A 55087-nucleotide genomic window follows, 5' to 3' on the forward strand; every position below is an offset into this window, starting at 1 on the left:
TGGGGGGGCGAAAACAAAAAACCCCCGCCCCCCCCCAACCCCGCCCCCCATGGGGGGGGGCAACCCTTTGTTCCCTGGCCCACCTTGGACCTGCCTAGGGGGGGGGGGGGGGGGGTTCGTGGGAACGCTCATCCGCATGGATGCGGATGGCGAGCCTACAGGGACGTACTTGCGGCGATTCCCACGAACCCACCCCGCCCCGCCAACGCAGCAGCCCTGCAGCTCTTGACGTTGACGTTGGCTCTGGCTTGAAAGGCAGGTGCCGGGCGCAGCCCGGCAAACAAACAAACAAACAAACCCAACCCTACGGCTTGATCCTGGCGTCAGCACCCTGCGGCACGCTGTCGTGATACCGCCCCGTGCGCGAATCGAACACCCGGTTCGGCCCCGCCGGCTTCACCCCCGGAATGATCCGCCCGTCGCGGTCATACACCTTCGCCGGGGCCGTGCTCGCCGGCGGCGCCACCACCTTCGCCGGCCCGGTGCTGCGGATCGGCCCCGCCGCTGGCGGCGGGCTGGCAATCGGCCGCGGGGCCTGCACCGGCGACGGCGGCGAAGGCTGCACCACGCGCGGCGGCTGTGGAGCCGGCGGCGGTGGCGGCGGACGCACCGTGGTCGCACTGCGGGTCGCCGTCGGGCTGGACGGCGACGCCAGCTGCGCCGACGCCAGCGCCGGCACCAGCAACGCAGACAGCAGGATCAATGAACGCTTCATGGCAGCCCCCGGTAGTAGTTCAGCGCAGCGTGCGCCGCCTCCCGTGTGCCTGCCATGAACAAAGCCCCCGCCAACCGGCCGCGCCCCGCCAGCAGGCACTCCGTGCGCTGTCCACCCGCTTGCATGCCCGGCCCCACGCCCCCATCTCCGCAGGCATCCCCCAGGAGATACCGCATGAGCGCCTTCGACCTCACGCCCCCGACCGACGCGCAGCGCCAGGCACTGGAATCCTCGCTCAGCCCCGACGAAGCCCGCGTGCTGCTCCAACACGGCACCGAAGCGCCGTTCTGCGGCGTGTTCCTCGACAACAAACGCGATGGCGTCTACTGCTGCCGGCTGTGTGCCCTGCCCCTGTTCCGCTCCAGCACCAAGTTCGATTCCGGCACCGGCTGGCCCAGTTTCTTCGCCCCGTTCGCCCCCGAACACGTGCGCGAGATCCGCGACATCAGCCACGGCATGATCCGCACCGAGATCACCTGCGCCCGCTGTGGCAGCCACCTCGGCCATGTCTTCCCGGACGGCCCGCCGCCCACCTTCGAGCGCCACTGCCTGAACTCCGTCTCACTTTCGTTCACCGAGAACGGCGCGTCCTATGACGATCCACTGCAGCGGGGCGGCGCCGAAGCCGAACCCGCCGGCTGATCCGCGGCGGCAGGCCCGCTGACGGATTTCACATATTGCCTCTTCAGAAACCGCGTGAACGCGCCGTTAGGGAGATACCCCCTTTCCCTGCGTCGCGTCCATGCTCATCCTCATCGGCTTCCTCGTCGTCATCGCCAGCGTGCTCGGTGGTTATCTCGGCGCCCACGGACGACTGGGCGCGCTCTGGCAGCCCTACGAGCTGGTGATCATTGGTGGCGCCGCCGTGGGTGCGTTCCTGGTCGGCACCCCGGCAAAGACCGTCAAGCAGACCCTGAAGGCCAGCGTGGCCGTGTTCAAGGGCCCGCGCTACAAGCAGCAGGACTACATCGACGTCCTCAGCCTGGTGTACGAGCTGCTCAACAAGGCCCGCCGCGAAGGCTTCATGTCGTTGGAAGACCACGTGGAGAAGCCCGGCGAAAGTCCCATTTTCGCCAACTACCCCAAGGTCCAGGCCGACCACCACCTGGTCGACTTCATCACCGACTGCCTGCGCCTGATGATCGGCAGCAACATCGAACCGCACGAACTGGAACCGCTGCTGGAGCTGGAGCTGGACAAGCACCATGCCGAAGCGCTGGCGCCGTCGCAGGTCATCACCAAGGTGGCCGACGGCCTGCCCGGCTTCGGCATCGTGGCGGCGGTGCTGGGCATCGTGATCACCATGGGTTCGATCGGTGGCCCGATCGAAGAAGTCGGCGCGCACGTGGCCGGCGCGCTGGTCGGCACCTTCCTCGGCATCCTGCTGGGCTACGGGTTCGTCGGCCCGATGGCCGCGGCGATGGAAGCGCGCGCCGAGCAGGACAGCCGCATCTACGAATCGGTGAAGACCGCCCTGCTGGCCTGCCTGCGCGGCTACAACCCGAAGATCGCGCTGGAATTCGCCCGCAAGACGCTGCCGTCCGACGTGCGCCCGGCGTTCTCCGAATTCGAGCAGCACCTCAAGACGGTCAAGTAAGCCATGAGCGAGACCAAGCCCACCGTCATCGTCCGCCGGGTCAAGAAGAAGGGCCACGCCGCCCACCACGGCGGCTCGTGGAAGGTGGCCTACGCCGACTTCGTCACCGCGATGATGGCCTTCTTCCTGGTGCTGTGGCTGGTGGCGTCCACCAGCAAGCCCGAGCGCGGCGCCATTTCAGAATACTTCCGCAATCCCAGCCCGTTGTCGGGCACCAGCAGTACGCCGGCACCGGGCATGGCGGGGCCGGGTGGCGCCAGCACCTCGATGATCAAGCTGGGCGGGGCGGCCGATGTCAGCCGTGGCACCAGCAACGATCCCTTCCAGAACCAGCAGGAAAGCATTCCCAAGGCCGTCGACCCCGACTCGCGCCAGCAGGAAAAGAAGCAGCTGGAAGCGCTGATGCAGGAACTCACCGAGGCCATCAGCAAGAGCCAGGCGCTGGAACCGTTCAAGGACCAGCTGCTGCTCGACCTGACCCCAGAAGGGCTGCGCGTGCAGATCGTGGACAAGCAGAACCGGCCGATGTTCGACCTCGGCGGGGCGGCACTGAAGCCGTATACGCAGACCATCCTGCGCGAACTGGCGAACTACCTGAACCACGTGCCGAACCGGATCAGCCTGACCGGCCACACCGACACCGCCGCGTACAGCACCCAGCACGGCTACGGCAACTGGGAACTCAGTGCCGACCGCGCGAACGCGGCCCGCCGCGCGCTGGTGGACGGCGGACTGGATGAGGCCAAGGTCACCCGCGTGGTCGGGCTGGCCTCTTCGGTGCTGTTCGACAAGACCAACCCGGCCAACCCGATCAACCGCCGCATCAGCATCGTGGTGATGACCCGGGATGCCGAAGCTTCTGCGCTGGCAGGCGCCGGCTCCCCGGTCGCGTTGTCGCCCGCAGTGGCCGATCCGGACGTGCAGGCCGCGCAGGTGCCGGCCGTGGTGGGTGACGCCGCGCCATAGCGCCAAGCGCGCCCTGCGCTGGGCCATTACAATGGCGGTCTTCCCTTTTTGCAGGCTCCCACCATGTCCAAGCTCTCCAAAGCCAAGCGCGACAAGCGCAAGAAGCAGCAGCCCAAGCGCGCCTTCGCCCGCCTGAGCGACCAGCAGCAGGTGCAGAACCACGCCGTGCTGACCAACGAAGAAGGCCAGGTGGTCGCGGCCATCGGCCTGCAGGGCCGCCAGTGGCTGCTGTCGATCGGCGGCCAGACCATGGGCAACGCGGATGATCCGATGCCGATGCTGGCCATGCTCAAGCACCTGGCCAACGTGCAGGGCAAGGAAGGCCGCAAGGTCGACCTGCAGTACTCCGAAGGCCTGGGTGAGCTGATCAAGGTCATGGCTGCCGAAAAGGAACTGGACGCCGATGCGTACCTGGACCAGCTGGCCGCCGAGTTCGACAACATCGATGCCGAAGACGCCGCCGAAGGCGAGGCTGCACAGGACCTCACCGACGCCGAGGCAGCCACCGAGGCCCCGGCAGACGCAGAAGCGGAAACCGAAGCCGACGCCGACGCCGACGACAAGCCGAAGGCCTGAAGGGCCTCCGGACCCCGGTGACGGTCTACGTCGACGACGCAGTACAGGCCTGGCGCGGACAGCGCTGGGCCCACCTGATGGCCGACACCCTGGCCGAGCTGCATGCCATGGCGGCGCAGCTCGGCATCCCGCGTCGCGCGTTCCAGAACAAGTCCAGCGGCGCGCACTACGACGTCACCGTGGCCCTTCGCGAACAGGCGATCGCGCTCGGCGCGCAGCCGATTTCCCGGCATACCGATCGCGAACGGGTCAAGGCGGTGATCGCCAACGCCCGCGCGCAGTACCAGCCCGAGTAGCGAGCACAGGATCCGGCCCGGTCAGAACGGATCGCTGCCCAGCCGCACTTCAACGTTCAGCAGCGAACACAGCGCCAGCATCGCGTCGTCGTCGCGGGTCAGCGCCATCCAGCCGGTGAAACCGTCGCTGCCGGCATCCACGCTCCACAGCGTGTAATTGTTCTCGCGCAGGCGGTCGAAAGCGGTGGACATCAGCTGCACGCCATCCAGCCCGATGCTGAAGTCTTCGTCGTCCAGGTCGCCGCCCCAGTCCACCTGCAGGTTGAAGCGCGCCGACAGCTCGTTGACCGCCGACATCAGCGATTCCAGGTCATCGCGTTCCACCTCGAAGCCGCTCTGCCAGCCGATCGCGGTGAACAACGGCGGGATCCAGTCGCTGTCCGGCTCCAACGGCTCGCCCTGTTCGGCCAGCAGCTCGCGCCAGCGGTTGAACTGGGCCAGCGCCAGCTCTTCGTCGCCGGGATTGATCAGCACCAGCAGGTTCCATGCACGCGCCTCGAAATCGTCCTCGTCGTAGTCGTGGGCGTCTTCTTCGAAGTCGAAATAATCGCTGTTGTCGGGCATGGTCGTGGTCCTGCGGGTACGGTGCTGTGGCACGCATTCTGAGGCCTTGCGGCCGCCGCCGGAAGCATCGGCGTTGGGTCGCGCGCCGCGTACAGGTATCCTTCACCCCATGAAGCCGGCCTTGGTGGCCGTCACAGTGAAGCTGAAATGAGCGATACGCCTCCCGACCACCTGGCCATCAACCCGGCCAGCCCCCACCACGATGCGCAGGCGCTGGAGCGCGGCGTCGGCGTGCGCTTCAATGATGTCGAGCGCACCGATGTCGAAGAATATTCGGTCAGCGAAGGCTGGATCCGCGTGCAGGCGGGCAAGGCGCGCGACCGTCGCGGCAACCCGATGACGCTGAAGATCAAGGGCAGTGTCGAAGTGCGCTACCTCGACCTGAAGCCGCAGGCCTGAGGCCTGCTGGACGGGCCTGCGGTAGCGCCGAGCCATGCTCGGCGGGCTGTGTCAGGCACCGCGGCAAGAGCCGCCGAGCATGGCTCGGCGCTACCGCCAGCATGCCCCTCACTCCCTCTGCCGCGATTCCAGCAGGTCCAGGTTGCGGATCAGCTTGCGTGATATCTCATCGGAGATCAGTCCGCGACGGGTCAGCCGGAACAGCTCCTCGCGTTCGGCGTTCAGCCCGGCGCCGCGCAGCTGGCGGTAGCCGCGTTCCATCCGCCTGACCTTTTCCGGATCCGCATCCGGGCCATGCTCTTTTTCCAGGTTGCGCTGGTACAGCAGGCTCACCCGTGATGCCGCATCGTTGTACAGCTGCACGTTGTCGGTGGTCTGGTTCTGCACCAGCTGCTGGCGCATCCGCTCCACCCCGGCCAGCGCCGCCTTGGATGCCAGCTTGCGCGCTACGTCCTCTTCCTTGCGCTCGCCCGAATCGGCCGGCAACTGCAGGCCTTTCAACAACTGCGGCAAGGCCACGCTGGCGCCCACCAGCGAGAACAGGATCACCGCCGCGGCCAGGAAGATCACCAGGTCACGCGCAGGGAATGGATCGCCGCTGGGCAGGAACAACGGCAGGGTCAGCACGCCGGCCAGGGTAATCGCCCCGCGCACGCCGGCCACCGAGGTCGCCACCACGATGCGCCAGCTGGGCGCCTGGCGCTGCTCGTCGCCGCGACGCCGCGCGCGCAGCAGGTTCCAGCGCAGCGACAGCCATACCCACAGCAGGCGCAGCAGGATCAGCGCCAGGTTGATCACGATCACGTACACCGCCAGCCACCACGGACTCTGGTGGCCGCTCTCGCTCATCGTGGCCACGGCACGCTCCACGATGCCCGGCAGCTGTTCACCCAGCAACACGAACATGATGCCGTTGAAGCTGAACTGCAGCATGTTCCACACCGCCGAACGCTGCACGCGCATGCTGCCGGACACGCGGCCGGTCAGCTCCACGTAGCTCATCGTGATGCCCGCCGCCACTGCCGCGAGAATGCCCGATGCGTTGACCTCTTCAGCCAGCAGATAGGCCGCGAAGGGAATCAGCAGGTTGACCAGCATCGCCGCGCCCGGCTCCTCGCCGAAGCGGCGCCACAGCCAACGCTGGAAGGTGGACACCCCCAGGGTCACCGCCACGCCGACCGCCAGCCCGGCCGCAGCCACCCACAGGAAGGTCATCGAGGCGGTGGCCAGCGAGAACGAACCGGTCATCACCGCAGCCACCGCGAAGCGGAAGCAGACCAGGCCGGAGGCATCGTTGAGCAGCGATTCGCCTTCCAGGATGTGCATCAGCCGCTTGGGGATCGGCGCCTTCGACGCGATCGCGCCCACCGCCACCGGATCGGTCGGTGAAATGATCGCCGCCAGCGCGAAGCACACCGCCAGCGGCATCACCGGGATCATCCAGTGGATCAGCAGGCCGGCGCCGATCACCGTGAACACCACCAGCCCGAAGGCCAGTTCCAGGATGGCGCCCTTGTCGCGGAACAGCCCCTGCTTGGGGATGCGCCAACCGTCCAGGAACAGCAACGGCGGCAGGAACAGCAGGAAGAACATGTCCGGGTCGAGCGCGTGCCCGCGGTTGAATACACCGGCGATCACCGCGCCCAGCGCGATCTGCACCAGCGGCAACGGCAACGAAAACGGCAGTACGCGGACCAGGTAACCACTGGCCACGACGGCGACCAGCATCGCCAGGACCACTTCAATGGTGTGCATGCATCATCCAGATGACGGCGCCAACGGGGGAAGGATGGCCATGCGGCCAAGGCGCCAGTGACCGGAAAAAACTAGCACAGCACGGCGATCAGGCCCACGCCTGCATCGAGCGGACTCAGCGGGGCGACAGCAAACCGCCAGCCCCGTCGAAGCGGTAGAGATCCATCGCCAGCATGCCGGCATCGATGCCCGCATCGATGCGCCGTGCCCCCAGTCCGCCCTCCCCTGCCGCGCCGATGGCGAAGTGCAGCGGCTGCAGATGTTCATCGCTGGGATGCGCCTGCACGGCACCCGGCGCCTGGGCCCGGTAATCGAGCAGGGCATCCACGTCGTCAGCGGCCAGGCGCTGCTCCACCCAGCCGATGAACGGCCGCACGTAGGGCGCTTCCTTGCCGTCCTGGTAACGGCGGAAATCGTGCAGGTTGTGGGTGATGCTGCCCGAGCCCACCAGCAGCACGCCCTGTTCGCGCAGCGGCGCCAGCGCCCTGCCCAGCGCCAGCTGGTGGGCCGGACCCAGCTGCGGCTGCAGCGACAGCGGCACCACCGGGATGGAAGCGTCCGGGAACAGGAAACGCAACGGCACCCAGGCGCCGTGATCCAGCCCGCGGCTGGGATCCAGGCGCGCCGGCAGGCCGGCATCCAGCAGCAGCTGCTGCACCTGGGCCGCCAGCTCCGGCGCACCCGGCGCCGGGTACTGCAGGCGATACAGCGCCTCCGGGAAGCCGCCGAAATCATGGATCGTCGGCGGCAGCGGATGCGCGCCCACCAGCGGTTGCGTACTCAGCCAGTGCGCGCTGGCGATGACGATGGCGCGTGGGCGTGGCAGATCGGCCGCCAGTTCGGCCAGCCGCTGTCCGACCAGTCCGGGCTGCAGCGCGGTCATCGGCGAACCATGCGAGATGTACAGGCTGGGCAGGCGGCGCACGGCGGACTCCTGATAGGACATCGCTCAAGCTTAGTGCCAGCGGCCCGCGCGAAAAATACGTTGCACCGAGCCGGTTTGTTGCAGGAACGGAAACAATGGACACCTTTGCGGCCAGCTTCGAACGGTAGCGCCGAGCCATGCTCGGCGAGCGCTCCGCGCGGTGCAGGCATTCGGCCGAGCATCGCCCGGCGCTACAGAACCACTTCCACCGCGTCCAGTCGCTCGATCACCGTCTTCAGCGGCGCCGGCCGGCCAAGCAGGTAGCCCTGCACCTGGTCGCAGCCGTGCGCGGCCAGCCACTGCAGCTGGCCCGGCGTCTCCACGCCTTCGGCGATGATGGTCAGGCCCATGCTGTGGCCCAACGACAACAGCGCGCGGCAGATCGAGGCATTGCGCGGATTGATCTCCACATCGGCGACAAAGCTGCGGTCGATCTTCAGGATGTCCAGCGGCAGGTGCTGCAGGTAGGACATGCTGGAAAAACCGGTGCCGAAGTCATCCAGCGACACGCAGATGCCCTGTTCGTGCAGCCGCTGCATGGTCTGCATCGCCTGGGCCGGCTTGCGCATCAGGCTGCTCTCGGTGAGCTCGACCTGCAACGCACCGCGTGCCAGCCCGAACTCCTCCATCGCGCGGCCGAACTCGCCGACCAGGTCGCTGTTGAAGAACTGCACCGCCGATACGTTCACCGCGATCGGCAGGTCGGCCCAGCCGGCATCCACCAGTTGCCGCTGGGCCTGCGCGGCAGCACGGATCACCCAGCGCCCCAGCGCCAGGATCAGCCCGGTGTCTTCGCACAGCTGGATGAAATCGCCCGGCGGGATGAAGCTGCCATCGGCCTGTGGCCAGCGCAGCAGCGCCTCCAGCGCGGCCGGCGTACCGTCGCTGGCGTGGCAGATCGGCTGGAAATAGAGTTCGAATTCGGCATCGATGGCGTTGTGGATACGGCCGGCCAGCCGCAGCCGCTCGGCCAGGCGTGCATTGACGCTGGGGTCGAAGCGCGCCAGCACATCGCCTTCGGCGCGCGCGCTGTGCGCGGCCTGCGCCGCCATGCCAACCACCTGCGCCGCCAGCAGCCCATCACCCGGCGCGTGCACGGCCACGCCGATGCTCGGCTCGAACTGGTGCAGCGAGTCCTGCCCGCGCACCGGCTCGGACACGATCTGCACCAGTGCATCCAGCGCGTTCTGCGCATCGTGGGCATCGCTGAAGGCAAACACGAAGTCTTCAGCCGGCTGGAAGGCCAACCAGCCAAACCGCGCGCCCAGTCCGCCCAGCCGCGTGGCCATCGCCTGCAGCACCGCATCACCGATGTCATTGCCCAACGCATCGGAGATCAGCCGCAGCCCACGCAACTGGATGAAGGCCACCGTGTAGCCTTTGCCGCACTCGTCCAGCGCTTCGGCCAACGCCCGCGTATTGAGCAGGCCGGTCTGCGGATGGTGGCTGGCGTGGTAGGCCAGCTCGCGCTCGTAGGCCAGCCGCTCGCTCACGTCTTCAGCCAGCACCAGGCAGGCCGCGCGTCCATCGAAATCCAGCCGCGAAAGATGCGCCCGCACCTCGAACACGGTGCCGTCCTTGCGCTGGTGCAGGCGGATTTTCGCGTCCTGCACCTCGCCGATGCGGGCTTCAGCGATCGCCCCGCGGATCTCCTCCCAGCCTTCGCGCGGCCGGATGTCCAGGATGCTCATCGCCAGGAATTCTTCGCGCGTATAGCCGTATTGGCTGACCGCGGCCTGGTTGACCTCCAGGAAGCGCAGCGTATCCGGGTCGAACACCCAGAACGGCGCCGGATTGCGGTCGAACAGCAGGCGGAACTGGCGTTCGGCCTGGTCGGCGCGCTCGCGTGCCAGGTAGCGTTCGCTGATGTCGGTCATCGCACCGATCATCCGCCGCTGGCGATCGCCGATAATCACCCGCCGACCGCGTGCGGACACCCAGCGCACGTCGCCGCCCGGCAGCACGATGCGGAACACCTCGTCCAGCACCGCATCACCGGCGAATGCCCGGTCGAATGCCGCCTGCATGCGCACGCCGTCTTCGCGGTGCACGCGCTGGAAGAACTCGGACAACGGCAGCGCATCGACGTCAACGCCGAAGATCTCCCGAGCCAGCGGCGACCAGTGCAGCTGGCAGGCATCTTCATCCACGTGCCAGGTGCAGACATGGCCCACCTGATGGGCCAGCAGCAGCTCGGCGTGGCCGGTGCGCAGTTCCTCGGCCAGCACATGCTGGCGCCGCGCTGCGCGGCCGACGCCCCACACCAGGCCGGCCAGCAGCCCGCAGTACAGCAGGAACATCGCCACCGAGGCGTACACGTAAGGCCACCATGCGGCCAGCACTTCGCGATGGCCCAGCCCGGCATACACCGCAAGCGGATACTGATGCAGCGTGCTCATCGCCGATATGCGTGCCACCCCGTCGACCGGGCTGGTTTCCACGCCCAGCGAACGCACCGCGTCACTGCCCAGCGTCTCGCGGTGGGCCAGCCCGAAGCGCTGCCCCACCACGTTGCCGTCCATCGGTGAGCGCGCCAGCACATGGCCTTCCACATCGCTGATCGACACCACCCCGCGCGTGCCGATATCCAGCCCGCCGATGATCCGCTGCAGTTCACTGGTATGCAGGCGCACCAGCAGCCAGCGGTCCTGTTCCAGCTGCAGGGCCAACGGCAGCACCCAGTTCAAGCCGTCGCGTCGCTGCGGCGGCCCCAGGTACAGGTCACTGCCACTGCCACGCCGTTGCCCGTCCACCCACAGCGGCAGCTGCAGGTCGCCGACGCCGCTGGTCAGCGCGCGGCCGTGCTGGTCCACCACCACGATGCTGTCCAGCTCGGCATGCCGGTGCAGCACGCCGGCGATGTTCTGGTCCAGCAGCTCCGGTGCTTGTCCGGGCACGCTGCGGAACAGTTGCGCAGCGTCTGCGCCGACGCCCTGCATCGCCCGTTCCAGGTTACGCATTTCCAGCCACAGCAGGCGCTGGCTGCCCACGGCCAAGGTGCGGCTCTGGCGCTGGGCAACGTCCTGCCGGCGCTGGAAGTCACTGGCCAGCATCGTCGCCAGTCCGGCGGCGAACAGCAGGCCGAGCAGCATTCCACCCCACAACAGGGCACGCTGCGGCCGAACCAGCATGCGGCTCAGTGCGGCCATCGATGGCAACGTCGGCTGTGGTGGCCTGGTGCTCTCATTCGCTAACGTTTTCCTGTGATCCAGACCTAAGCGGCCGCGGATCGGCTTTCTTGACCGTGCTGTCCACTCTCCGGGGGTACCACGTCGAACGCGCTTCCTCCCGGCCCCGTCGTGCAGCATGCATCAGGCCGATGACGACAGGAAGAGTGCCCGCGCCTGTTCAGCCAGATCCGGCACACGCCGCGCCCGGTTTCGGTACGGTTGCCGTTGCAACCAGGCCCACCAGCAGGGATTAGACTGGCGGTTTCCCGTCGCCCGAGTACTTCATGCCTACGTTGCGTCGCGCTCCCCTGCTGCTGGCGATCACCGCCAGCCTGTCCCTTTCGCTGGCTGCGTGCAGCGGCGACACCCCGCCCAGCGCGCCCGCTGCGCAACAGCAGGCAGCGGCCGAGCAGGCGCCCGGGCCGCAGCTGGGCAGCTTCGGTTTCGACGCCGACGGCATGGACCGCAGCATCGCCGCTGGCGACAACTTCTTTGATTTCGCCAACGGCACCTGGGTCAAGAACACCGAAATCCCGGCCGACCGTTCGCGCTTCGGCAGCTTCAACGTGATCGCCGAGAAGACCCAGGCCGACACCCGCGCCATCCTGGAGGGCGCCGCCAACAACGCCCAGGCCAGCGGCGAAGACAAGCTGATCGGCGATTACTACGCCGCCTTCATGGACGAAGCCGGGATTGAACAGCGCGGGCTGGCGCCGGTGCAGCCGCAGCTGCAGGCGATCGACGCACTGGCCGACAAGGCCGCCCTGGCGCGGGCGCTGGGTGCCGACGTGCGCGCCGACGTGGACCTGCTCAATGCCACCAATTTCTATACCGACCGCCTGTTCGGCCTGTGGGTGTCGGTGGACCTGCTGCAGCCGGCACGCACCGCGCCCTACCTGGTGCAGGGCGGCCTGGGCCTGCCGGACCGTGACTTCTACCTCGGCGATGGCCGCATGGCCGAGCTGCGCCGGCAATACCAGGAATACATCGGCCAGGTACTGACCCTGGCCGGCGTTGCCGATGCAGGTGCCAAGGCGCAGCGCATCGTCGCCCTGGAAACCAAGATCGCCAAGGCGCACGCCACCCAGGAAGAAACCAACGACGTGGCCAAGGGTGCCAATCCGTGGACCCGCGAAGACTTCAGCGCCAAGGCACCCGGCATGGATTGGGCTGCGTTCCTGGAAGCGTCCGGACTGTCGCAGCAGCAGGACTTCATCGTGTGGCAGCCGAAGGCCGTGGCCGGCCTGTCGCGGTTGGTCGCCACCGAGCCGCTGGAGGCCTGGAAGGACTACATGACCTTCCACGCGCTTGACCGCGCAGCCCCTTACCTGCCGAAGAAGTTCGCCGATGCGCGCTTCGCCTTCCATGGCACCGCGCTGAGCGGCACCCCGCAGCAGAGCGATCGCTGGAAGCGCGCGGTGGACGATGCCAACCATGCCATCGGCGAGGCCATCGGCAAGCGTTACGTGGAAAAACACTTCGATGCGAAGACCAAGGAACGTGCCGACGAAATGGCGAGGAACATCATCGCCGCTTTCGGCAAACGTATCGATGCACTGGACTGGATGTCTCCGCAGACCAAGGCCAGCGCCAAGGCCAAGGTCGCCGGGCTCAAGGTCGGCATGGGCTACCCGGACAGCTGGCGTGACTACAGCGGCCTGGAGATCAAGCGCGATGATCCGCTCGGCAACGCGCAGCGCGCCGAGCAGTTCGAATACCAGCGCAACCTGGCCAAGCTGGGCAAGGCGCCGGACCACGGCGAGTGGGCGATGCTGCCGCAGACCATCAATGCGATGAACGTGCCACTGGAAAACCGCCTGGTGTTCCCGGCCGCCATCCTGCAGCCGCCGTTCTTCGACGGTGCGGCCGACGATGCAGTGAACTACGGCGCCATCGGTGCGGTGATCGGCCATGAAATCAGCCACGGCTTCGACAACGCCGGCGCACTGTTCGATGAAACCGGCCGCCTGCACAACTGGTGGACGCCGCAGGACCTGGAGAAGTTCAACGCGGCCGGCGACGCGCTGGCGGCACAGTTCAGCAGCTACGAGCCGTTCCCCGGCGTGCACGTCAACGGGCGCCTGTCGCTGGGCGAGAACATCGCCGACGTGGCCGGCCTCGGCACCGCCTACGATGCGTACCAGCTGTCGCTGCAGGGCAAGCCGGGCGAAACGCTGGAAGGTTTCACCCCGGACCAGCGCTTCTTCCTCGGCTTTGCCCAGGCATGGCGCAGCAAGAGCCGCGAACAGGCACTGCGCAATTCCCTGCTGACCGACGTGCACGCGCCGGGGCAGTTCCGTGCGCTGACCGTGCGCAACCTGGATGCGTGGTATCCGGCCTTCGAGGTCAAGGAAGGCCAGAAGCTGTACCTGGCACCGGAAAAGCGCGTCAAGGTCTGGTAAGCAGCAGGTCTCGGCGGGTGATCCGGCCTGGTGGGTGACGACTGTCAGTCGTCACGCCCTCCCCCAGGCCACACCTTCAACACCCCCACCCCGACCCCCATCCGCGCACACGCGCGGCTGGCCAGGCCATCCGGCAAGGCGCGGCGAAACAACGGCGCCGCGCCCTGCAGCACGCGCATCGAAGCGCGCGCCTGCAGCCGTTGCCGCGTTCCCTGTTCCAGCATCTCGCCTGCCCACGGCGGCAGCAGCGCCGCCGCCGCCCCCAGGAACACATCGCGCGAGAGGCCCGGCACCGGTACCGGCAGCCGCACCGACTGCAATACCTGCAGCACCTCGCGGGCCCGCTCATCCAACCGCAGCTGCGGTTGCTGCAGCGCAAACCAAGCGTCCACTTCGGCTTCGCTGCGCGGCACGCCGGTGGCGCCCAGCGCCTCGGCCACGCGCCGGTATTCATCGTAGTAACGGTCGGCCAGCGGCCCGGGCACCGCACGCCCGTAGCGACGGAAACCCTGCAGGAAGCCATACGCCTCGGTCACGTGCACCCACGTCAACAGCTTCGGATCATCCGCCGCGTAGGGCACGCCATCCACGCTGCCACGTACGTTGGCATGGATGCGGCGCACACGCGAAACCAGCTTTTCCACCTCGGCTGTCGGCGCGTAGGTGGTGCCGGCCACGAACGCGGTGGTGCGGCGCAGCCGGCCGACCAGGTCTTGGCGGAAATTGGAATGGTCATACACCCCGGCCAGCGCACGCGGATGCAACAGCTGCAGCATCAACGCGCACAGCCCGCCCGCCAGCATCGAAGGCAGTTCGGCATGCACCCGCCAGGTCATGCTGTCCGGCCCGAACCAGCCAGGGTCGCCCGCCGGGTGGTCGTAGTCGATGCCACTCTGGCCGCGCGGGAAGGCGTCCAGTACCCAGCGGCGGATCGGGGCGGTCAGCGGAGAGAGCGGAGAAGACATGCGGCGGCTCAAGACTCGTCGGGTCGGCGCAGATTGCGCGTTTCCGGCCCATTGTCGGTCATCGGCGGTGACTGGACGCCTCACGGTGTCCGCCGCAGCGAAGGATGTGCGGCCGCAGCACGTTTTCCACTGCGACATCTTGTCGCAGGCCATCCCGCCGATGCTGCATCGCATCACGCCCGTCGGCTGCCTACGTATTCATCCCGGCCGCCCGCGCGATCTTCGCGCCGCCCTTATTGCACCCCTCGCTGGAAGTGCTAGAACTGAATCCGCCTCACCGCTCAACGCATCGCCGCACGTTCCAACAGGGAGCCCGCCATGATTGCTTTGTTCAAAGGTCTAGGATTGTTGTTACGCGACAACGAGCTGTACCACAGTCCGTTCGAAAAACAGGTCGCCCATTGGCGCGGCATGAGCGAACAGCAGATCCGCGACGAGGTCGCCGTGCTGGCGCAGGCGAAGTGCCAATGGCTGATGGCCTCCATCGTCGGCTGGCAGGCCTCCTCCCTGCTTATCCTCGGCCTGATCGCCAACTACCTGTGGCGCGATGACTTCCATATCACCTTCACCCGCGTGGTGATCATCATCGGTTCGTGGGTCTCGATCCTGTTCGTGATCTGGTTCATGGCCAACATGTTCGACCAGCAGGCCGGCTTCGAGCGCTGGATGAAGGCCTTCAACAGCCGCGCGCGCATTACCTCCAGCGCCGACAGCGTGGAATGCGTGGCCGATGCGCTGGGCATGGCCGAGCACTATCCGGAAGTGCTGGATTACAAGCAGGCCGTCACCAGCCGGCGTGAGCTGCGCCACGAAGACATCCGCATCATGACCGAGATCGGGCGCATGCGGCAGCACAGCGAACTGGTCGGCCGCCTCAACCACGTCGGCGAAACCAGCAGCCATCGCGACCTCACCCTGCAACCGGCCTTCTGACGGTTACTGGCAGGGGACGCTGGCGCTGCTGCTGACGCAGGTCCTGAAGCCTTGTGGCAGGCCTTCCCGCTTCTGCGTGTGGCCAGCGCGGATGTCGAAGGCCTGCAGCATGCCGCGTTCGCAGCGCTGCTGGCCGTCGCAGGTTTCCTTGAAGACCTGGTAATAGCAGCGCCCACTGGCGCTGCGGACGCAGTTGAACGACGCGCTTTCCGCGCGCACCGAGGTGCGGCTGAACAGCTGGTCGATGCCCTGTTCGCTGATGCGGGTGATCGAGGTGCTGGTGACCTTGTCCTGGCAACCGAACAACGACAGCAGGCAACTCAGCAGGGTGGTGAGATAACGCATGGCACGGTCCTTCCTTGTTGGCCCGGGGCGGCTTTACATGCCGCGGAACAGGCTCATGAACGGTTGACTGACGGTGAGCGTTTCAGGCCGGTCGCGCAGGCGCAGCACGCCGCGTCCGGTGTCATCGCGGCTGACCGCCGCCACGGCCTTCATGTTGACGATGGTGGAGCGATGCACCTGCCTGAACTGCCGCGCATCCAGCGCCTCCAGCAGCTCGCGCAGCGGGGTACGCAACAAGCTTTCGCCGGCCGCGGTAACCACCGTGGTGTACTTGTTGTCCGCGCGGAAATACACCACGTCTTCGAGCATGATCAGCACGGTATCGCGTCCATTGCTTGCAGTGATCCAGGCCAGTGGCGGGGCGTCGGCGCGCGGTTGCCCGTTGCCAAGACGCTGCAGCAGTCGTTCCAGCACGGCATCGTCGTTGCGCGCTGAAGGCAGGCGCGCCAGCAGGCGCTCGCGCGTGGCCAGAAGGCGCTCGTCGCTGACCGGCTTGAGCAGGTAGTCCATGGCGCCTTGTTCGAAGGCATCGATGGCGTACTGGTCGTAGGCGGTGACGAACACCACCTGCGTGCGCGGGCTCAGCTCGCCCATCGCGCGCGCCACCTGGATGCCGCTGATGCCGGGCATGCGGATGTCCAGGAAGGCGATGTCCGGTTGCTTTTCGGCCAACTGCTCCAACGCACTGGCGCCGTCCTCGCACTCGGCCACGATGCGCAGCTCCGGCCACAGCCGGCGCAACTGCTCCACCAGCGCACTACGCAGCAGCTCTTCGTCTTCGGCGATCAACGCATCAAGCGGCATGGCGCGGCTCCTTGGCAACCTGCGGCAGGGTCATGGTGGCGGCCACGCCACTGGGGAAATTGGCGACGATCGCCACCCCGGCCTGTTCACCGCAGGTCAGGCGCAGGCGTTCGCGCAGGTTCTTCAGGCCGATGCCAGTACCGCTGGTGCCGTGGCCGAAGCCCAGGCCGTCGTCGGCCACGGTCACGGTGACGTGGTCATCGAAGGCCCGCGCGATGATCCAGATCGTGCCGCCGCCGGGCTTGGGTTCAAGGCCATGCTTCACCGCGTTTTCCACCAGCGTCTGCAGCGCCATCGAAGGCAGCTGCACGCTGTGCAGCGCATCGGGCACCTGCACGTCCACGCCCAGCCGGGCACCCATGCGGATGCGCAGGATTTCCAGATAGGCACGGGTACGCTCGAGCTCCACGCCCAGCGTGGACACCGACTCGTCCATGCTCGGCAACGAACTGCGCAGGTATTGGATCAGGTGGCCCAGCATCACGTCCGCACGTGCCGGATCGGTGCGCGTCAGCACCTGCGCATTGGCCAGCGTGTTGTACAGGAAGTGCGGTTCCACCTGCGCGTGCAGCAGGTTCAGGCGCGCGACCGAAAGTTCTTTTTCCACGTGGGTCTGTTCGGCGGCGGCCTGTTCGTCGCGACGCTGGTCGGCCACGCGGCGGCTGACGGCTCGGGTCACGGCCTCGGCGTTCTCGTAGTTGCTGCCCTCATCCAACGCCAACAGGTCGGCCCACCAGCCGGCATCGGGTTCGAACAACAGCGTCACCGTGCTGGTGCCCTGGCCCGGGGTGATCGTCGCCAGGATGCTGTTGCGCTTGATCGCCAGCCGCGCCGGCAGGTTCCAGCGCGAAGGCTGGCGGCCATTCCAGGGATCCACCCGGCGCACGTACGCACGCACCTGCAGGCTGCCCGATGCGCTCTCGATGTCTTCCACGCGCGGCAGCTCGGCAATGGCCGATTCCAGCAGGGCGAAGGCCGGGCCGGCATCCATCGGCAGCTCGATCTGCCGGCGCTGGCGGCTGGACAGCGTGCTGCCGTCCAGCTTGCCGGCCACCAGCCACACCCGACGCACATGGGTGATCGCGCTGCCCAGCGCGGACAGCATCAGGAACATCGCCAGCAGCCCGAACACCCAGCCCGGACCATCGTTCATGCCGCTGAAAAGCCCGCTCCAGACCATGCCGGCCACGATCAACGCCGCCGTCCAGGCCAACAGGTGTCGGAAGATCAAGGAGACGCTGGGGAACACGGAGGCTGCCTTAACGAAGGAATGGGCCGAGCATAGTGCGCCAGCCCACCACCGCAAGCACCCGGCGACGAAAGCCGGGAATCAGCCGACCAACCGCCACCTGGCAGTGACGGCCGCTGGCCGTCATCCCTTTGCCCCGGTGGGTGACGGCCGCTGGCCGTCAGCCCTTTGCCCAGGTGGGTGACGACCGTTGGTCGTCACGCTGTTCCCCCGGTAGTGACGGCCGCTGGCCGTCAGCCCTTTGCCTTGGTGGGTGACGACCGTTGGTCGTCACGCTCTTCCCCCGGTAGTGACGGCCGCTGGCCGTCAGCCACCCCGCCTCAGCGGCGCTGCGCAGCACTCTGGTCGCGCACCGCGCGGAACGCTTCTTCGGCGTTCCAGTTCGGCCACGCACGTGAGTTCGCCAGCTCGCTGCCCAAGGTGTACAGCACCTCCAGGTCACGCGCGGCGCCAGCGAACTTCCAGTCCGGCTGCCACTCATCGCCCTGCTGGTGGTAGCGCTTGGCGGTGTAGTCGTCCGATGCCTTCCTGCCCGCCGCGATACCGCCGTCCACCCAGTCCTGCCCGGCCGACCAGGACAGCGCCGGTACGCCACGCTTGGCGAACGGGAAATGGTCGGAGCGGAAGAACAGGCCGGCTTCCGGCTTCGGATCCGGCGTATAGCGGATGTCCCAGCGCTGCGCCACGGCCTTCAGCTGGTCCAGCAGCTCGAAGCGCGCGGTGCCGTAGATGCCGAAATCGCGCGACGGACTGAACGGCGCCATGCCATCCATGTTGATCACCGCCACGGTCTTTTCCAGCGGGTACAGCGGATGGGTCGCGTAGTACTCCGAACCCAGCAGCCCCTTCTCTTCGGCAGTCACCGCCAGGAACAACAGCGAACGCTGCGGCCTGGGCGCCTTGGCGAAGCCCCGTGCCAGTTCCACCAGCGACGCCGTGCCGCTGGCGTTGTCCAGCGCCCCATTGAAGATGCGGTCACCGCGGGCATCCGGCTCACCCACGCCGATATGGTCCCAGTGCGCGCTGTACACCACCGTTTCGTCAGCGTGCTTGCTGCCTTCCAGGCGCGCGGCCACGTTGTGCGAGGTGATCACCTCGGTCTTCACCGCGTACTTCGCATCCAGGCTGGCGCCGGTCAGCGGCACCGGCTTGAAACCGCGCTGCTGCGCCTGCTGCTTGAGCGCCTCGAAATCCAGGCCGGCCGAGCGGAACAGGTCCACCGCGAGGTCGCGCTGGATCCAGCCTTCCAGCAACGGGTGGCTTTCGGCCGGCGTCTCACGCACCACGTCGAACATGGTGTTGGTGTTGGATCCGGCCACGGTGGCCCAGCCATACGATGCCGGCGCGGTCTCGTGCACGATCAGCACACCGAGCGCGCCCTGGCGTGCGCCTTCTTCGTACTTGTAGGTCCAGCGACCGTAGTAGGTCATGCCCTTGCCGTCGAAGTCGCCCTGGCCGGTCTCGAAGTCCGGATCGTTGATCAGCACCACCGCGATCTTGCCCTTCAGGTCCACGCCCTTGAAGTCATCCCAGTTCTTTTCCGGTGCCTTCACGCCGTAGCCGAGGAATACCAGCGGGGCCTTGCTGATGTCGACCTGGTGGGCACCGTTCATTGCCGCGCGAACGGCGATCTGCTTGCCCTGTTCCAGCGGCACGGCCTTGCCGCCCTGCTGCAGGGACAGCTGCGGGGTGCCGACGATGTCGCCCTTCAGCAACGGCACGGCCTGGGTCCACAGGCGCTTTCCGTCCTGCAGGTCACCACCGGGCTGCAGGCCGGCGGCAGCGAACTGCTGGCTCAGGAAGGCGATGGTCTTCGCCTCGCCGGCGGTGGCCGGTGAGCGGCCTTCGTAGGCATCGGAGGCCAGTTCCTTGACGTCGGCGGAGATCCGCGCGCCATCGAACTTGGGCGTCGCCGCCATCACCGCGGTGGACACCGACAGGGCCAGCACGCTCATTACCACTCGCTTCATTGCTCTCTCCAGCAGGGACTGCGACAAGACCTCGAGTGTAGCCGCTGCATGCCCCGGTAGTGACGGCCGCTGGCCGTCAATCCCAAGCGTCACCCAAACGCATCCGCGCGCGCCACCAGCGCCTCGCGTTCGCGCGCGTTTCCACTCAATCCAGCCGCGTGCAGGAACGCCGCACGCGCATCCTCATCACGCCCCAGCCGGGCCAGCACTTCCCCCCGCACTACCCACAACGGCGCATGTGCCTGCAGCCGTGGTTCCAGCAGCAGCGGCTGCAGCTGCCCCCAGGCCACCAGCGGGCCCTTCGCGCGCAGCACCGCCACCACCCGGTTCAACGCCACCACCGGGCCCGGCTGCACCTGCAGCAGACGGTCGTACAGCGCCGCTATCGCCGCCCAATCGGTGTGCGCGGCAACCCGCGCACGTGCATGGCAGGCCGCGATGCCGGCCTGCAGCACATAGCGGTCGTCGTCACCGCGCAACTCCCGCGCACGCTGCAGTGCCGCCAGCCCACGCTCGATCTGCAGCCAGTCCCATCGCGCGCGGTCCTGCTGTTCCAGCAGCACTGCACGCCCGTCCGTATCGGTGCGCGCGGCGCCGCGCGAGGCCTGCAGTTCCATCAGTGCCAGCAGCCCGTGCACCGCCGCATGCGCAGGCAGCCGCGCCACCAGCACCCGCCCCAGCCGCAGCGCCTCCTCGCACAGCGCCGGGCGCATCCAGTCTTCGCCGTGGCTGGCCGCGTAGCCCTCGTTGAATACCAGGTAGACCACTTCCAGCACGGAGTGCAGACGCCCCGGAAGCTCCGCGCTGCGCGGCACCTCGAAGGCCACCTGGCTGCGTTCCAGCGTGCGTTTGGCGCGCACGATGCGCTGGGCGATGGTCGGCTCGGGCTGCAGGAACGCGCGGGCGATTTCCTGCGTGGTCAGCCCGCCCAGCAGGCGCAGGGTCAGCGCCACCCGCGCATCGGCCGACAGCACCGGATGGCAGGCCACGAACACCAGTCGCAGCAGGTCATCGCCGATGTCATCGCCCAGCGCATCGTCGTCATCCGGCGCTGACGCTGCGGCTGGATGCAGCATTTCGCCCCATTGCGCATGCTGCCCGGCAATCCGCTGGCGCTGGCGCAGCACATCGATGGCACGGTTGCGCGCAGCGGTCATCAGCCAGGCTCCTGGATTGTCCGGCATGCCCTCCAGCGGCCAACGCTCCAGCGCGGCCAGCCAGCAGTCCTGCACCAGCTCCTCGGCCCGGCCGATGTCACCGCCCAGCACGCGTGCCAGGCGCGCGATCAGTCCCGGCGACTCCATCCGCCACAATGCCCGCAGTCGCTCCTGCATGCTCAGGGCGTCTTCATGCAGTTGACCATCCACGGCTTGCCATAGCGGTCCTGCAGCATGCCCCAGCGATGCGCCCAGAACGTTTCGGACATGGGCATGTGCACCACCCCGCCTTCGGCCAGCGCGGCGAATACCCGCTCGGCTTCCTCCGGGGTATCCACGTCCACGTTGATCGTGGTGCTGCCACCGCCCTCCTCGCCCGGGCCGTCGGCGGCCATCAGCACCGCCGTGCCCACCTCCAGCTGCGAATGCGCGACATGATCCAGGGTCTCCGGCGGCATCTCGTTGCAGCCGGGCGAACCGTCGGAAGGCGGCATGTCGCGGTACTGCATTTCCGCAGTGACCTTGCCGCCCAGCGCCTGTGCATAGAACGCCATCGCTTCGTGTGCCTGGCCCTTGAAGCCAAGGAATGGAATCAGTTTCATCTTCGATACTCCCGTGCAAGCGTGGATGGATGGAATGCTCTCAGCGCGCGGCGCTCTGTTCGCGCAGGCGCTGTTCCTTCTCGCGCAGTTCGGTGGTGAAGGCCTCGCCGAAATCTTCTTCGGCCATGATCGGCCGCAGTTCCAGCACATCGCCCGGCGCAAAGGGAGCGCGCTGCGCCCACTCCAGCGCCTCGTCCAGCGAGCGCACCTGCCACAGCCAGAAGCCGGCCACCAGCGAGCCGGGATCAGCAAACGGACCGGCCTCGACCTGCGGCGGCGTCGCATCGCCAAAGCGCACGCGCTTGCCTCGGGCGCTGGCATGCAGGCCTTCCCCCGCAAGCAGGATCCCGGCGCGCACAAGCGCTTCGTTGAAGTTGCCCATGGCGATCATTTCATCGGTGCTGGGCAGGGTGCCCGCCTCGATCCTGGCATTGGATTTGACGAAAACCATCACCTTCATGTCTACGCTCCCAAAGCAGCCGGTAGTGCCCGGCCTTCATGATGTCGACGAACCACGGGCAGGGAAATCGACATCCCCCGCAAACGCTGGATCACCCGCCATCCGGTCACGTGCAGGGCCATGCAGCACGCCCCGATGCGGCGCCGCAACACAGCCTGGCGCGGGTCTGCGCGATCATGGGCACCCGCCGCCAACGGACGTCCCCCCATGCCGCAGTACGCCCTGCTGATCTACATCGACCCCGCCCTGCTGGGTGCCCTGCCCGGCGAGGAATTCGATGCGCTGATGCGCGCATGCCTGCAGCATGCCGATGCCCTGCAGGCCGAAGGCACGCTGCTGGCATCGCAGAAACTTCAGTCGATCGAAGAAGCCCGCACGTTGCGGGTACGCCGTGGCGAGGAACGCGTACTGGACGGGCCCTTCGCTGAAACCCGCGAACTGCTGGCCGGGTTCAACCTGATCCAGGCACCCGACCACGAGAGCGCCCTGCGCATCGCCCGCAGCTTCCCGTGGGCACGCTTTGGCAGCATCGAAGTGCGCCCGTTGGAGGACCTCGACGCCGAACGGCTGCGCGTCGGCGCCTGAGCCGAGGCGGCAGCCCCCGCACGCCGCGACTCAGTCGACCAGCACCACGCGCAGATCGCGCCCGCCCAGCGCATCGTTGCCACTGTGGTCGCGCGCGTGCGCCTGGATCACGTACTCACCCGGGGGCAAGGCCGCCGGCTGCCAGCGTCCCGCCGCCATCAGTCCATCGCGCACGGTGTTGGTCGCCAGGTAACGGAAGCGGGTGACCGCGCTGCCGTGCACGGTGATGCCGCTGTCCGGCGCATACGCCACGCGCACCGCCTGCTGCTGCGGAGGCATGCGGTTGAACACGATGTTCCAGCGTGGCTGCTCGTAGCCGGCCAGCGGCTGCCCGGCCGCATCCCGTATCTGGTAACCCACCTGGTACAGGCCCAGCCGTCGGCGCGGCAGGTTGCCGTCCACCTGGTCCCAGGCCTCCACCACGATCTGCACGCCGCGCCCCCTGCGTGACACCGGCACGCGTCCCTGGGCATCGGCGCGCAGCGGCTGGTCGGCGTCGTCCAGCAGCGCCACATCGGTGATGCGCGGCGCCACGCTGTCCACGAAGCCGTTGAACCCGAGCAGCGCGGCATTGCGCTGGAAGCCACTGCTGCCCACGCTCAGGTGCACGTGTGTCTGGCTGTTGATGCTGCCCAGACGGTCGCCGGCGTGGATCCGCGTACCGCGGCGCAGGCGGATGCGCTCCAGCTTGCCCTCCGCATCGAACAGCTGCTGCCAGCGTTCGTCGAAGGCCACCCCGCGCGGATCGCGGCCCACCCGCATGTGCAGGTAACGCAGCGGCCCGACCTCCAGCCCTTCGGCCTGTCCACCCACGGTCCAACTGGACAACGGGCTGTCGATCTTGCCATCGGCGATCGCCAGCACGGTCTGGCCGACATCGCCGCGCACGTCGAAGCCATCGTGCAGGTGGTGGCGACTGTCGCCCTTGAAGTTGCCGCGCACCTCGCCCAGCGTGCCCACCACCTCGTGCCAGCCCTGCTGCGGCGCCAGCGGCCAGCGGCCCTCGGTGCGCGGCAACGGCGCATCATCAGCCGGTCCCACCCGTGCCGGTGCAGGCGCCTGGCCCGGATCCAGCACGGCCACCCGGTGCAGGCGCCACGCCGCGGCATCGGCCACCCGCAGGCTGCCATCAGCGGCCACCGCCATGCCACTGGGGCGGGCAAGGCGCGGTACCTGGCCGGTGCCGACCAGTGCGATCTGGTGGCCCTGCGCCGATACCTGGACGATGCGCCCGCTGCGGTCGCCCACGTACAGCACGCCGTCATGGCTGCGCGCCAGCGACAGCGGACCATTGATCACGTTGGAGGACGGCACCGGCGTATCCACCTGCCCGTCCATGCCGATCCGGCGGATCGCGTTGTTGTGGAAATCGGCCACCAGAAGTGCACCGTCGCCGTCCCACGCCAGGGCCACCGGGGTATCGAAGCGGGCCACGCCGGGGAAGCCATCGATGTGCGCCGGCTCACCGCCGCCGGCCAGGGTCCGCACCCTGCCATCCGGGCTGATCACCCGGATGCGGTCGTTCCAGGTATCGGCCACGTAGACATTGCCGAGCCCATCCACCGCCACGCCCATCGGGCCATCGAAACGTGCCTGGGCCGCCGGCCCGTCGGCGAAGCCGCGGATGCCGCCAGCCAGCGTGGTGACCTGGCCATCAAGGCCTATGCGGCGGATCGCATGGTTGCCGGTATCCGCCACGTACACCACGCCGGCCGCATCGCGCGCCAACCCGGAAGGCGTGTGGAAACGCGCCTGCAGCGCCGGCCCATCAGCCAGCCCTTCGGTGCTGCCGGCCAGCGTGGACACACTGCCATCGGCGGCCACCCGACGGATCCGGTTGTTGTCGCCGGCGTCGGCCAGCAGCAGGCTGCCATCGTCGAGCGCAAGCAGCGCATACGGATCGGAGAAGCGCGCCTGCGCTGCCGCCCCGTCGCGCAGGCCCGGCACGCCATCGCCGGCCAACGGCTGCAGCTGCGCGGTCCAGCCCAGGGGGGTCGGTGCCGGTCCTGCGGGCACCGGCCCGGTGACGGTTCGCGGCAGGAAGGTGGCCGCAACCGCGAGTGCGGTAACCGCGGCAATCCCGATGATCCATCGCACACGCACCATCTGCATCACTTCGTTTTTTTCGCAGGCAGGACGATAGCTGCTGCCGCAACGCGTGCCAAGGCGGTGCCGCCGCGCGCGTTCCCGCAGCACGTCCGCGCGGCACGCTCAGCGCGCAGGCACTTCGCTGCGGATGCCCATCGCCTCGCGGTAGCGCGCGTACAACGCCATCACTTTTTCCACGTAGGCCAGCGTTTCGGCGTACGGCGGCACGCCGTTGTAGCGGCTCACCGCGCCGATGCCCGCGTTGTAGGCAGCCGCCGCCAGCACGTGGTCTCCCTTGTAGCGGCGTAGCAGCGCGCGCATGTGGCGGGCGCCGCCATCAATCGATTGCGCGGCCGAAAGCGGGTCCTGCACGCCGTAGTCGCTGGCGGTGTCCGGCATCAGCTGCATCACCCCCTGCGCGCCCTTCGGCGACACCGCGGCCGCATCGAAACCGCTCTCTGCATGGGCGATCGCCCGCAGCCAGGCATCTTCCACGCCAGTGGCCTTGGCCGCCGCCTTGAACTGTTTCGCATGGGGTGCCAGCTGTGCCGCGCCGACGCGCCCCAGCCCGGCATGCGCCGGCTCGCCAGGCGGGGTGGCCACGGTGAACTTCAGGTACACCCGCGATCCGGGCAGGTTGCGGGTGGAGTAGACCAGCCTGCCGTCCTGCTCGCGTTCGTACAGGGTGCCGCTGAACACCCCCATGTTCCCCCACAGGTTGGGCGCCTGCACGGCGCTGTCATCGATCTCCCTGGCCGTGCAGCGCGATCCTGGCTCCGGCGCGGTTGCCATGCTGACCGTGTTGCCCTGCACGCAGCGGTACACCGTGCGCGCCTGCGCCGGCCCGCAGGCAACGGCCAACAACAGCACACAGAAGCAGGCAGGCACGCGCATCGGCAGGAGCATCGGCAGGGAGGTCGGCGGCATGGTGTTCCGCGGGCGCGGAATCCCCAGTGAAGACGCCGGCTGACGTTTCTGGCCGCCTTGGCCGATGCCCTGCCAGGCAGGCAGCCCACACCGGCGGCGCCCGCGCCGACCGCTCCCCCACTCCACCACAGCGTTCAGCTACGCTGGTGGGCAAGGCACACCTGCAGGCAGTGCCTGGCCGAACGCCTACCCCCGGACACGGAGCCGTCGATGAACCGCATGCGCATGCAGCTGCTGATGGCCTTGGTGGGCCTGCTCGCCGCTGCGCTGCCGTTGGCGATGATGACCTGGCTGAGCTGGCACCACGCCGCCAACACCGCCCAGGCCCAGCTGCGCGAAACCGCCGAACGCGCCCTGGAGCGCGCCGACCGCTCCTACCTGCAGGCGCTCACTGCACTGCAGGCCATGCAGCACAGCCCGTTGGCGCCCTGCAGCCCGGAACACATCCAGCTGATGCAGACCCGGGTGGTCACCACCTCGTCAGTGGACCAGATCAGCTATTTCCAGCAGGGCCGCGTGCGCTGCACCTCGTGGGGCCGTCCAGTGGCCGCGCTTGCCCCCGGCCAGCCCGACCACACCACGGCCGACGGCGCGACACTGCAGCTGGACCAGCAACCGCGCGCACCCTACGGACGGTGCATGTTGTCGTTGCGGCTGGGCGACTACGAGGCGTTGATGGACCCGTACCATTTCGTCGACCTGATCGATACGCGCGACATCCGCATCGCCATCGCCACCCCTGACGGACGGTTGATCGCCCAGCAGTCACTCCCGGACCAGGCGCTGCTGCAGTCGCTGCTGCGCGAACCACGCTCCGGCGATGCCGGTACGCTGCTGTTCGCCAGTGCACGCAGCGAAGCGTGGCTGGCCATCGTGACCACGCCACGCACCGGGATGGCCGGGATTTTCCTGCAGCAAGCCTGGGTGCTGGTGCCGATCAGCCTGCTGCTGGGCGCAGCGGCGATCGCATGCACCATCGCGCTGTCGCGGCGGCGTTATTCGCTGAAAGGCGAGCTGAGCCATGCCATCCGCCGCAATGAACTGTACGTGGTCTACCAGCCGATCATCGAGCTGGAAACCGGCATCTGCGTGGGCGCCGAAGCGCTGGTGCGCTGGCGTCGCGCCGATGGCAGCGAAGTGCGGCCGGACCTGTTCATTCCGTTGGCCGAAGCCAGCGGACTGGTCGGGGCGATCACCGATGAGGTGATCCAACGGGTGATCGTGGACATGCGCGACCTGCTGGTCGGCGACCGCAGCGCGCACATCGCCATCAATCTGGCACCGGAAGACATGATCAGCGGCCGTGCGCTGAAGGTGATCGCCGCCAAGCTGGCCGGCACCGGCATCGCCAACCAGCAGATCTGGCTGGAGGCCACCGAGCGCGGCTTCATGGACATCGAAAAGGCACGTGCGGTGATCTCCGCGGCCCGGCATTCCGGGCACGCGGTAGCCATCGATGATTTCGGCGTGGGCTACTCCAACCTGCAGTACCTGCAGCAGCTGCCACTGGATGCGCTGAAGATCGACAAATCGTTCATCGATGCGATCGGCACCGACAGCGCCACCAGCCCGGTCACCGGCCACATCATCGACATGGCCAAGACGCTGGGCCTGTTCGTGGTGGCCGAAGGGGTGGAAACCGAAGACCAGCTGGCCTACCTGCACAGCCGGCAGGTGGAGTTCGCCCAGGGTTGGCTGTTCGCCAAGGCACTGCCGCGCGAAGAATTCATCGCCTTCCACAAGCGCCGCCAGGAACTGTATGGCGCGGCACGCGAAGACATGCAGAACACCCAGCGCCAGCCCGGACAGTAGCCGTCTTCGTACGGTTCATGCGGCCGTCCTATAATCGGCCTATCCACTTGGAGGCTTACGCCAATGCGCCACTGATGCCGCCGTCTTCATCGACGGCCTGATTCTTCTCCCGCCCCTGTACGCAGGGGGAGTCGATGGCATCTGTTGGAGGTCTGCATGACCACGCATCCGCTCACGCTTGAACGCGTGACCTGCCGCCTGCCCGATGGGCGTGCACTGTTTACCGATCTGTCTTTCACTTTCGATCCTCTCGCCACCGGACTGGTCGGCGCCAACGGGGTCGGCAAGAGCGTGCTCGCCCGCGTGCTCGCCGGCAGCCAGGCGCCCACGTCCGGCCGCTGCCATGGCGGTGGGCGGGTGTTCCTGGTGCCCGCGCTGAGTGGCGCACCCCAAGGCCGCGTGGCCGACCTGGCCGGGGTCGGCGATGTGCTGGATGCGCTGGACCGGATCGGCGCAGGGCAGGTCGACATCGAAGACTTCAACCGCGTAGGGGAGCGCTGGGACCTGCGCGAACAACTGCGCCTGCAGTGGCAGCGCAGCGGACTGCCGGCCGACCTGCAGCCGGAGGATCCCGCCGCGCGCCTGAGTGGCGGGCAGACGATGCAGGTGGCGTTATCCGGCGCATGGGCCAGTGGCGCAGACTGGTTGATCCTGGACGAACCCAGCAACCACCTGGACGCACGGCGGCGTGCCCAGCTGCGCCAAGCACTGCAGCGCTGGCGCGGCGGGCTGCTGGTGATCAGCCATGATCGCGAACTGCTGGGGCAGATGGCCTGCATCGTCGAACTGGATGCGCACGGGCTGCAGCGTTTCGGCGGTGGCTACACGGACTACGTTCACGCCAAGGCGGTGCACGAAGCCGCCGCGCAGGCGCAGCTGGACCATGCGCGACAGCAGCACCGGCAGCAGCAACGGCATGCGCGCGCACTGCACGAACGCGCCCAGCAGCGGCAGTCGCGCGGTGCACGTAGCGCGCGTGAGGCCAACCAGGCACCGATCCTGCTGGGACTGCAGAAACAGCGCGCACAAGCCAGCGCCGGACGGCATGCGCGCAGCTGCAGGCGCAGCGCCTTGCCGACAGTGCCGACCGCCTGCGCGACGCCAGCGCCGGAATCAGCCCGAGCACGCAACTGGTGGCCTTCGCACCGCCCAGCCCGCACGCCAGCCAGCAGGTCGTACGGCTGCAGGGCATGCAACTGCCGCACGGCTGCCGCGCACCGCTGGACCTCATCCTGCAGCGCGGGCAGCGGCTGGCCGTGGTGGGCGACAACGGCAGCGGCAAGTCGACCCTGCTGCGGGTACTGGCCGGCCAGCTGGCGCCGCGCGCCGGCAGCTGTGATATCGGCGTACCGGCGGCCCTGCTGGACCAGGCGCTGGTCACGCTGCACGCGGGCAGCAGCGCCCTGGCGACACTGCAGGCGGCCTGCCCGGCCACGCCGGTAGCCGAACTGCGCACCCGGCTCGCCCTGCTGGGTCTGGATGCCGCGCGCATCGAACGGACCAGCGCCACGCTGAGCGCCGGCGAGCGGCTGAAGGCGGCGATGGCGTGCACCCTGTATGCCGATCCGGCCCCCGGCCTGCTGCTGCTGGACGAACCGGGCAACGCGCTGGACCTGGAGGCGCTGCACGCACTGGAAACCCTGCTCGGCCAGTTCACCGGCACGCTGGTCATGGCAAGCCACGACCTCGCCCTGCTGCAGGCCATGCAACCCACCCACGTGCTGCAGATGAACGGAACCGACTGGACCCTGCGGCCGTGGTGACAGGAGGTCCGTCGGCGTAGTGTTACTATGTAACACCCAGTTCCTGTCCCCGCCTCCGATGAAATCCAGCCAAGCCGCCCTGCTCGACGCCAGCGCCGTCGCCCTGTCCAGCCTGTGCCTGCTGCATTGCCTGGCCCTGCCGCTGCTGGCCGCCGCGCTTCCGCTGTTCGGTGCGTGGGCCGAAGCGGAGTGGGTACACGCTGTGTTCGTGGCCATCGCCCTGCCGGTCACCGGCTTCGCACTGTGGCGCGCCCATCGCCAGCACCCGCTGCCGGCGCCGGCCTGGTTGGCCGCAGCAGCCGGCCTGGCGCTGCTGCTGGCGGGCGCGCTGGAGTTCCCCAGCCACGACAGCGAGACGGTGGTCACGGTGATCGGCAGCCTGCTGATCGCCGCCATCCACCTGTGGAACGCGCGCCGCCGTCACCGCCAGTGCTGAGCAAGCGGTTACTGTAGGCGGCGGCCATCCGGCCGTGCAGGCAACGGAGCGCAGGCGATGTCAGCAAGAGGAAGTGCGATCAAACGCGGCGTGGTGCCCTGGTTCGGGCTGTGCAGCTGGCTGGGCATGGTGATCGGTGTGCTGATCGAACAGGCGGCCCGCGCGATGGGCGCCAGCGGCAACAGCGCCACCGCGGTGGGCGTGCTGGCTGCGGCCATGTGTGGGTTCTGCGCGGTGCTGGCCTCGCGCGTGCGCGATGAGCGCTGGCCGTGGCTGGCACTGGCCGGTGCAGCCTTTTCCGCAGTGCCGCTGGCGCTGTTCCTGGTGTCGATGATCCTGCACTGAGCCCCGCACCGGTAACGCGATCACCCGCTGCGTCCTACACTAGCGGCCCCTGATTGCTACGCGAATGCCCCCGTGCCCCACTATTCCGGACCCCTGTTGACCCGCGAAACCGCCACTGCCCTGCAGCGCGCGGCCGATGCCGGCGCGCCCAGCTGGGCCGGTTCGCTGGACCTGGGACGCAGCGAAGAAGACGTCGGCCTGTCTGCCGATGGCTTCATTTTCCGTGGCCAGTCCTACCCGTGGCCGGGCAAGGTAAAGGACCGCACGCTTTATTACTGGGACGGGGAGGAGTTCCTGCCCATCTCACGCTTCAGCGCATCGCTGATCAAGCTGGTGCCCACCGAATGGGGCGCGCCGACCTTCGAAATCGACGGCATCAAGATGCTGCCCAGCGCCAAGCTGTCGCCGTTCGACGATGCGCGCCGCAAGGTGGAACTGATCGCCCCGGCGGGCAAGACCGTACTCGATACCTGCGGCGGACTGGGTTACTTCGCTGCCTGCTGCCTGGACGCCGGCGTGGTGCAGATCCGCTCGTTCGAAAAGAACCCGGACGTGCTGTGGCTGCGCACGCTCAACCCGTGGTCACCGGATCCGGACGCGGCCGGTTCCGGTGGCCGCCTGCAGTTGGCGCAGGGCGATGTATCCGAAGAAATCGCCGCGTTGCCCAGCAACAGCGTGGACGCCATCCTGCATGACCCGCCGCGCTTCGGCATCGCCGGCGAACTGTATTCGCAGGTGTTCTATGACCAGCTTGCACGGGTGATCCGCAGCGGTGGCAAGCTGTTCCATTACACCGGCGCACCGAACAAGCTGACCAGCGGCCGCGATGTGCCGCGCGAAGTCGCCAAGCGGCTGGAAAAGGCCGGTTTCAAGGCCGAACCCGCGCTGGATGGCGTGCTGGCGACCTATCGCGGCTGAGCCTGTTGCTGCCCCTGGTAGCGCCGAAGGCAGCGGCAGGAGCCGCTGCCAACGTCGCCTGCGACGGCCCGCAGGGTGTCGGTCAGGACGACCGGCATAGCCATGCTCGGCGGCTCTGCCTTCCGGCAACGCGATGTCTGACACATGCCGCGCTTCGCGCTCGCCGAGCATGGCTCGGTGCTACCGAAGCCATGCCGCCCACCGCTGCGGCTATTCGTAATCCACCTTCGCCAACTTCTTCACCCACGCAGGCACTTCCGGCTCACCTGCATAGAAGGTCTTCGGACGCTTCTCCGCCATTGCCCAGCGGTGCAGCCAGCTCGGCCCGTAGCGGCCGTCATACCCGGTGGTACCACGCGCATACGCCGGGTCCTGCATCGCCTCATCCAGGCTGACAAACCGATACCCGCGTCGTTGCGTCGCCGCCACCAGCTCGGCGAAGGTCGCCGCGTTGAGTTCGTTGGCATGCATCAACCACACCTGTGGCAGCGCATAGCCAAGCAGCGTCACCGACTGCGCTTCGTAGTAATCCAGCTTGTTCAACATGTACGGCACGTAGCCTCGCCGCAGCTGCCGCAGCACGGACTCGCGCGCAGGCGTATCGGCCTGTTCGTTGAGCACGTTGGCATAGGCGAAGGCCCATACCCACTCCCCGTTGTCCACCGTGACCGGCGCGATGCGGTAGCCGTGCCCGGCGAAGAACCCGTCCATGCGGGCCCGGTCTTGCGCCGTGCGGCCTGCGCGCAGGTACGGGTGGCGCATCCACACCGGCACCTGTCCACGCTCGGCCAGCAGCGGACGCAGCACCCGCTCGCCGCGCAGGAAATCCTGCTGGAACGCCTCCACCCCTTCCGCGTTCAGATCCATGTGCGACCACGTATGGTTGCCCAGTTGATAGCCCGCATCCAGCCAGTCGCGCAGCATCTGCACGCGCTGCGGCTGCACCACGCCGCCCACTTCCAGCTTGTTCTCGTTGACGAAGCCGACCACCGGCACGTTCGCCTGCTTCAACTGGTCCAGCAACGCCTGATGGCGTGCCTGCAGGTCCGGCGGCTGGATCTCGTCCAGTCGCGCCCACGGCAGGTCGTCGATGGTGACCGCGATGCGGCGGTCGATCTCGGCCGCGTGGCCTACGCCTGCGATGGCAAGCAACAGCAACGCGAATAAACGGGATGTCATGGTGGTAACCGGGCCACGGCGGGCGGGTAGTCGGGCAGCCCCTGACTCTACCGCTGTTTGGCCGCCCACATGTTGTCCACCAGGTTCGGATACGGTCGCCCGTTCTCCTCCGCCCGCCGCCGTGCGGCAGCCTTCTGCGCATCCGTCAGCGGACGCGATGCCTGCCCCTTGGGATTGGGCTTCTTCCAGGGCGGCGTGGTCGACTTGCGCATGACAGGTTCCCGTGGCGTGGATGCAATGACGCCCGGCGTGGCGGCCGGGCGTCATTGAAGGCAAGTGGCAACGCTTACTTCTTGAGGAAGTTCAGCAGGGCCAGGTTGAAATCATCGGCGTGGCTGGTGTTGCAGCCGTGCGGCGCATCTTCCAGCAGCACCACTTCGCTGCCTGCGACAGCCTGGTGGGTACGCTTGCCCGAGCCCTCGTACGGCACCGTGCCATCGCTGTCGCCATGGATGATCAGGGTCGGCACGGTGACCTTCTTCAGGTCTTCGCGGAAGTCCGTTGTACCGAAGGCCTTCTGGCAGCCCAGTGCGGCCACCTGGTCGGACTGGTGGGCCAGCGCCACCGCTTCAAGCCGCTGTGCTTCAGTGACCTTCAACTTGCCGTTGGCACTGAAGAACTTCCTGGTAAAGTCGTCGAAGAAGGCCTCACGGTCCTTGGCCAACGCGCCGGCCATTTCATCGGCGGCTTCCTTGCTCAACGGCCCATCCGGATTGTCGCTGCCCTTGAGCAGATACGGCGGCACCGCCGCGGCGAACACCACGCTGTGCAGGCAATCCTGGCCGTGGTTGGCGATGTAGCGCGCCACTTCGCCGCCGCCCATCGAAAACCCGACCAGTGACACATCTTTCAGGTCCAGGTCTTCGATGAGGCCGGCCAGGTCGGCCGCCAGCGTATCGTAGTCATAGCCCTCGGCCGGCTTGTCCGAACGCCCGAAGCCACGGCGATCATAGGCGATCACCCGGTAGCCGGCATCGCGCAGCACCGGGACCTGGGCCTTCCAGGAATCAGCCGACAGCGGCCAACCATGGATCAGGACGACCGGGCGGCCTGTCCCACCGGAGTCTTCAACGTGCAGACGGACGCGGGAAGCAGTCATGGCAACTCCATGCAAGGGGAACAAGTCCCCCACGCTAAGGGGGCGGGGCTTGGGCCGTCGTGAAAGATCGTGGCGACGTCGTGACATGGCCTGCACGGGGCGGGCCTGCATCGCCTGCGCCGGGCGAACCCGCCGCGTGATCGCCTGCACATCGCGCGAACCTGCTTTGGTAGCGCCGACCCATGGTCGGCGAGCGCACCGCGCGGTGCAGGCATCCCGCCGAGCATGGCTCGGCGCTACCAGTCTGCCGTCCACGTTCCCCGCCGAACCACCTGCACCCCGCGAACCTGCCGCGTGATCGCCTGCACATCGCGCGAACCTGATCTGGTAGCGCCGACCCATGGTCGGCGAGCGCACCGCGCGGTGCAGGCATCCCGCCGAGCACGGCTCGGCGCTACCAGTCTGCCGTCCACGTTCCCCGCCGAACCACCTGCACCCCGCGAACCTGCCGCGTGATCACCTGCACATCGCTCGAACCTGCTTTGGTAGCGCCGACCCATGGTCGGCGAGCGCACCGCGCGGTGCAGGCATCCCGCCGAGCACGGCTATGCCGGTCATCCTGACCGGCACCCTGTGGGCCGTCGCAGGCGACGTTGGCATCGGCTCCTGCCGCTGCCTTCGGCGCTACCAAAACATGTCCGCCGCGCGCACACCTCCACGCTGCCCTATCATGACAACACCGTTGAAACACCGATCCCGCAGGACCGCAGTACGCATGACGCAGCACTGGAAACCTTCGCGCCTGGCCCTCGCTCTACCCCGCTCCACCGCATGGGAACTGCACCTGGACGGCGAGGACGTGGTGATCCACCTCGGCGATGCCATCCACCGGCACACCCTCGGCTTCGATGCGCGCCTATCCGTTAAGCGCGGCCTGTTGTGGGCCAGCGTCGTGGTACAGCGCCGCGAAGGCCCGACGATCACGCTGGACGGCCTCTCCCATGCCGATGCCAGCACCCTCACCAGGGCCCTGCACACAGCCGAACAGGCACAGGACCAGCGTGAACGTGGCCCGGCGTTCCTGCATAGCCTCGACCTGATGCGGCAGTGGAACGGTGAAGCGGAGGAACTGCTGACCGAGCGCCGCGCGCAACGGCGCTGGATCAGTCACGACGACCAGCAGGCCCTGCTGGCCGCGCGTCCCGCGATGGGTCTCTCACCCACCGCGCTGCACGCGCTGTTCCATGATGCTGACCTGCCGCTGGATGAGGACGAACGCGAATCGGCGCTGATCGAACTGGAGCTGTGGGAACAGGATTGGAGCGCGGCCTGCGAAGCCGTCAACGCGCAGATCCTCGCCACCGAACGCAACGCAGCGCGCCCCCTGCTGGACCGCGTTGAAAGCCGCCCGCTCACCGACGAACAGGCGCACGCGGTGATCTGCTTCGACAACCGCGTGCAGGTAGTAGCTGCCGCCGGTTCCGGCAAGACCTCCACCATGGTCGCCAAGGCCGCCTATGCCATCCAGCGCGGTTACGCTGAACCCCGCCAGATCGTCCTGCTGGCTTTCAACAAGGAAGCCGCTGGCGAACTGCAGCAGCGCACCGATCGCGCGTTCGCCCGCCTCGGCATGGGCGACAGCGTGGTGCAGGCGCGCACCTTCCACGCACTCGGCCTGGCGATCATCGCCAGTGTCACCGGACGCCGGCCGGAGGTGCCCGACTGGGCGGTGGATGCCACGCTCGGCTTCCATCGATTGGCCGACCTCATCGACCAGCTGAAGGACCGTTCGCACGCCTTCCGCACCCGCTGGGACATGTTCCGGCTGGTGTTCGGCCGCGACCTGCCGGCGCAGGGCGGTGCGATGGATGCCGACGGCTGGGACAAGGACGGCAGCGGCTACGTGCGCACCCTGCAGGGCGAGCGCGTGCGCAGCGTGGAAGACTGCATCCTGGCCGACTGGCTGTTCTACAACGGCGTGCGTTATGCGTACGACCGCAGCCAGCGCTTCGACGCAGGCGAGGAGGCCTTCCACGCACAGCCCACGCAGTTCTATTACCCGGATGCGGGGCTGCATCACCGGCATGGCGGCGCGGACACCGATCCGCTGCCGCACGCAGAAGGCCCTCATCTGGACACCAGCTCGCACGACCTGCGCATGGGCTGGGCCTTCGACGATCTGGGGCAGGCACTGGCCACAGGGGGCGTGACGGTCGATCCCAACCCGGACCGCGACATACCGGATGACGGCCAGAAGCCGATGCCCGATGCCGAGCTGATCGGCCTGATGCGCACCCTCATCAGCCATGCCAAGAGCAACTGCCTCGGCCTGGATGACATGGCCGCGCGACTGCGCGAAATGCCCGACGACCAGTTCAAGGAGCGCTACCGTCGCTTCCTGGAGATCGCCGGACCAGTGCTGCAAGCGTGGGACGACGCGCTGGATGCAGAGCACGCCATCGACTTCGAGGACATGCTCAACCAGGCCGCGGAGCACCTGGAACAAGGCCGCCATGCATCGCCGTATACGCTGGTGATGGCGGACGAATTCCAGGATGCATCGCGCGCCCGCGCGCGCCTGTGCCGTGCCTTGGTGCAGCAGCCGGGCACGTACTTTTTCGCGGTGGGCGATGACTGGCAGTCGATCAACCGCTTCGCCGGTGCCGACGTCTCGGTGATGACCCGCTTCAGCGAGTGGTTCGGCCACGGGCAGGTGTTGCGACTGGAGCAGACCTTCCGCTGCCCGCAGGCCCTGTGCGATGTGTCCAGCCGCTTCATCAGCGCCAACCCGGCGCAGATCCGCAAGCACGTATGGTCAAGCACGCCGAGCCATGGGCCGGTGTTGCAGGCGTTCCAGGTTGCCGCGCGTGATCAGCTCAGCGATGCCGTGGGCCAGTACCTGCAGCAGCTGCACGAAGCGTGCCTGACCGGGCCGATGCCGGCAGGCCGCGACGGCAAGCTCAGCGTGTTCGTGCTGGGCCGCTACAACGCCGACCGTGCCTACCTGCCCGGCAACTGGCGCTCACGTTTCGGCGCCACGCTGGAGGTCAGCTTCCTTACCGCCCACCGCAGCAAGGGCATGGAAGCGGACGTGGTGATCCTGCCGGCGCTGCTGGACCGCGCCTTCCCCAACCTGCGCGCGGACGATGATGTGCTGTCGCTGGCGATGCCCAGTGGTGATACGTATCCGCTGGGCGAAGAACGGCGGCTGTTCTATGTGGCGTTGACGCGGGCACGGCGCTCGGTGGCGATGTTCACTGTTTCCGGCAAGCGCTCGGCATTCCTGGATGAGCTGGAACGGGATGGCGCGGTGCAGGTCACCATGCTGGACGGGACGCCGGTGAAGGAACAGCGGTGCCCCGCATGCGGTACCGGCGTCATCGTGAAGAAGACCGGTAAGTACGGTGACTTCCATTCGTGCTCCGGGTACCCGCGGTGCGAGCACAAGCCGCGGCTGACCGCCTAGAAGCCAACGCCGGGTAGACCCGACTTCAGTCGGCTGGGCTTTTGCACGAATAAACCTTCGCTTTGGAACGTGCGGACCGAGGTCCGCACCTACGGGGTATGACGCTCAGTGGACGTCACTGACTCCTCCGCCGTTGATCTTCGCCGAGGGGTCGCCCCCCGCTCAGCGGATACTGTATGTTCCCGCATTCCGCGAGCAGGCCTTCGGAACGCAGCCTGCCGCCTCCGTTGACAAGAATCCCTGTCGATACGCTATGCAACTTACGCCGCCATTGACCGTGTGCGTGAAAGGCTTCGAGTAAAACTGAATGTCTCTGATTATGCAGCGACCCCCGTCAACTCCTATGTGGTACGAGATCTGACCAGCAACAGAACTCTGCACCCTGATGCTACCGCGCGCGAAGAAGTTCTGATTGACCTGCGCAGCGCCTGACGGTGCGACCGCGATTGCGTAGTCCGTGCTTCGGCTGCCGATCTCTTCGGTGGGACCTGTGAGATCGGACATAGACTCCGCCTCGCCAACATCGGAATCGTCGCTCATGCACAGCCAAGCTCCCACAGCAGCATCACCCGACAACACGCTGCGACCGGGCTTGGGGATCATTCCTTCTTCGAGGCAAAGCGCTTGGTGGTAAACCTTTGTGGCTGCTGATTGCTGGTCGGAATCCACTTCGTATTCTCCACCCGGCAACACACGCAGGCGCTGTTCCACGGTGACTGACCCGCCCGAAAAATCGGGCATCTGCGCAGTGCGAATGATGTACTGACCCGAACCATCCTGTTGCGCTACAACGTCGTGATAATGGGTACCAGAGTGGGGACCAATCGCTACCGCTGTCATTAAAATTGCCGTCAACATGCAAGGAAACCCCTCAGATTGGGAGTCGATTGTTTGCTACCTGGCCGCGCTGATGCTGTGACTGATTTCCTCGTATCAAGCAGATGTGCGCCCTCTTGCGTGCCGATAGATTTCAGGCATCGAGCAGGACGCGTTTGACGGCCAGCAGCCGTCACTACCGGACTCATGATCTTGATTACGACGCGCCCGCTGCGGCAGTCAAGGAGCGCCGATGCAGCCTGATGAAACCGTCTCGGCCTCTTTGCGTACATGGCATGCGGTGATGCCTGCTCAGGTCCAGCGGCTTCATGCTTGCAACTGGTGACATGAGGCGCGTGGCCGAGATGTCACCGGAGCTGTCGGTCGACCACTATCCGTAGGTGGCTGCTTTGCGGATGATGCTTCGCGCAAGAAAAGCGTGCGGACTGAAGTCCGCACCTACCAAAGCACCGGCGCCGGAAGGATCAGTGACGACCAACGGTCGTCACCGCCCCCTTCTGGCCCGTTGATACCCGTTACAGGGCGATGCGGGCTACGCTTTCATGCGCACCCTTCTCTTCCTTGTCGCCGTTCTTGACGCTCACGTACAGCACGTTGTTCTCGGCATCCAGTGCCAGGCTGTTCGGGTGCGTGGGCACTGACCACTCGCCGGTCTTCTGGTAGCTGTCGCTGTCATAGCCGGTCACCGTGCCCGCTTCGCGGTTGGTCACGTACAGGCGCTTGCGCGGTGCGTCCAGCAGGATGCCCAGGGTGCCGGCGTCGGCCGGGATGCTGGCCAGTTCCTTGCCGGTGGTGCGGTCCAGTACCAGCACGCGCTTGCCGGGGTGCGTGGAAGCGAAACCTTCGATGCTGCTGCCCTGGTACTTGCGGATCATCTCCGACCCTTGGTCGGTGATGAAAAGCCGTGGGCCGGCCGGGTCCAGCGCGATGTTCATCGGCTGCTCGGCGGTGACCTTGTAGCGCTGCTCCACCTTGCCGGTATCGGTACCTACCACCACCACTTCGCCCAGCAGGTTGCTGGTGTACACGCGCTTGTTGGCGGCATCCAATGCCAGGCCAGGTGCCTTTGCGTTGCCCAGCCCCGGAATGGTGTCCAGCAGCTTCAGCGACTGCGTGTCCACCACGAACAGCACACTGCCCTCGCCGGAGTGCCCGGTGACGTAAAGGCGGTGGTTGGCGCGGTCCACCACCAGCTCGCGCAGGTCGTGGGTGTAGCTGGCCTTGCCGTCCTTGCCCACCTTCTTTTCCATCAGCTGCACGATGCCGAGCGCCTTGCCCTGCGCGGTGTCGACCACCGTTACCGAGGTGTCCACGGTATTGCCCACGTACAGGCGGTCATTGGCATCGTCCAGCACCACGCCGAAGCCCTTGCGCTCCAGCGGGATGGTGGCCTGCACGGCCAACGTGGCCGGGTCCAGCTTCAGCACCTGGGCCGGACCGGCGCCATCGCCGAAGCCGCCCGAAGAGGCCACGTACACCGCGTTCTGCCGGGCGCTGTAGGCCAGCTCGTACAGGCCCTGCGCCACGGCACTGCGCTGCACGGCGGCAGCGCTGCTGACGGCCGGCGTGGCCGCGTAGGCTGCGGGTGCGCCCATGCCGATGGCAATCGCCACGGCCAGGGCAGCAACGGTGCAGCGACGGGCCATGCCCGGGGTCTTGGGGGAGATCGAATTCATTGCAGCGTCCTTGTGTGAGTCAGGAAAGATCCTTGGCTCGCGCGGCCGCGTATGCAGTGCAGAAACACCGAAGCGGCCGGCCACACGACGAGTGCGTGGGCAGGCTGGCTGAGGACGACATGGTAACCCAGCTGCGTGGACGCGACCTCCCCGGCGGCGGCCGACTTTAGTCGGTCCTCGGCACATGCACGGCCCGCTGTTCCTGGGACCAGCGCACCCGTTGCAGCGAGGCAGCGCGGGAATCGCACTGCCAATCACGCGTGGACGGTGCCTTCCACGGCGCTTGGCACGCACCTGTTGCCCTTATCGATGACCAGCAGGTTTTCGTCCATCAAGCGATCTCCATAGTCCATCGGACCAACCTGAGTGGAGATTTCCCATGGCACGTGCATCAGTAAACTACAGGGCGCTGCTGGTTCCGATCCTCCTTGCCGGATCACTCTCCTGCGCGCACGCGGCCAATGCGCCCGGGAGTGCTGTGGTGGTGTTGGGCACGCAGGCCTACCGTTGGCGATTGAGCGAGTTGGCAGGTGACGAAGCGCCGCCCGCGCGGGGCCCGGTGGAGCTCACGCTCATCGCGCCGACCATGGCCCCACGCGTCACCGACTCGAACCTGCGGGGCGCGGCTGCGGTGCTGGCAATGCTGGCCGAGGTGCCGATCACCATCGAATCCCCTGAAGGCCTATCGGCGACGGCGATGCTGGAACGCAAGCTGGTCAATGACGGCAGCAGCGCAGCAGGCTCCCTGGAGCGGCGCGATCCACGCGAGCGCCTGGAGCTGCGCCTGCAACAGCCACCGCAGTGGGGACTGGAACCCTACGCGATCGACGAACAGCTGATGGCGGCCTACGCCCGCGATTACCAGGCCCGCTACAAAAAAGCCCTGACGCGCACGCCCGGGCATGAATCGGACTGGTACATCGCCAAGTCCGCCGATGGCAGGTTGGGCACCTTCATCTCATGCGATCCCCCAAAGGCCCTGCAGCCCTCGCTCAGCGGGCGCAACGACCCCACCATCGCCGCGATGGACCCCGCGCAGCTCGCCGGCTGCATCCACTACTTCATCGATGCCAAGCGGAATCTGTTCATCCAGATGAGCTACCAGCGCACCTGGCTGAAGGACTGGAAACAGATGGAGGATGGCGTACGTGCGCAGATTGATAACGCCCACGTGAGGTAGTTGACACCAAGCAAGGCGTCCGCCGACGATCATCAAGGTCAACCCCAGCTACGAAGGAACGTGCATGCCTGAGTCAATCGAAACTCAATGGCTGGTTCAGGCGCTGGGTGAGAGGGAAATGGATCTCTTGCGGCGCGGCAAAGTGGATGCGTTCAAGGCGAACCACCAATGACCACTCACGGCAGGCGAAAGGCGATCATCCATCTATTCTTTTTCGCAATTTTCCTTGGCGGCGGAATGCTGTCCTGGATGCTCCCCTCCTCGCTGTCAGGCCTTTCGCTGATCTTTACGCTGGCCTGGTTCCCCGTCTGCCAATGGATCTCAGGCGAGCTCGCGGCGGCGCTGGGATGGAACGATGACCCGCATGAGCATCGGCAGCACCTGTAGTGCCGACCTTGGTCGGCACAGCTTGAAGAACCTCAAAGCAGACGACTGAAGTCGGCTCTACATGGCCCCATTCGCGTAGGCGGGCCTCACCCCATCCGCTGCACGGTGGCCTGCTGTTCCTGCACCTGGCTCTGCTCCTGCACGGCCACCTGCTGCTGCGACTGGCTGATCTGCTGTGCCTGCTCCATTGATTCACTTAGCGGCGTCTGCGCAGCGACCGCGGTGGGCATGCTGGCGCGCAGATGAGCAGGGTCTGTTGGATCACCTTGGACAACGAACACGTTGGTGCCTGCGTGGCCCTGTTCATTGGCTTGGCTGAGCAGCACGTGGTCCACGCGGGACAGGCCGTTCTCCTTGGCCAGGCAGAACAGGCTGCCGCCCATGCGTTCGCTGGTTTCGTCAGGGGTGCGGCCGTGCTGCTCATCGATCACGGCGACTTTTCCCCGGATGGACTCAAGCATTTCACGATCACCGGCTGGGAGATCCTGCTCGCTGATGAAGCGCTGCAGGAAGGTGCGCTCCGGCATCAGGTTGCGCTCCTCCTTGTTCAGCTCACTGTCCGGATATGGCGCCAGGATGCTGCGGATGTACTGCTGGTTGCTGAGCGGCTTGAGGGAGCCCTCGAAGTCGCGATCCTGCATGAAGACCAGGTTCGTACGATGCAGGCCCGCGTGGTTCAGCGCGCCCCATGCGAAGTCGATGCAACTGTTGTACGCGCCGTTGTACTGTTTGTTGAAACCATGTGCTTCGGGCGTGTCACCGAATTCACGGAGCTTCCCGAACTGCTCTTTACTGATCTCCATGGTGCGCGTATAGAACGGATCCTTGTAGTCGTCCACATCACTGTTCCCGACGTCACCCGGTCCGGACACGACCCCATGAGCAATAGGGGAGAACCCATAGCTCGTAGTTTTTGCACCGTCAGAAATGCTGTAGTAGACGTGCCCGGCATCAGACGTGCCTCCTGCACGAAGGGGAGTTCCAGGGGCGGCAACGTAGATGGAAAGGGTATACCTGTCAGCCATTTGATGTCCTCACTTGGACCTGTGCTGGTACGCAAGTAGAAGTTCGCTTTCTATCGATGCGAGCTCAGGATCTGGAGCGATCAGTTTCAACTCCAGCCTGTAGGTGCCGGGAGCCACATCAGGTGCCCAGGCAAACGCCAAGGTCCTGCTGCTCGAAGCCCTGATGGGGATACCCGCCTGTTCTACAGCTGTTGTGTCGATGCTGGTAAGTACGACCTGCGGCACCCGTCCGTCCACACCTACCGGAACGATCTGCGATGCGTCGTGACCTCGGTACTCCCTGCGGGTCAGCAAAATCGGCGCTTCGTTCCCGACGCCAAGGCGGACCAGTTTAAGCTCTGCCTGGAGGTCTGACTCCGTTACGGTACGCGCCACCGCCGCCGAAGCAGCATCGTCCGCGCCAAAGACTCGAAGACCCAGAGTGAGCGTCGTATTCGAATTTGGTCCTGGAGGCGGAAGCTCGAACTCCACGATCAACGGCTCGTCCATCGCAGTCAGCGACAAGGGCCTGACCAGAGGCACGACGTCCTCACGCGGCGTCACAGGGCCAGTTCGAGCCGCAGTATCCGGCGCCTGTGCTGGCTGGCAGGCAACCAGCATTGCGCCCGAACTACAGAGCATCAGTGCTGACAGGACAAGCTTGATTGATCGCATCGGCATTCCAGAGTACTCCGGATAAAATACATCTTCGGCGTGATGGACGGCCGGTAGTGCCGACCTTGGTCGGCACAGGCTGGGAACAGCAGTTTGCGGCAGCCGAAAGCGGCGCGGCCCGCTCACCCCATCCGCTGCACGGCGGCCTGCTGTTCCTGCACCTGGCTCTGTTCCTGCATAGCCACCTGCTGCTGCGACTGGCTGATGTGCTGCGCCTGCTCCATCGATTCACTTACCGGCGTCTGCGCAGCGACGGCGGTGGGCATGCTGGCGCGCAGGTGGGTGGGATCTGATGGATCACCCTGGACAACGAACACGTTCGTGCCTGCGTGACCCTGCTCGTTGGCTTGGCTGAGCAGCACGTGGTCCACGCGGGACAGGCCGTTCTCCTTGGCGAGGCAGAACAGGCTGCCACACATGCGTTCGCTGTTCTCGTCCGGGGTGCGGCCATGCATGGCATCCAGCGAGGCAACGCCGCGGTTCACCTGATCGATCATCGCGCGGTCGTTGTCGGACAGCAGGAACTGCTTCCAATCGCGTTCGGGCATCGGGTTGCGTTCGACCTTGTTCAGATCGCTGTCCGGGAAGGGCGCCTTGATGCTCTCGATAGCGGGAATGTTGTTCAAGGGCTTCATTGCGCCCTCGTGCCGCTCGATCGGGATGGGCCCGACCTGCATGTGCAGTCCGGCGTGGTTCAATGCGCCCCAGGTGAAGTCGGTGCAGCCATTGGAGAAGGCGTCGTACTTCGGGTCGAAGCCAAAGCTCGCTGGCGCCTCGCCGAACTCACGAATCTTCTCGTATTGCTCCTGAGTGATCTCAATTGTCCGCGCGTAATACGGTTGTACGTAGCTCTCAGCGTCGAAGGGCGACACTTTTCCCATGTAGACATCACCGACCCGCTTGTCGGGTTGCCAACCCATGCTCTCCTTCTCTTCGCCGTTGTCGACACGCAGATACATATGACCTGTGAGAGATGCCTCACGGGGCGCGTCAGGCTGCTCCGGATTGATCAAGGGCGTGCCAGGTGCTGCGGCGTAAATCGTCACGGTGTAGCGATCGGACTGGCTCATATTCATTTTGCTCTTGCGTTGTATCCGAGAATCAGCTCCGCCGGACGCCCTTGCAACTGCGGGCGCGGCTCCAAAAGCTCGATACGAAGGTGATATCTACCTGGAGGCGGGTTAGCGGCACGGGCAAAAGAGAGAATTTTAGACAGCACGCCCTCGCGCTCTAAACCTGCCTCGTAAAGCATCGTCCCATCCAGACCGGCCGCCCTGACACCCGGCGTGAATCCGTCCGGGCCAAGGGGAATGCGCTCCTTCAGGTCAGGTCCAATCCGAATCAGCGGCACATCAACGCGCTCCTGACCCTCGATGCGCTGCAATTTGACCCGAGCCGGCAGTCGGCCGCGGACGATCAGGTCGGAGTGGGCAATGAAGGATTTCACTTCCGTTCCCTCGATGCGCACCCCGATGATCAACGACGACCACGCCAACTCCCCGGGCGGCGGCAGATCAAACTCCATATCCGCAATCACGCCCGGCTCGTCCAACGCTACAGGCCGCGTCAGCGGAACCTGCGTACGTGCGGCAGCCTGTGCGGCATCAAGAGGCGCTACGGGCGGCGGCGCAGGGGACGGACCACTACAGGCAGCAAGCGCTGCTAATGCGACAGCCAGCGCAGTGCTCTGAAGGCGTCCTGATGCCGGTTTCAACATGATGCATCCCTATTCGTGGCTTGCCCCCACCGAGTGGCGGGCGGTCTGGTTTTCCTTGCCCTGCCGAGGATAAGGGAAGCGCCTCATCGGGAAGTGATGAGCGTCACGGTACCAACTTGATTGGGCGCATGAGGCGCCCCTACAAACTCAGCAAGTATTGAGCGATTCCCGGAAGCCACTCAGGGCGACCCGAGCAACCCTGATCACCCGTGATCAGGATGCCGATAAATATGGACACTGCGCGCCTGGATGCTCCCACGCGAGTTTTCTCTACCGGGCTGCTGAACTGGAAGTCCATCTCGTCCATTACAGTCCTCTGCGTTCTGCTCGGCGCCTCTTTCATGGCAGCCTCTCCGACAGGCGGAATCGTCCTCGCCGGCGCTGTGTCAGCCGGGCTGCTTTGCATGCTGGTATTGACGATGGCCCGTGCCCGTGTGGTGCTGACTGAGTCGACCATCCGGGTTGGCGTTCTGCCCTACCGCGTGACTCTTCCGCTTTCCGAACTGGATTCAGACCAGGCTCGCAAGTTGGGCGATGGGGACGCTGTCAGGCTGAAGTGGCGGAAGAACGGAATAGGCTTGCCCGGGTTGTGCGTGGGCCACTTCACCAGACGCAACGGAAGGCCGGTCTTCGCTGTAGTAGGAGGCAGCAACAACCGGGTACTGATCCCGACTCGCCGCGATTTCGACCTTCTTGTTACGGTAGAAGATGCCACCGAACTGATCGCCGAGATTCGCCGTCGCGGCACGTGCGACGCGTAGTGTCGACCTTGTTCCGCACGACCTGAGGAACAAAAAATATCCGGCTGAAGTCGCCGCTACAGCGTCACCCCATCCGCTGCACGGCAGCCTGCTGTTCCTGCACCTGGCTCTGTTCCTGCATGGCCGGCTGCTGCTGCGACTGGCTGATGTGCTGCACCTGCTCCTTAGATTCATGCACGGGCGTCTGCGCTGCGACCGCAGTGGGCATGCTGGCACGCAGGTGCGCCGGGTCTGACGGATCGCCCTGGACGACGAACACGTTGGTGCCTGCGTGACCCTGCTCATTGGCTTGGCTGAGCAGTACGTGGTCCACGCGGGACAGGCCGTTTTCCTTTGCCAAGCAGAACAGGCTACCGCACATGCGCTCGCTGGCTTCGTCCGGGGAGCGGCCGTGGGAAGCATCCAGGGAGGCCACGCCGCGGTTCACTTGGTCCATCATCGCCCGGTCGTTGTCGGACAGCAGGAACTGCTTCCAATCGCGTTCCGGCATGGGGTTACGCTCGACCTTGTTCAGATCGCTGTCCGGGAAGGGCGCCTTGATGCTCTCGATGGCGGGAATGTTCTTCGTGGGCTGCAAGATGCCCTCGAAGCCCTTGAAGGGAACTGGACCTAAATTTGCGTGAAGTCCGGCGTGGTTCAGAGCGCCCCATGCAAAGTCCGTGCAACTGTTCGTAAATGCGTTGTAGACAGGATCGAATCCATGCTCCTGAGGGGAAGTCGAGAACTCTCGTATCTTCTCGAACTGCGCCTGTGTTACCTCGATCGTTCGGGCGTAGTAGGGATCGGCGTAGGTACGCACATCGCTTGTGACAGGAGTCCCCGAGTAGCCGCCGCCCGGGATGGGTCCGTCTGGTTGCCAGCCGACGCTTGCTCGATCATCTCCGTGCGCTGTCTCCAAGTACATATGACCCGTCACAGACGTTCCACGCACGACGCCCGGTTGTTGCGGGTCAAGCTGCTTTGTTCCTGGAGCCGCGACGTAGATGGTCACGGTGTAGGGCTCATTCTTGTCCATGGCTATTTCGACTTCCCGCTGTAAGCAATGATCAGGTCGGCCTGCTGGTCCTTCAGCTGGGTTCGCTCCTCCAGCAGCTCAACCCTCAAGTGATATCTCCCGGGCGGAGGATCTACAGTAAATCCGAATGAAAATACGGTGTAGATGACCCCCTGCTCGATCAGTCCCGCGTCGCGCAACATTGCACCATTGACACTTTCCTGCCGCACACCAGGCGTCAGGCCATCGGCGTCCAATGAAATTCGTTCCTTGAGGTCATCGCCGATACGCGTGAGGGCTATATCAGCAGCCTGCGTACCGTCCAGTCTCTGCAGCTTGACCTTGGCGGGAAGCCCGCCTTGTACGAGCATGCGGGAGCGCGCAAGCATGGCCTTGGCCTTTTGTTCCTCGATCCGGATCCCAACAATCAGCGTCGAATCCGCATAGGGCCCAGGCGGCGGCAGATCAAACTCCAGATCCGCAATCACACCCGGCTTATCCAGCGCGACAGGACGCGTCAGCGGCACCTGCGTACGCGCAGCGGCCTGCGCGGCATCAAGAGGCGTCACTGGAGGCGGCGAAGGCGCCGAACCACTACAGCCAGCAAGCACTGCCAATGCGACAGCCAACGCGGCATTTCGAAGACGCCCTGATGTCGTGTTCAGCATGATGCATTCCTGTTCTAGGCGTGCCCGCACGGACTGGCGGACGTTCTGATTTCCTTACGTCGGGGAGCATAAGGGAAGCGGCTCAGCACCGAGTGATGAACGTCTGAACCCTTACAACTCCGGGGCCGGACCCACCACCTGCGACCTGGCTCTCGGCGGCACAAGGCACACCATAAAGCCCCCAATGTTAGGATGCCTGCAGCTCCTCATCCAAGGATTGGCATGAAGTTCAACCTGTTCGAAGGCGGACGGCGCATCGCACTGCTGGTCACGGCAGTAGCCGTCGTGATTGCAGTGGGAAACGTGCTGTCCAGCGAGCCTTACGTGGCCACCCACTACCGCCTCACCGGTCCCGGCGAGCCCTTCGTACGCACCACGGCGGGCTGCCCGATCAAGGACGCCGCGTCCACCTACTTCAGCACGCAGACTCCCAAAGGTCGCACTACGCATGTCCATGTCTGTCTGATGCCGGTCAACATCGTCAATGCGAACGGCAACGTGGAGGCCGTGGTGCCGTTCAAACGCGACGCGGATGGACGCGTGCATGGCGCGACCAACTTCCGCGAAGAGATCAGCGCCTACAAGAAGGCCATCCGCGCGGACTTCAAGCTGCCCGCCGCCGACGGTGCGGAGATCGACAAAATTTATGAAGAAGCTCGCATGACAGCGATGAAGCGCCAAGGCCTCAAGCTGGTGTCGTACCTGGCTGTATTCTGGGCGTTTGTATTCAGCCTGGGCTGGGTGCTGCGGGGCCTGCTGGGCATTCCGCACGGTCAGGATTTCCACCCGGATAACGGTTGAGTAAACGACGTCCCGCCGGCACACGCGGGGCAGCTGTAGATCACGCCAACCGTATGCACGCAGATGGCCAGGAGGCTGTTCAATGACAACTATTCCACCCTCACCCTTTGACGCAGACACACGCGACTTCCCCGGTGAAGAAGCGCTGGATGCCCTGCTCGCCAGCCACCGCGCTCCCGGCATCCTGCTGCAGCGTCCCTACCCTCCCAGCGCCTTCCCCAACGTGCGAAGCCGATTGGGCGGGAAGCCACAGTTGCCGGCAACGCTGGACTGGCCATTGGGCATGCATTATGGCGAGGAAACGCCCATGCATTTCCTTGCGCAGATCGACTGCTCTGAACTGCCGCGCGTGGATGATGCAATGCCGGATAAAGGGATGCTGTTCTTCTTCGCCGTCAACGCAGAGGAGCAGATATGGGATGGCGATGAACCTGGCACCAGCGTGCGCGTGCTCTATGCAGAAGACGTGCCAGCCGATACCCCGCAAACGGAGCCCCCACCAGCACTGCAACCGATCCTGTCTGCCGTGGCGAGCGACCGGTCTTCGACCTTTCCCTGGCCGCAACTGGCAGGCGAGGACGGGCCGCGCCTGCATACCGAATGGCCACTCCTCGCGCATCGGCTGGACACCTGGCCGGAGTGGGACATGATTCCGGAAGGTGACGCCGACCCGGACTACGACGCGTACAGTCGCAGGGTCAGCGCGCTCCGGCTCGGTGCCGCTGCTGCGGCAATCGGCCAGGTACCCGGCGCACAGTCCGCGAAACCGTGGGAACGTCCCGCACCCATGCCGTGGAACTTTCCCGTGGCGTGGCTTCGCATGCAGAAGGATTTCCCGTACGCAGGGATCATGATGGAAGACATCGCACGCACGCTGGCGTGTCGCTGCGCGCGTCTGGAGGATAGCGAGGCGCTGATGCGCGATGCCCTGCAATGGGTGCAACGCGGCAGGCAGATAGGACCGGACCAGGCTTGCCCTGCAGACGACGCGCTGGCGTTCCGCGAATGGATCGTGGGCCTGGCTGGGGAGCACGGCGAGGGCTCCGTGACGGGCGATATCATCGCGTCTGCCTTCACCCGGGGCGCGCTGTCGATCGTGGCACGCGCAGGCGGATCAACCGACGTTGCCCAGCTGGTTCCGCGAGAGCTTTACCAGGCAATGGAATCGAATCACCTGCCCTTCGAAGAAGATTCCCGCCATTGTGCTGCAGGCTATGGCTCACGAAGCCGGGCCGTGATTCACCAGATGCTGGGGCATGCGGTGCTGCTGCAGAATACCGGCGCGATGATCGAGGAGGATCCGGTGTGTCTGCTGCAGCTGGCCAACGACGACGCGATTGATCTCAAGCTTGGCGACTGCGGGCAAGCGACGTTCTGGATCCGCCGCAGCGACCTGGCGGAGAGACGCTTCGACCGGGTAGAAGGCGTGGTGGAGTCGCTCTGATCGAAAACGCCCCCTAGCGCATCCCCATCGCGCGCGCCTGCGCGTCTTCCTGCTGCGCCTGGCCCTGCTGTGCCTGCAGGCCTTGCTGCTGCTCGAGCGCCTTCTGTGCCTGCGCTTGGCTGGCTACCTCGAACTGCTGCAGCGACTCCTGTACCTGCGTCTGCGCGGCCTGTTCGGTGGGCATTCCCGCGCGCAGGTGCGCGGGGTCGTCCACGCTGCCCTGCACCACGAACAGATTCTTTCCCGCGTGCGCTTCGGGGGTGGCCTGACTCAGCAACACATGGTCCACGCGCTCCAGACCATTCTCCTTGGCCAACACCAGAAGACTCGCCGTCATACGCTCACTGGTGGCGTCGAATTCGCGCCCGTGCCTGGCATCCAGGGCAGCCACGCCTTGGCGTACCTGCTGGTACATGGGGAAGTCGGGGTGGCCTGACTGCGTGGGATCCTGCGGCTGGGCAGCCGCGACGTCGTGCCACGGCGCGTACGCGTGGGTGGTCGTGGATTCCTGCGGAACCGCTGCCTGCGCAGAATGCGAGGCAGGATTTGAAGTCTCTGTCAGCGCTGCTTGTGCCCAACCAGCCATGCCTTCCTCTGGCGCAGGAGCAACCTGCATGGTCTGCTCAGCAGACGGCGTACGCTCGGCTCGCTGCCCATCCTGCAAGGCAGCTGGCGGCACGCGGTCAGTGGCATCCGGGTGCGTCAGTTCAGGAATCGGCACAGCATCCCGGGCGCCCGCCATGGGTGCCTCCGCCGGGGGCCTTGAGCGCCGCTGCTCACCCTCGGCCTGAGCCACCTGCGCTGACGTATTGGGCACCGCGGCAGGCACGTTCTCGGCTTGCATGGACGCGCGCTCCCTGGCCGCCTCCTCCTGCCGCTGAGCAGGCTGCTCATCCTGGCGCTGGCGCTCTGCACGGCCTGCTTCTGCGGCTGATGCCGCGGCACGCTGCGTCTCTGCTGGTGTCTGGGTTTGCGCCTGCGTCTGCCTTGGCACAACCGCAGGCTCCACCCGCGCCACTGATGCCGCAACTGCACTGGCCGCAGCCGTCTCCGCAGCCTGCGCCGGCGCCATGGAAGGCTGCTGCACGGGCGGCACCGCCGTGCGGCCCACCTCGCGCTCGCGCTGCACGTCCGTTTCCACCGTAGGCGTGCGCACCGGGTCTGGCTGCGCACCATTGGCCATCAGCGCCGCCATGGATGCCGCCTGTTGTGCATCGGCCGTCGCAGCGCCCTGGCGGTTCGCTTCATGAAGTGCCTGCCGATGCGCGTCCTGCTCCTTCGGCGACAGCGCTTCGATGCGCAGCTCTGGTGTGTCCGGGATGGGCGCCGGTTGCTCCGGGCGCACGCTCACCGTGTCCAGGGTGGGAACGGCTCCGTCCGCCCGCGCAGGCGCGACGGATGCCTGCTGCTGGGTGGACTGGACCCGGGCAATGTCTTCAACCGTGGTCGTCGCGGTAAGCACCATCCGGTTGCCACCCGCATCGCTGAAGGCGGCAATCGCGCTGTCCGCACCCGGCGCGCGTGTACGTGGATCCGGCATCAGTTCCAGCACCACGTCGGGCGGCCGGCCGTTGCTGGCCAGGCTCTGCTCCACGGCAGCCGATGTGGCACTCAGCTCGGCCTCACTGCGTTCGATACCGTGCTTCTGATACAGCGCCGCCACCTGCCCGCGAATGCCCTCCGGTGCCAGCTCCAGGTTGGAGCGGATCCCGTCGGCCATCGCGGCCATTTCCGCGACACCGGCGTTCTGGCTGCGCCAGGTAACGTCCAGCTGCTCGGCCATGTTGCGATTGGCCGTACTGTCGAAGATCAGGCCCTCGCTGATCCACCTGCCGTCCGCCTGGCGGGTGTAGTCATTGCCATCGCTGGCCCTGAGCGTATTGGCGTTGTCGCGGGCCTGTTGGACCGCCTGTGGAATGGACGGGTTGTCCGCGCCGCCGAAGTCGCTCCAGCGCCCCTGCGCGTGCGCCACCATGTAGCGCGCGGCCATCGCAGCGGGCGTATTGGCGGCGTTCTGGGCGATCACCGTCCGCGATTGCTCATCCAGCGCCAGTGCCCGCTCGGGCGAGACCGCCTCGTGCCGCGTCACGGCTACGCGGCCGTCCAGCGTCTCCCTGACCTCAAGCTGCCACTCGCGCGATTGCGGATCGCGCACGAACTCCCGGCCACTCTCGAAGGGAGCGCGCGGCGGCTCGTCCACGCCGCTGGCGCTGAGCCGATAAGGATCCTGCGGCGTCGGCGGATTGGCCAGCCCCAGCTCGTACGAGGCGCGTGCAGCCTGCCAGTTCAACTGGCGTTCCAGCGTGCCCGATGCCACGTAGGCGGCGCGAAAGGTGACGTCCTGCCCCTGCGCGTCCTGCACCGGGCGCACCTCTACCCCGCTGCCGGTATCACTGCTCTGCACCTGTTGCTGGTGCGCGCCACTCAGCCAGCGGCCCTCGGCATCGGCCGGATCGCGCGTCCACGTGCGGCCCATCGGATCGACCTGGGTGTAGATGCGTTCGATGTCTTTCTGGTCGGCCCAGCGCTCACCAAGGTAGGCGCCGACCGCGCCCCCGCCAATGCCCGTGGCCAGCGCGCCCGGCCCTGTCCACGAACCCGTAGCGAACCCAACCCCGGCCCCTGCGACGAAGCCGCCCAGCGCGCCGCCCACGTTGCGGCCCATGAAGTGCGCAGCGGTGGAATCGGCGCCCGCCGCATTGCCCTGCGCGTTCAACTCCACCCACTTGTGGCCGGACGTGGCGAAGTCGTGTGCCAGAAGCGCGACACCCGCCACGCCCGCGGCCTTCATTCCCGGGCTGACGCGCGCACCGTGTGCGGCATCGCCTGCCATCTCGACTGCGGCAGCGGCCCCCGGTGGACCACGCGGCGCGCCGGGTTGCCCGGGTGCGTGGGGCGTCATTTCCGGCACATCGGCATACAGGCGTGGGCCTGACCCAAACTGCGGACGCGCAGCGATCCACTCCGCGCGCACGCGCGTCATGTCAGCCAGGTTCAAGGCATGGAACTCATCCACGGGCCGGCTGAAGAGTGTCTTGTTTACCGCATCCCAGCCTTCGATCGGCGTGAGGTGCCGACGTACCTGGGCCACGTCGACGGTGTGGCCGCTATTGATGGTGGCCTGCTGTGCGATGGTGCGCTCCAAGGCCTGGTACTCCGCAGCGGATGCGCTGACGAAGGCAAGTGGATCGGGGCCGAAGGCACTTACAGGGTAGCCGTTGATGCGTACGTCCGGGTGCTCGAGCGCAGTGCCGAGTTCGAAGTTGCTGAAGCCGCGATTGGGTGGTGCATTCTCGACGAAGGCAAGCAGGGGCTTGCCGGTGGCGATGGCGTTCTCGAAGTACTTTGAGCTACCGGCGTTCCACATCATGTCTCGAAGGGCGCCGGCATGGTCTCTGCCAAAAGGCTCTACCCCCTGAGAGGTCATGAAGCGCTCGAGTTTGTGCTGCATCACTGAGAATTCCGGATGCTGCGAAGGCGACTCAAACACCTCCCGTATGTACTTCCCCCATCGCGTGTCACCTATGATCCCAGCCGTTGGACCCACATCCCTCTTGTAGTCCAGCGCATTCTGGTAGTTCCCTACAGCCGCGCTATCGACTCCCGAGAAAGCGAGGTAATCGACTCCGGCTGCAAGCTCCGGGGGATGGAGGCGCAACTTCGCCTCCAAGAATTCTGCGTAGCTCGTGGTTGCATCCGGACCGGACCCTGGGGAGTGAAGATAGTTGACTACCCTCTCCATCTTCTCTACGGAAATGGGCGATGTGTCAGCCGTATTCTTGGCGCCACGCAATGTCGTCTGAGCAAAGTCGGCAAAATTGAAATCAGCCATCCGTTTATCCTCAGGCTATACGCGCCGGGACTAAGACATCGGCGAGTATTACCTCATCCTCGTATGGCGCGGCATTGCCCAGGCGATCAACCAACCCCTCCTCGATCAGGGTTTCGCGCCTCGTAAGTGCTACGTACCGCACGTCTTCTGAATTGGCAGTCTGCCCTGCAAAAGCCATCACGAGCCCACGAGCGATACTTTCCAAGAAAACGGGATCCGCCTCTTCGCTTCCGAATATTGATTTCAGCCGGAGTATGTCACGCACCACCCGCCCCGGCGTTAGGTTCAACGTATAGGTCCAAACGGGGTGCCCGGAGGTGCGGTCCACATGTTCATCACCTAAAAGGCCCAGTCCGCCAACCAGCTCGCCTTGGCGACTGAACTCATACTGGTACTCGATGGAACCGACGCCCTCCGGCTGCTCACAGGGAAGCATCCTGGGACGCAGGATAGAGATCCCACTTTCCCCATCGAACGCCGAATACTCTCGAATGACAAAGTTGACCGCCATGCCTGCCCCTCAGAAGATTCTATGCAATGTTAATCTCAATCAATACTATCTTACGCCCTGCTGAAACGGGGCATTCGTCTGAAGCGCAATTTTGACCCTCTATTGAATCCTCTTCGGAATCTCGGAGAACTCCCGCATAGCTCCTGATAGCTCCGCGACGCACGCAGAGAGATGTGCGGTCCGCCACACCAACTAGCCGCTTGAACTGCGCAACATCGCACTCACCGGATACCCATTGATGACTCCGTTCGGAAGCGTCAGCAGGGTAGTCAGCTCAAACCTGTTGAAGCTGCCGTCACGCGGAGCGTTCTCGACCAATGCCAGCAGTGATCCCCCAGCAGCAACGGCGTTGGTGATGTACTCCGCACACCCGGCGTTCCACATCATGTCATGGAGCGCACCGGCGTACTTTTCATGGAAGGGCGCGATGCCCTGCTCTTCCATGAAGGCTTCAAGGGCCTGCTCCATCAGCAGGAAATCAGGATGCTGGTCTGCACTGATGCGCAGGTCTTCGATGAACATTCCCCAGGGCGTGTCACACATAGTTCCGCAAAGCTCTGGCGCGTCTTCCACATACGCCAGCGCGCTCACATAGTTGCTCGTGCCCACACCATCGATGCCGGAAAAGCTGATGTATTGCATGCCATAGGGGAGCTTGGCTGGATGTTCCTTCAGCTTTTCCAGAACGTACGTGGCAAAGCTCGCACCGGGAGCAGGCCCTGAGCCCGGCGAGGTCAGGTACTGAATCGTCCGCTCAACCTGCTCGCTCGACAGAGCGCTCTGATCACTGACGTTATGCGCGCCCTCCAGCGTCGCGCGCACGTAGTCACTGAACGTGAGGTTGGCCGTACGAACCGTCTCTGCCGGCAGTGGAGAGAATTGTTTCTTCAGCCAAGACCAGATTGCCATTGCGGGAGATCACCTCAGGATTAGGGACTACGAACCCTGACTTGATCAGAGTATCGACAGTTGTCAGTGCCACGTAGCGCAGATCACATGCATTTTTTGGCTTACCGGTGTGGGCCTTCACCAGCCCTCGCGCCATGCCAAACAGGAATCTGAGGTGATCTTCCGGATCTTCTATCGAAGCTCTCGGCTTCAGCATCGACAAGATCATCTGGCTATTAAAGAGCTCAAGACCCAACAGGGTCACGTCACGCCCCGCAAGGTTGATCGTCGTGTTGTGTCCCCACACCCCCAAGCCGCCAATCCGCCGACCGTTCTGATAGAACGCGTACTGGTACTCCGTTCCCGGGCTGCCATCGGGCATCGTCATGAGGAGGGTGCGCGGCTCCGGAATGGTGATGCCACTGGCGGCATCGTAGGCAGCGCCCAAGCGTGACTGGAAATCGAGTGGCATGCTTCCTCCTTGAAAAGCGTTATACCCGTTGAGCCATGCCACTCAGAGCGGCACCCCAACTTTCCCCACCTCAACGCAGCTTGTAAAGCACCGCCGCGCCCGGGCGCGCTTCAAACGCCGGCACGGTCTGCTGGGTCAACGCGTTGCCCTTGCCACCCCAGACCAGCGTCTCGACAGGGTAGTCGTCCTTACGCGTCATCTCATCGATCTTGCTGACGATCACCGCCGATGCGTCAGCGGCGTCCGGGTTCCAGGCGAACACGCCTACGCGGCCATAGAACACAGCCGGGGCGGAGACATCCAGCCGGCGGTCCGGGCACATCACCAGGCCGCGGTCGATCATCACGCGCAGTGCGCCAACCGGCACCTTGTTCACTGTCGGCGTGGTGCGCTCGGCGCTGTGGCCGGGGCAGACGTTGGCGGCGCGGGTGACCATGTTTGCGGCGACCTCGCGATCAGCCTGGGCGAAGGCCAGGGCGGGGCTGAGGCAGAGGGCGAGCAGGGCAACAGGGGACGTCCGGGTCATCGCAGGTTCCTTGGGTGGCTATGGGGCGAACTTATCAACGGCCGGGGGATGAGTTGCAAGAATAATGTGAGGCCGCGTGTCGCGAAGGGCCGCCGCCACGTTCGCAATAGGCCGTTGCGGTGAGCCCCGGGTGCCCATGGGCCGGGAACACGCTTGCGTAGCCTGAGAAGAACCATGCCCTGTCACTTTTGCAGATTCGCCCATGTACGCAATGGCCTATGGCTGATGGTATGGACGCGCTGGCGACGAAGAGCGTCAGCCGGGATTGCCATCCTGTAGCTACTCGAACCGTTTGCTCTGTTTTGC

General features: G+C 66.0%; 50 protein-coding genes and 1 pseudogene. 20 read left to right on the forward strand and 31 right to left on the reverse strand.

Annotated features, from left to right (window positions below; translation table 11 throughout):
* Nucleotides 1-304: 304 nt before the first annotated feature.
* The gene (locus tag ACI2JH_RS09255; RefSeq protein WP_101100267.1) at nt 305-715 is read right to left on the reverse strand and encodes a classical arabinogalactan protein 4; all 411 of its coding nucleotides are present in this window, start codon (nt 713-715) and stop codon (nt 305-307) included.
* A gap of 174 nt (nt 716-889) precedes the next feature.
* Here ACI2JH_RS09255 and msrB point away from each other — a divergent pair, with 174 nt between their 5' ends.
* From msrB to ACI2JH_RS09280, 5 genes are all read left to right on the forward strand, one after another.
* A complete protein-coding gene (msrB, locus tag ACI2JH_RS09260) occupies nt 890-1357 on the forward strand; it encodes a peptide-methionine (R)-S-oxide reductase MsrB (protein ID WP_042612775.1) in 468 nt (155 codons plus the stop codon).
* 100 nt (nt 1358-1457) lie between these two features.
* On the forward strand, nt 1458-2312 hold the full coding sequence (gene motA, locus ACI2JH_RS09265) for a flagellar motor stator protein MotA (RefSeq protein ID WP_101100140.1): 855 nt from the start codon (nt 1458-1460) through the stop codon (nt 2310-2312).
* Nucleotides 2313-2315: 3 nt separating this feature from the next.
* Nucleotides 2316-3278, forward strand: coding sequence for a flagellar motor protein MotB (motB, locus tag ACI2JH_RS09270; protein ID WP_101100139.1), 963 nt, complete (start codon nt 2316-2318; stop codon nt 3276-3278).
* Nucleotides 3279-3341: 63 nt separating this feature from the next.
* On the forward strand, nt 3342-3854 hold the full coding sequence (locus ACI2JH_RS09275; protein ID WP_404736024.1) for a hypothetical protein: 513 nt from the start codon (nt 3342-3344) through the stop codon (nt 3852-3854).
* 17 nt (nt 3855-3871) lie between these two features.
* The gene (locus tag ACI2JH_RS09280) at nt 3872-4150 is read left to right on the forward strand and encodes a DUF4031 domain-containing protein (protein WP_042612771.1); all 279 of its coding nucleotides are present in this window, start codon (nt 3872-3874) and stop codon (nt 4148-4150) included.
* 21 nt (nt 4151-4171) lie between these two features.
* Here the strand turns inward: ACI2JH_RS09280 and ACI2JH_RS09285 are convergent, their stop codons facing one another.
* Complete coding sequence (locus ACI2JH_RS09285; RefSeq protein WP_042612770.1) at nt 4172-4714, reverse strand: hypothetical protein; 543 nt, start codon at nt 4712-4714, stop codon at nt 4172-4174.
* 147 nt (nt 4715-4861) lie between these two features.
* Here ACI2JH_RS09285 and ACI2JH_RS09290 point away from each other — a divergent pair, with 147 nt between their 5' ends.
* Nucleotides 4862-5113, forward strand: coding sequence for a DUF3297 family protein (locus ACI2JH_RS09290; protein ID WP_042612769.1), 252 nt, complete (start codon nt 4862-4864; stop codon nt 5111-5113).
* A gap of 108 nt (nt 5114-5221) precedes the next feature.
* Here the strand turns inward: ACI2JH_RS09290 and ACI2JH_RS09295 are convergent, their stop codons facing one another.
* From ACI2JH_RS09295 to ACI2JH_RS09305, 3 genes are all read right to left on the reverse strand, one after another.
* Nucleotides 5222-6868 (reverse strand): Na+/H+ antiporter, encoded by a 1647-nt coding sequence (locus ACI2JH_RS09295; RefSeq protein ID WP_182657225.1) that lies wholly within the window; start codon nt 6866-6868, stop codon nt 5222-5224.
* A gap of 115 nt (nt 6869-6983) precedes the next feature.
* On the reverse strand, nt 6984-7793 hold the full coding sequence (locus tag ACI2JH_RS09300) for a class III extradiol ring-cleavage dioxygenase (RefSeq protein ID WP_101100266.1): 810 nt from the start codon (nt 7791-7793) through the stop codon (nt 6984-6986).
* 191 nt (nt 7794-7984) lie between these two features.
* Complete coding sequence (locus ACI2JH_RS09305; RefSeq protein ID WP_404736025.1) at nt 7985-10942, reverse strand: EAL domain-containing protein; 2958 nt, start codon at nt 10940-10942, stop codon at nt 7985-7987.
* 305 nt (nt 10943-11247) lie between these two features.
* Between ACI2JH_RS09305 and ACI2JH_RS09310 the strand changes: the two genes are divergently transcribed.
* Nucleotides 11248-13365 (forward strand): M13 family metallopeptidase, encoded by a 2118-nt coding sequence (locus ACI2JH_RS09310; protein WP_404736026.1) that lies wholly within the window; start codon nt 11248-11250, stop codon nt 13363-13365.
* A 44-nt stretch (nt 13366-13409) separates the two neighbouring features.
* Here the strand turns inward: ACI2JH_RS09310 and ACI2JH_RS09315 are convergent, their stop codons facing one another.
* On the reverse strand, nt 13410-14330 hold the full coding sequence (locus tag ACI2JH_RS09315) for an oxygenase MpaB family protein (protein ID WP_404736027.1): 921 nt from the start codon (nt 14328-14330) through the stop codon (nt 13410-13412).
* Between the two features lie 318 nt (nt 14331-14648).
* On the opposite strand from ACI2JH_RS09315, the gene ACI2JH_RS09320 reads away from it, so the two are divergent.
* The gene (locus tag ACI2JH_RS09320) at nt 14649-15263 is read left to right on the forward strand and encodes a hypothetical protein (RefSeq protein WP_042612764.1); all 615 of its coding nucleotides are present in this window, start codon (nt 14649-14651) and stop codon (nt 15261-15263) included.
* Nucleotides 15264-15266: 3 nt separating this feature from the next.
* Here ACI2JH_RS09320 and ACI2JH_RS09325 read toward each other — a convergent pair whose 3' ends face one another.
* From ACI2JH_RS09325 to ACI2JH_RS09355, 7 genes are all read right to left on the reverse strand, one after another.
* Complete coding sequence (locus ACI2JH_RS09325; protein WP_182657231.1) at nt 15267-15608, reverse strand: hypothetical protein; 342 nt, start codon at nt 15606-15608, stop codon at nt 15267-15269.
* 33 nt (nt 15609-15641) lie between these two features.
* On the reverse strand, nt 15642-16412 hold the full coding sequence (locus ACI2JH_RS09330; protein ID WP_404736028.1) for a LytR/AlgR family response regulator transcription factor: 771 nt from the start codon (nt 16410-16412) through the stop codon (nt 15642-15644).
* Entirely contained in the window at nt 16402-17661 is a 1260-nt protein-coding gene (locus ACI2JH_RS09335; RefSeq protein ID WP_101099825.1) for a sensor histidine kinase, read from the reverse strand. The genes ACI2JH_RS09330 and ACI2JH_RS09335 overlap by 11 nt, the downstream gene beginning before the upstream one ends.
* Nucleotides 17662-17981: 320 nt before the next feature.
* On the reverse strand, nt 17982-19631 hold the full coding sequence (locus ACI2JH_RS09340) for a M28 family metallopeptidase (RefSeq protein WP_404736029.1): 1650 nt from the start codon (nt 19629-19631) through the stop codon (nt 17982-17984).
* 89 nt (nt 19632-19720) lie between these two features.
* On the reverse strand, nt 19721-20965 hold the full coding sequence (locus ACI2JH_RS09345) for an RNA polymerase sigma factor (RefSeq protein ID WP_404736030.1): 1245 nt from the start codon (nt 20963-20965) through the stop codon (nt 19721-19723).
* Between the two features lie 2 nt (nt 20966-20967).
* Complete coding sequence (locus tag ACI2JH_RS09350) at nt 20968-21390, reverse strand: VOC family protein (RefSeq protein ID WP_404736031.1); 423 nt, start codon at nt 21388-21390, stop codon at nt 20968-20970.
* Nucleotides 21391-21430: 40 nt separating this feature from the next.
* Entirely contained in the window at nt 21431-21850 is a 420-nt protein-coding gene (locus tag ACI2JH_RS09355) for a YciI family protein (RefSeq protein ID WP_319275347.1), read from the reverse strand.
* Nucleotides 21851-22057: 207 nt separating this feature from the next.
* On the opposite strand from ACI2JH_RS09355, the gene ACI2JH_RS09360 reads away from it, so the two are divergent.
* Nucleotides 22058-22435, forward strand: a complete 378-nt coding sequence (locus ACI2JH_RS09360) for a YciI family protein (RefSeq protein WP_404736032.1) — start codon at nt 22058-22060, stop codon at nt 22433-22435.
* Between the two features lie 30 nt (nt 22436-22465).
* Here the strand turns inward: ACI2JH_RS09360 and ACI2JH_RS09365 are convergent, their stop codons facing one another.
* Nucleotides 22466-24541: a gluconolaconase gene (locus ACI2JH_RS09365; protein WP_404736033.1), complete on the reverse strand. Its 2076-nt coding sequence runs from the start codon at nt 24539-24541 to the stop codon at nt 22466-22468.
* Nucleotides 24542-24646: 105 nt separating this feature from the next.
* Nucleotides 24647-25417 carry a lytic transglycosylase domain-containing protein gene (locus tag ACI2JH_RS09370; RefSeq protein ID WP_319275421.1) on the reverse strand — a complete coding sequence of 257 codons (771 nt, stop codon included), beginning with the start codon at nt 25415-25417 and terminating at the stop codon, nt 24647-24649.
* A gap of 243 nt (nt 25418-25660) precedes the next feature.
* On the opposite strand from ACI2JH_RS09370, the gene ACI2JH_RS09375 reads away from it, so the two are divergent.
* From ACI2JH_RS09375 to ACI2JH_RS09395, 5 genes and pseudogenes are all read left to right on the forward strand, one after another.
* A complete protein-coding gene (locus tag ACI2JH_RS09375; RefSeq protein WP_319275350.1) occupies nt 25661-27262 on the forward strand; it encodes an EAL domain-containing protein in 1602 nt (533 codons plus the stop codon).
* 156 nt (nt 27263-27418) lie between these two features.
* Nucleotides 27419-29025, forward strand: a pseudogene (locus ACI2JH_RS09380) (ATP-binding cassette domain-containing protein).
* A gap of 58 nt (nt 29026-29083) precedes the next feature.
* The gene (locus ACI2JH_RS09385) at nt 29084-29461 is read left to right on the forward strand and encodes a MerC domain-containing protein (RefSeq protein ID WP_404736034.1); all 378 of its coding nucleotides are present in this window, start codon (nt 29084-29086) and stop codon (nt 29459-29461) included.
* A gap of 57 nt (nt 29462-29518) precedes the next feature.
* Nucleotides 29519-29806, forward strand: a complete 288-nt coding sequence (locus ACI2JH_RS09390) for a hypothetical protein (RefSeq protein ID WP_197974362.1) — start codon at nt 29519-29521, stop codon at nt 29804-29806.
* A 72-nt stretch (nt 29807-29878) separates the two neighbouring features.
* Entirely contained in the window at nt 29879-30724 is an 846-nt protein-coding gene (locus tag ACI2JH_RS09395; protein ID WP_404736035.1) for a class I SAM-dependent methyltransferase, read from the forward strand.
* A 210-nt stretch (nt 30725-30934) separates the two neighbouring features.
* Here the strand turns inward: ACI2JH_RS09395 and ACI2JH_RS09400 are convergent, their stop codons facing one another.
* From ACI2JH_RS09400 to ACI2JH_RS09410, 3 genes are all read right to left on the reverse strand, one after another.
* Complete coding sequence (locus ACI2JH_RS09400) at nt 30935-31903, reverse strand: polysaccharide deacetylase family protein (protein WP_182657243.1); 969 nt, start codon at nt 31901-31903, stop codon at nt 30935-30937.
* A 47-nt stretch (nt 31904-31950) separates the two neighbouring features.
* Complete coding sequence (locus ACI2JH_RS09405) at nt 31951-32115, reverse strand: hypothetical protein (protein ID WP_404736036.1); 165 nt, start codon at nt 32113-32115, stop codon at nt 31951-31953.
* A gap of 74 nt (nt 32116-32189) precedes the next feature.
* Entirely contained in the window at nt 32190-33002 is an 813-nt protein-coding gene (locus ACI2JH_RS09410; RefSeq protein ID WP_404736037.1) for an alpha/beta fold hydrolase, read from the reverse strand.
* Between the two features lie 715 nt (nt 33003-33717).
* Here ACI2JH_RS09410 and ACI2JH_RS09415 point away from each other — a divergent pair.
* Nucleotides 33718-36408, forward strand: a complete 2691-nt coding sequence (locus tag ACI2JH_RS09415) for a UvrD-helicase domain-containing protein (RefSeq protein ID WP_404736038.1) — start codon at nt 33718-33720, stop codon at nt 36406-36408.
* 162 nt (nt 36409-36570) lie between these two features.
* Here ACI2JH_RS09415 and ACI2JH_RS09420 read toward each other — a convergent pair whose 3' ends face one another.
* Nucleotides 36571-37266, reverse strand: a complete 696-nt coding sequence (locus ACI2JH_RS09420; protein WP_404736039.1) for a hypothetical protein — start codon at nt 37264-37266, stop codon at nt 36571-36573.
* A gap of 494 nt (nt 37267-37760) precedes the next feature.
* Nucleotides 37761-38921, reverse strand: a complete 1161-nt coding sequence (locus ACI2JH_RS09425; protein WP_404736040.1) for a YncE family protein — start codon at nt 38919-38921, stop codon at nt 37761-37763.
* Between the two features lie 379 nt (nt 38922-39300).
* On the opposite strand from ACI2JH_RS09425, the gene ACI2JH_RS09430 reads away from it, so the two are divergent.
* On the forward strand, nt 39301-40101 hold the full coding sequence (locus tag ACI2JH_RS09430; protein ID WP_404736041.1) for a hypothetical protein: 801 nt from the start codon (nt 39301-39303) through the stop codon (nt 40099-40101).
* Between the two features lie 168 nt (nt 40102-40269).
* Nucleotides 40270-40488 (forward strand): hypothetical protein, encoded by a 219-nt coding sequence (locus ACI2JH_RS09435; protein WP_404736042.1) that lies wholly within the window; start codon nt 40270-40272, stop codon nt 40486-40488.
* Between the two features lie 86 nt (nt 40489-40574).
* Here the strand turns inward: ACI2JH_RS09435 and ACI2JH_RS09440 are convergent, their stop codons facing one another.
* The 4 genes from ACI2JH_RS09440 to ACI2JH_RS09455 form a co-directional block, all read right to left on the reverse strand.
* The gene (locus tag ACI2JH_RS09440; protein ID WP_404736043.1) at nt 40575-41513 is read right to left on the reverse strand and encodes an XVIPCD domain-containing protein; all 939 of its coding nucleotides are present in this window, start codon (nt 41511-41513) and stop codon (nt 40575-40577) included.
* Nucleotides 41514-41522: 9 nt separating this feature from the next.
* Entirely contained in the window at nt 41523-42167 is a 645-nt protein-coding gene (locus tag ACI2JH_RS09445; protein WP_404736044.1) for a hypothetical protein, read from the reverse strand.
* Nucleotides 42168-42289: 122 nt separating this feature from the next.
* On the reverse strand, nt 42290-43237 hold the full coding sequence (locus tag ACI2JH_RS09450) for an XVIPCD domain-containing protein (protein ID WP_404736045.1): 948 nt from the start codon (nt 43235-43237) through the stop codon (nt 42290-42292).
* Between the two features lie 2 nt (nt 43238-43239).
* Entirely contained in the window at nt 43240-43704 is a 465-nt protein-coding gene (locus tag ACI2JH_RS09455; RefSeq protein WP_404736046.1) for a hypothetical protein, read from the reverse strand.
* Nucleotides 43705-44114: 410 nt separating this feature from the next.
* On the opposite strand from ACI2JH_RS09455, the gene ACI2JH_RS09460 reads away from it, so the two are divergent.
* Nucleotides 44115-44645 (forward strand): hypothetical protein, encoded by a 531-nt coding sequence (locus tag ACI2JH_RS09460; protein ID WP_404736047.1) that lies wholly within the window; start codon nt 44115-44117, stop codon nt 44643-44645.
* 64 nt (nt 44646-44709) lie between these two features.
* On the opposite strand, the gene ACI2JH_RS09465 is transcribed toward ACI2JH_RS09460, so the two are convergent.
* Together ACI2JH_RS09465 and ACI2JH_RS09470 are read right to left on the reverse strand one after the other, a co-directional pair.
* The gene (locus ACI2JH_RS09465; protein ID WP_404736048.1) at nt 44710-45660 is read right to left on the reverse strand and encodes an XVIPCD domain-containing protein; all 951 of its coding nucleotides are present in this window, start codon (nt 45658-45660) and stop codon (nt 44710-44712) included.
* A 2-nt stretch (nt 45661-45662) separates the two neighbouring features.
* The gene (locus ACI2JH_RS09470; RefSeq protein WP_404736049.1) at nt 45663-46307 is read right to left on the reverse strand and encodes a hypothetical protein; all 645 of its coding nucleotides are present in this window, start codon (nt 46305-46307) and stop codon (nt 45663-45665) included.
* Nucleotides 46308-46529: 222 nt separating this feature from the next.
* Here ACI2JH_RS09470 and ACI2JH_RS09475 point away from each other — a divergent pair, with 222 nt between their 5' ends.
* On the forward strand, nt 46530-47108 hold the full coding sequence (locus ACI2JH_RS09475) for a hypothetical protein (RefSeq protein WP_404736050.1): 579 nt from the start codon (nt 46530-46532) through the stop codon (nt 47106-47108).
* Between the two features lie 82 nt (nt 47109-47190).
* Nucleotides 47191-48552 carry a DUF1963 domain-containing protein gene (locus ACI2JH_RS09480; RefSeq protein ID WP_404736051.1) on the forward strand — a complete coding sequence of 454 codons (1362 nt, stop codon included), beginning with the start codon at nt 47191-47193 and terminating at the stop codon, nt 48550-48552.
* A 13-nt stretch (nt 48553-48565) separates the two neighbouring features.
* Here the strand turns inward: ACI2JH_RS09480 and ACI2JH_RS09485 are convergent, their stop codons facing one another.
* From ACI2JH_RS09485 to ACI2JH_RS09505, 5 genes are all read right to left on the reverse strand, one after another.
* Complete coding sequence (locus ACI2JH_RS09485) at nt 48566-52384, reverse strand: XVIPCD domain-containing protein (protein WP_404736052.1); 3819 nt, start codon at nt 52382-52384, stop codon at nt 48566-48568.
* Nucleotides 52385-52394: 10 nt separating this feature from the next.
* The gene (locus tag ACI2JH_RS09490; protein WP_404736053.1) at nt 52395-52895 is read right to left on the reverse strand and encodes a hypothetical protein; all 501 of its coding nucleotides are present in this window, start codon (nt 52893-52895) and stop codon (nt 52395-52397) included.
* 192 nt (nt 52896-53087) lie between these two features.
* Nucleotides 53088-53804, reverse strand: coding sequence for a hypothetical protein (locus ACI2JH_RS09495; RefSeq protein ID WP_404736054.1), 717 nt, complete (start codon nt 53802-53804; stop codon nt 53088-53090).
* Complete coding sequence (locus ACI2JH_RS09500; protein ID WP_404736055.1) at nt 53722-54255, reverse strand: hypothetical protein; 534 nt, start codon at nt 54253-54255, stop codon at nt 53722-53724. Before ACI2JH_RS09500 ends, ACI2JH_RS09495 begins: the two co-directional genes overlap by 83 nt.
* 70 nt (nt 54256-54325) lie before the next feature.
* Nucleotides 54326-54781, reverse strand: coding sequence for a hypothetical protein (locus tag ACI2JH_RS09505; protein WP_404736056.1), 456 nt, complete (start codon nt 54779-54781; stop codon nt 54326-54328).
* Nucleotides 54782-55087: the final 306 nt, after the last annotated feature.

The organism is Stenotrophomonas sp. NPDC078853 (assembly GCF_044901215.1).
Lineage (GTDB): Bacteria > Pseudomonadota > Gammaproteobacteria > Xanthomonadales > Xanthomonadaceae > Stenotrophomonas > Stenotrophomonas lacuserhaii.

What these genes read in the sequence shown, in the direction of transcription:
- ACI2JH_RS09310 (WP_404736026.1), top strand. Translation starts at nt 11,248, where the DNA reads ATGCCTACGTTGCGTCGCGCTCCCCTGCTGCTGGCGATCACCGCCAGC.
- ACI2JH_RS09490 (WP_404736053.1), bottom strand. Translation starts at nt 52,895, where the DNA reads ATGGCGGTCAACTTTGTCATTCGAGAGTATTCGGCGTTCGATGGGGAA.
- ACI2JH_RS09290 (WP_042612769.1), top strand. Translation starts at nt 4,862, where the DNA reads ATGAGCGATACGCCTCCCGACCACCTGGCCATCAACCCGGCCAGCCCC.
- ACI2JH_RS09340 (WP_404736029.1), bottom strand. Translation starts at nt 19,631, where the DNA reads ATGAAGCGAGTGGTAATGAGCGTGCTGGCCCTGTCGGTGTCCACCGCG.
- ACI2JH_RS09445 (WP_404736044.1), bottom strand. Translation starts at nt 42,167, where the DNA reads ATGCGATCAATCAAGCTTGTCCTGTCAGCACTGATGCTCTGTAGTTCG.
- ACI2JH_RS09330 (WP_404736028.1), bottom strand. Translation starts at nt 16,412, where the DNA reads ATGCCGCTTGATGCGTTGATCGCCGAAGACGAAGAGCTGCTGCGTAGT.
- ACI2JH_RS09390 (WP_197974362.1), top strand. Translation starts at nt 29,519, where the DNA reads ATGTCAGCAAGAGGAAGTGCGATCAAACGCGGCGTGGTGCCCTGGTTC.
- ACI2JH_RS09305 (WP_404736025.1), bottom strand. Translation starts at nt 10,942, where the DNA reads ATGGCCGCACTGAGCCGCATGCTGGTTCGGCCGCAGCGTGCCCTGTTG.
- ACI2JH_RS09425 (WP_404736040.1), bottom strand. Translation starts at nt 38,921, where the DNA reads ATGAATTCGATCTCCCCCAAGACCCCGGGCATGGCCCGTCGCTGCACC.
- ACI2JH_RS09400 (WP_182657243.1), bottom strand. Translation starts at nt 31,903, where the DNA reads ATGACATCCCGTTTATTCGCGTTGCTGTTGCTTGCCATCGCAGGCGTA.
- ACI2JH_RS09285 (WP_042612770.1), bottom strand. Translation starts at nt 4,714, where the DNA reads ATGCCCGACAACAGCGATTATTTCGACTTCGAAGAAGACGCCCACGAC.
- ACI2JH_RS09365 (WP_404736033.1), bottom strand. Translation starts at nt 24,541, where the DNA reads ATGGTGCGTGTGCGATGGATCATCGGGATTGCCGCGGTTACCGCACTC.
- ACI2JH_RS09470 (WP_404736049.1), bottom strand. Translation starts at nt 46,307, where the DNA reads ATGCTGAACACGACATCAGGGCGTCTTCGAAATGCCGCGTTGGCTGTC.
- ACI2JH_RS09420 (WP_404736039.1), bottom strand. Translation starts at nt 37,266, where the DNA reads ATGTTGACGGCAATTTTAATGACAGCGGTAGCGATTGGTCCCCACTCT.
- ACI2JH_RS09505 (WP_404736056.1), bottom strand. Translation starts at nt 54,781, where the DNA reads ATGACCCGGACGTCCCCTGTTGCCCTGCTCGCCCTCTGCCTCAGCCCC.
- motA (WP_101100140.1), top strand. Translation starts at nt 1,458, where the DNA reads ATGCTCATCCTCATCGGCTTCCTCGTCGTCATCGCCAGCGTGCTCGGT.
- ACI2JH_RS09450 (WP_404736045.1), bottom strand. Translation starts at nt 43,237, where the DNA reads ATGAGCCAGTCCGATCGCTACACCGTGACGATTTACGCCGCAGCACCT.
- ACI2JH_RS09405 (WP_404736036.1), bottom strand. Translation starts at nt 32,115, where the DNA reads ATGCGCAAGTCGACCACGCCGCCCTGGAAGAAGCCCAATCCCAAGGGG.
- ACI2JH_RS09315 (WP_404736027.1), bottom strand. Translation starts at nt 14,330, where the DNA reads ATGTCTTCTCCGCTCTCTCCGCTGACCGCCCCGATCCGCCGCTGGGTA.
- ACI2JH_RS09345 (WP_404736030.1), bottom strand. Translation starts at nt 20,965, where the DNA reads ATGCAGGAGCGACTGCGGGCATTGTGGCGGATGGAGTCGCCGGGACTG.
- ACI2JH_RS09435 (WP_404736042.1), top strand. Translation starts at nt 40,270, where the DNA reads ATGACCACTCACGGCAGGCGAAAGGCGATCATCCATCTATTCTTTTTC.
- ACI2JH_RS09475 (WP_404736050.1), top strand. Translation starts at nt 46,530, where the DNA reads ATGAAGTTCAACCTGTTCGAAGGCGGACGGCGCATCGCACTGCTGGTC.
- ACI2JH_RS09325 (WP_182657231.1), bottom strand. Translation starts at nt 15,608, where the DNA reads ATGCGTTATCTCACCACCCTGCTGAGTTGCCTGCTGTCGTTGTTCGGT.
- ACI2JH_RS09465 (WP_404736048.1), bottom strand. Translation starts at nt 45,660, where the DNA reads ATGGACAAGAATGAGCCCTACACCGTGACCATCTACGTCGCGGCTCCA.
- ACI2JH_RS09385 (WP_404736034.1), top strand. Translation starts at nt 29,084, where the DNA reads ATGAAATCCAGCCAAGCCGCCCTGCTCGACGCCAGCGCCGTCGCCCTG.
- ACI2JH_RS09495 (WP_404736054.1), bottom strand. Translation starts at nt 53,804, where the DNA reads ATGGCAATCTGGTCTTGGCTGAAGAAACAATTCTCTCCACTGCCGGCA.
- ACI2JH_RS09415 (WP_404736038.1), top strand. Translation starts at nt 33,718, where the DNA reads ATGACGCAGCACTGGAAACCTTCGCGCCTGGCCCTCGCTCTACCCCGC.
- ACI2JH_RS09355 (WP_319275347.1), bottom strand. Translation starts at nt 21,850, where the DNA reads ATGAAGGTGATGGTTTTCGTCAAATCCAATGCCAGGATCGAGGCGGGC.
- ACI2JH_RS09440 (WP_404736043.1), bottom strand. Translation starts at nt 41,513, where the DNA reads ATGGCTGACAGGTATACCCTTTCCATCTACGTTGCCGCCCCTGGAACT.
- ACI2JH_RS09360 (WP_404736032.1), top strand. Translation starts at nt 22,058, where the DNA reads ATGCCGCAGTACGCCCTGCTGATCTACATCGACCCCGCCCTGCTGGGT.
- ACI2JH_RS09255 (WP_101100267.1), bottom strand. Translation starts at nt 715, where the DNA reads ATGAAGCGTTCATTGATCCTGCTGTCTGCGTTGCTGGTGCCGGCGCTG.
- ACI2JH_RS09350 (WP_404736031.1), bottom strand. Translation starts at nt 21,390, where the DNA reads ATGAAACTGATTCCATTCCTTGGCTTCAAGGGCCAGGCACACGAAGCG.
- ACI2JH_RS09460 (WP_404736047.1), top strand. Translation starts at nt 44,115, where the DNA reads ATGGACACTGCGCGCCTGGATGCTCCCACGCGAGTTTTCTCTACCGGG.
- ACI2JH_RS09485 (WP_404736052.1), bottom strand. Translation starts at nt 52,384, where the DNA reads ATGGCTGATTTCAATTTTGCCGACTTTGCTCAGACGACATTGCGTGGC.
- motB (WP_101100139.1), top strand. Translation starts at nt 2,316, where the DNA reads ATGAGCGAGACCAAGCCCACCGTCATCGTCCGCCGGGTCAAGAAGAAG.
- ACI2JH_RS09480 (WP_404736051.1), top strand. Translation starts at nt 47,191, where the DNA reads ATGACAACTATTCCACCCTCACCCTTTGACGCAGACACACGCGACTTC.
- ACI2JH_RS09430 (WP_404736041.1), top strand. Translation starts at nt 39,301, where the DNA reads ATGGCACGTGCATCAGTAAACTACAGGGCGCTGCTGGTTCCGATCCTC.
- ACI2JH_RS09320 (WP_042612764.1), top strand. Translation starts at nt 14,649, where the DNA reads ATGATTGCTTTGTTCAAAGGTCTAGGATTGTTGTTACGCGACAACGAG.
- ACI2JH_RS09295 (WP_182657225.1), bottom strand. Translation starts at nt 6,868, where the DNA reads ATGCACACCATTGAAGTGGTCCTGGCGATGCTGGTCGCCGTCGTGGCC.
- ACI2JH_RS09275 (WP_404736024.1), top strand. Translation starts at nt 3,342, where the DNA reads ATGTCCAAGCTCTCCAAAGCCAAGCGCGACAAGCGCAAGAAGCAGCAG.
- ACI2JH_RS09375 (WP_319275350.1), top strand. Translation starts at nt 25,661, where the DNA reads ATGAACCGCATGCGCATGCAGCTGCTGATGGCCTTGGTGGGCCTGCTC.
- msrB (WP_042612775.1), top strand. Translation starts at nt 890, where the DNA reads ATGAGCGCCTTCGACCTCACGCCCCCGACCGACGCGCAGCGCCAGGCA.
- ACI2JH_RS09370 (WP_319275421.1), bottom strand. Translation starts at nt 25,417, where the DNA reads ATGCGCGTGCCTGCCTGCTTCTGTGTGCTGTTGTTGGCCGTTGCCTGC.
- ACI2JH_RS09410 (WP_404736037.1), bottom strand. Translation starts at nt 33,002, where the DNA reads ATGACTGCTTCCCGCGTCCGTCTGCACGTTGAAGACTCCGGTGGGACA.
- ACI2JH_RS09500 (WP_404736055.1), bottom strand. Translation starts at nt 54,255, where the DNA reads ATGCCACTCGATTTCCAGTCACGCTTGGGCGCTGCCTACGATGCCGCC.